The sequence below is a fragment of the Bradyrhizobium sp. Arg816 genome (genome assembly GCF_029989365.1).
Classification (GTDB): Bacteria; Pseudomonadota; Alphaproteobacteria; order Rhizobiales; family Xanthobacteraceae; genus Bradyrhizobium.
In genome coordinates this window covers 328,385-382,384 of sequence record NZ_JAPRAQ010000006.1, presented here as the reverse complement: position 1 = coordinate 382,384, position 54,000 = coordinate 328,385, and the positions used below count along the sequence as shown (strand labels likewise).

Genomic DNA, 54,000 nt, shown 5'->3' with positions numbered 1-54,000 from the left:
CCCTTCTTTCGTCGGGGACGTTGTGTCGCAATTTTGGCATACTATGTCTGTGGACGAGCGGAATTGCGACGAAAGACAACCATCAGGCGCAATGATCTCGGGGATCGTCCAGGCTCTTGGTATGACTCTTGGCATGAAGTGGCTGCGAATCAGCACGGCGTTGACCGGTATTGCGGCGTGCAGCTTCATGCTCGCGCAGGTAGCGCCGCATGCCCGCGAGGCCGGCGCGCTCCTCTCCGCCCAGGACGATCCGGCGGCGCTCTCCGAGCTCAAGCTCGATGCGCTGCTGCGGCAGAACGACCGCCTGGTTCAGGACAATATCGAGGCCGCGTTCGCCGCCGGCGACGCCGATCTCGCCGACAGTTTTGTCGCGCTGGCGCGTGAACGCAACATCGCGCTGCCCGACGACCTCCTCAACCGCGTGAGCGATGCGGTCAAGGAAGAAAATTCCACGGGGCATTTCGCCAAACGGTTCGCCACCGGCCTCGTCACCGGCAACGCCGACGATGTCGCGAGCCTGTCCGGAACCGTCGCCGGCGATCTCTTCGTGATCGGCGACATCAGGGACGTCGTGCGCGAGGGCAAGCACCTTGCCATGGGCGAGGACACCGATCGCCTGGTGCTGGGGCTTGCGGCCGCGGGCCTTGCCGTGACGGCCGTGACCTACGTCTCCGTTGGCGGTGCTGCGCCTGTTCGCGCTGGACTGACGCTGGTGAAGGATGCCCGCAAGGTCGGGCGGCTCGGCGAGGGACTTGCCGCATGGGCCGGCCGGTCGGCGCGCGAGGTGGTCGATACGCCGATGCTCCAGAACGCCGTCGCCAAGGGCTCGGTGTTCCGCCCCGGCGAGACCGCGAGCGCGATCAAGGCCGCGTTCCGCGCCGAGAAGGCCGGCGCGCTGGTCCGGCTCGGCAAGGACGTCACCCGCGTTGCCGAAAAGACCGGCACGCGCGGCGCCATGGATACGCTGCGCATCGCCGAAGGCCCGAAGGACGTCGCGCGCGCGGCCCGGCTGGCGGAAGCGCAGGGCGGCAAGACCCGCGCGATCATGAAGCTGCTCGGCCGCGGCGCGCTGCTGCTCGTCGGCGGCATGTTCGATCTGGCGCTCTGGCTGTTCGGCGCGGCACTGACGCTGTTCGGCCTGCTGTCCTCGATCAAGGCGACGACGGAGCGCCTGACCCAGGCCTGGTGTGATCGCAGACGGGCGCGGCGCCTTCGCCGTGCCAAGATCGCCGCCGAAGCTGCACTGGTGAATGCGGCCGTCACGGCCTAAGATCAAGCCTCTCCCCCTCAAGACCGCGGAACTGCTGATGCCGAGCTTTCACAACGGCGCCGTTGAAATTGCCTATCTCGACGAAGGCGAGGGCGATCCGATCATCCTGGTGCACGGCTTTGCCTCGAGCAAGAACGTGAACTGGGTCTATCCGACCTGGGTCTCGGAACTGCGCAAGAACGGCCGCCGTGTCATCGCGCTCGACAATCGCGGTCATGGCGAAAGCGCAAAGCTCTACGAGCCCACGCAGTACTCGATCCCGACCATGGCCGGCGACGTGCTCGCGCTGATGGATCATCTCGCGATTCCGCAGGCCGACATGATGGGCTATTCGATGGGCGGGCGGATGACGGCCTGGCTCTCCCTCAACGAGTCGCAGCGCCTGCGCTCGGCGATCCTCGGCGGCATCGGCATCGGCGGCCTGATCGAGGGCACCGGACCCGGCGAGAACGTCGCGAAGGCGCTGGAGGCGCCCTCGCTCGACGACGTCACCGATCCGGTCGGCCGCACGTTTCGCGCCTTCGCCGATCAGACCCGTTCCGACCGTCGTGCGCTCGCCGCCTGCCTGCGCGGCACCCGCGACCTCATGACGAAGGAAGAGGCCGCGCGCATCGACGTGCCCGTGCTGATCGCGGTCGGCAGCACCGACGACGTCGCAGGATCCGCCAGCGCGCTCGGCGCCATCATCCCGGGATCGGAAGTGCTCGATATCCCCAACCGCGACCACATGCGCGCGGTCGGCGACAAGGTCTACAAGACCGGCGTGCTCGACTTCCTGTCACGCCGCGGCTGAGGTCTCGTCGTCAGGCTGGTCGTCACCGAAACGACGCGCCAGCGCCATCAGCACCACGAAGGTCGCGACCCACACCATCCGTGCGCCGTAGCGGTCGTGCGGGCCCGAGATCACACCGCAGATGAAGGCGTTGCCGAGCAGCGCCAGCGTCACGGTTGCCGCCAGCAGCGTCAGATCGTCGAGCCGGCGGTTCGCGAGCGCATGCGCGAGCAGCCCGACCAGCGCCAGCATCGAGGCCAGCGCGACGGGAACGTGCAGCCAGTTGACGTGGTCGAAATCGAGGCCGTGATTCTGTTGCCGCGCCGCGCGCATCGGCGCGACCTGGGCCGGGATGTAGCGCTCGATGATGCCGTAGGTGTGTCCGATCCAGACACTGGTGCCTTCGCCGGTGGCCACATGCAGCAATTGCTGGCCCATCGCCCGCAACGCCGCGCCGGCCTGCCACGCCGGATAGTCGGCGAGCGATTGCACGACGATATAGCCCATCTCGTCGTTCATGCCTTCGAAGCGGCCGAGCGTGTTGAACATGCTCTTGCCCCACAGGAACTCGTCGGCGGTTGCCGGCAATTGGTCGCGATAGGGACAGAGCTTGTAGCGCTCGCGCGGGCAATGATCGTCGAGGAAGCGCGCGACGATACCGTCCTGCATCATGCGTCCGAAAGCGACGCCATAGCCGCCGGGCGTCCAGGCCCATTTGCCCGACAGCGCGTGGTTTGCCGACACCAGCATCAGGCCGCCGACGACGATGGTGAGGCTTGCCTGCGCCAATCCGGCGAGCGGCAGGCGGCTCCCCAGGAACGGCCGCACCATCCAGCCGGCGGCGCAGAGCCCGAACAGCACGCCGAGTGTGGCGCTGTGGGTAGCGGCGGCAAAGGCGGTGAAGACGAACAGCGAGATCTTTTCGAGGCCCGATGTCCGGCTCGCGCCGATGACCAGCAAGAACAGGGACAGGATCGAGAGCCCTGCAAAGATGTCCGTGAGCAGCATGCTCGCGAGCCAGGGCAGCGCGGTCGACAGGATCAGGCAGAGGCTGATCGCGACGAAGCGAGACGTCTGCATCAACCCGAGTACGCGCAGCGTCAGTTGCAACAGCCATAGCGTCGCCAGCGACTGGACCGCGAGATTGATCCAGAAGCCGAAATTCTCGCCGTAGTGCAGATAAAGGCCGAACACGGTGGAGCGGCTCGGGACCAGATAGCCTTCGTACCAGCGCGCCAGATAGCCGCCGGTATCCCATTGCAACAGCGGATAGCCGTTCCAGAACGCCGGCGCGATCAAGAGGAGGGGCAGTCCCACCGCCGCCAGCCGCAGCCAATACGAGCCCGCGGCGCCCGCGCGCAATTGATCGGTGGTGATGCTCAAATCTGCTCCGTCGTGTTCCCCGACCATGCCCGCAATAGCTGTCGAGGCGGAATTCACCAATAGTTTGACGCTGCCCGGCTTGAATTTGGCAAAACCCTGACCATTTTGAGCCGAACCTCGCCGCCTGGGGGCGTCAGAAGAAACTGTTGTGTTTCAAGGCGTTGGCGTGCTTTCGCGGAGCAACTCACTGTTCACTCTCAGGCAAGCCCGTCGGGACTTCGTCGGCTAGACTGTGTTATAGAGCCAGCAAAATGAGCCAATTCGAAAGAGCAGATCCTATGGCAGTGCATCAGGTCAGTCCGGGAGGAAAGCTCGCAACGCTCGATCCGATCTGGGATCGGATCCGCGGCGAGGCGGAGGACATCGTCCATCGCGAGCCGGAGCTTGCGACCTTCATCTACTCGACGGTGCTGCATCACAGTCGCCTGGAAGATTCGGTGATCCATCGTCTCGCCGACCGGCTCGATCATTCCGCGCTGTCGGGTGATCTCGTGCGCCAGACCTATGACGAGGCGCTACGCGAGGCTCCCGATCTCGGCAACGCCTTCCGCGCCGATCTCGTCGCCGTCTACGACCGCGATCCCGCGACGTCCCGCTTCATCGACCCCTTGCTCTACTTCAAGGGCTTTCACGCCATTCAGACCCATCGCCTCGCGCACTGGCTCTGGCTGAAGGGCCGCAAGGACTTTGCGTATTATCTCCAGAGCCGCGCGTCTGCAGTATTCCAGACCGACATCAATCCCGCCGCGCGCATCGGCCGCGGCATCTTCCTCGACCACGCCACCGGCTTCGTCTGCGGTGAGACCGCGGTGATCGAGGATGACGTCTCGATCCTGCACGGCGTCACGCTCGGCGGCACCGGCAAGGAGAACGAGGACCGCCATCCGAAGATCCGTCACGGCGTCCTGATCGGCGCCGGCGCAAAGATCCTCGGCAACATCGAGATCGGTCATTGCGCGCGCATCGCCGCCGGCTCGGTCGTGGTCAAGCCGGTGCCGCACAACGTCACGGTTGCCGGCGTGCCCGCCAAGATCGTTGGCGAGGCCGGCTGCGCCGAGCCGTCGCGCACCATGGATCAGATGATCAACGCGATGGGACTTTGAGCTCGAGAAAAGGGCCGGATTCTCCGGCCCAGCTCGTCCCCAAGTTCTTTGGCAATTCATGCTGGCGGTTCGTCGCGTCTCGTCCTAAAACCCCGCCAACCCAGATTTCGATTGGAGACTTGCCGTGGACGTCAAGGAAGTAAGGAAGCTCGACGCGTACCTGAAGCGCGTATTCGGCAATCCCAAGATCCGCGTCGTGCCGCGGCCGAAGAAGGATGATTCCGCCGAGGTCTATATCGGCGAGGAGTTCATCGGCGTGCTCTTCGTCGATGACGAGGATGATGATCGCTCGTTCCAGTTCCAGATGGCGATCCTCGAGGACGATCTCGTCGATCAGGAATAGTCTCGCGCCCGACGGCGTCGCGCGCGTCGCGACGCCGTATCTATTTCTTTGGCAGAATGCGCAGCCGCGCCGTGGCATCAGCGACAACGATGCTGTCCGCATCGACAAGCTCGGCTTGCACGACCATATCGCGATCCGTCCGTTCGATGACCCGCGCCCTTGCCGTGATCGGTCCAACTGCTGCGGGCTTCAGGAAGCGCGTGTCCAAGCTTCTTGTGACCACGGTCAGGTCGGGAGAAAGCGCGGCCAACGCACAAATCCCGGTGGCGGAGTCCAGCATCGCCGCCAGGAAGCCGCCCTGGACCGTACCATGCCTGTTGGTGAACGCGGGCTGAGCCTGGAAGCGGATCAGGGCCTGCCCGCCCTCGTCAAAGCCGAGCCATTCGCGCCCAACAATTGGGCGCCGGGAGGCAGATGGGTTGCCGCATCATTCAAGTCGATCGCCCATGCTGACATCATACCCCTGTTTTGCCCGACGGGTCAAGTTGGCTTCGTAAAATACGAAGTGATGACAGGCGCTTGGCTACTGTGCATGGGGTTGTTTTCGACATTTTTTGCCGGGAGGCTCCAGCCCGTTGCTGCGAGCCGATCCCGCAGCGGGGAAGAAATCCGCGCTCAGCCCTTTGGCCCGCGCAGCTGCGCTGACAGCCGGTCCAGTGCTTCCGCGACATCGCGCCATTGCGACAGCCAGCTCCGCGGAAAGCGGAAGGTGAGATCGGCGCCGCCGACACGGCGTTCGGAGAGGCACATGCCGGGCGTGGCGGCATCGCGCGTGCAGCGTGCGGTCAGCGCCGGGCTTGCGGCGGAATAGAAGTCTTCGCTGCCATAGGGCGTGTCGGCGCGGAACATCCGCATCGTCAGCCCGTCCGCCGCATTGGTCGCGGCCTGGTCGAGATAGCGCGGATAGATCGTGGCTGTTCGCTGCTCCGGGGCCAGCGCATCGTGATGCGCCGATATCGACAGGAAGACACGGTCGATCGGTTGCATCGCCTCTTCCACGGTGTCGGCGGTGACATGTTTCGGCGCGCCCGGCGGCTCAAGCGAAGGGTAGAGGAAGTCGAGATCAATGCGCTCCTGCGGCCCGGAGTGCCGCTGGATCTTCATTCGGATCGCGGTCGTGGGAACGTTGAACAGCGTGCCGCCGACACTCACCGGCAGCCGGTCCGGAGCATTCGCGCCGCCCGAGCCCCAGGTCGGCCACAGCAAATAGGCGACGAGTGCCACCGCGCCCAGCGCCGCAGTGCCGCCGAGCACGATCGGGACGACATGCGCCCGAGGGTGCGTCCTGGAGGACCGAAGGGGAGCTGCCGAAAACATCGTCATGAGCTTGCGCAAGTCGAACCGGGAAGTCGGCCGGTGGCCGACGAATCAGCGGCGAATATGCCATGCGGCGGCGAATTCGCGCAGCGTTCCCGGCCGCCGGGACGGGGGGAGGGCCCTGCGCGGATCGGCCACCGACGTTAACCTTCCCTTAAGGATAATGTAGCGTTAACCGGCACTCTTTGTCACAGGAAGGCTCCGGCGTTGCGTAAGGGCGGACCGTTCCGATGACACCTGAAGCCTTCAATTCTCTGTTCTCGATCTGCATCGGTTTCGCGCTCGCGGGCGCGCTCGTGAACGGATACCAGGCGTTTGCGCAACGGCCGGCAGGCTTCGGCCTGTTGCAGGACGGCGTGGCGCCGAAGACGTTTGCCGCGGTTCCGTTCCTGGTGTTCGCGGCGCCCTTCATCATCATGCGCAACACGTTGCGCGGCATGCGGGTGGAAAGCCGCCGCGTCGAATTCGTGATGATGGCGACCGTCATCGCCGGCTTCTGGAGCATGATGAGCGGCACCTTCTTCCTGATGACGCTGCGCGCCGCCGGCGTTCTGGTCTGACAGGGCTGCGTGGCGCGGCGGCCCTTTGCCTCCGCGTCGCCGTTTCGCTATGGCTGGGGTCGACGCGACAGGAGAACCCCATGGCGATCTACGAGCTCGACGGACAGGCACCCGATCTTCCCGCCGACGGGAATTACTTCATCGCCGAGACCGCAACCGTGATCGGCCGCGTGCGCCTGAAGCCGGGCGCGAGCGTCTGGTTCGGCGCCGTGCTGCGCGGCGACAATGAATGGATCGAGATCGGCGAGGGCGCCAATGTGCAGGATGGCTCGACCTGCCACACCGACCTCGGCTTTCCCCTGGTCATCGGCAACAACTGCACCGTCGGCCACAACGTCATCCTGCACGGCTGCACGATCGAGGAGGGCGCGCTGATCGGGATGGGCTCGATCGTGATGAACGGCGCAAAGATCGGCCGCAACAGCATCGTCGGTGCGGGCTCGGTCATCACCGAGGGCAAGGAATTTCCCGAACGCGCCCTGATCATCGGCTCGCCCGCGCGCGTGATCCGCACGCTCGACGACGCCCAGGTGCAGAAGATGGGGAGTGCCGCGAGGTTCTACGTGGCCAACGGCCCGCGCTTCCAGAAAGGCCTGAAGCGGATCGGCTAGCTGCCTTCGGACTCGCGGGCTTCCATGGCGCCCGCAATCTTCTCGTGGCCAGCCGACCACAGCGCATGCTCATCGCTGCCGTCCGAGTAGGGATTGGCTTCGGCCGGGATGTTTTCGCGCGCGGCGCGTTCGCCCTCTGCAAAAGGATCGCGATCGGTCATCGTGATTTGGCCTTTCTGGCTCTGGAACGCGCAGCCCGCTGGCAGGGTCCTTGTTTGCGCTGATCGCGCCTCCATCCTCGCTTTCAAGCTGATGTGACGCGATTTGTTCCGGAACGCGTCCTGGGCGGGACCGTTGACAGCCAAAGGAGCATTCCCCGATGGCCACGTCGCCTGCAAACACTTCAATCAAGACCTTGATCGTGATCCTCAGTCTCGCCGCGATGCCGGCGGTGTCGTTCGCGCAAACGACCGGCGGCGCGACCGGGTCCAGCGGATCGGCGGGAGGTGTCGCCAACTCCCCGGCGTCGCCGCCCGGCACCAACAGCCTCGGTACGGCGCAATCATCCGGCGCCTCCCGCGGGGGCACCACCGGCGCGGCCACAGGCGGGTCTACAGATGCCGCCGTCAATGCCGAGAACAAGCTGCTCGACAAGAAGATGAAGGGCATCTGCCGCGGCTGCTGATGCTCGCGCGGAAGTGAGACAGTGAGGCTGTCAGGAAGGCGCGGGTGACGTTAGCTTGGTCCCGCTTTGAGCGTGGAACGTCTCCACGCGGAGGATCGAGTGATGTTACGGAAGATGATGATGGCGGCGCTGGCCGTCGCGGCAGTCGGCTTGTCGGCGCCGCAGGCAGCCGAGGCGCGGGGCGGTTTCGATCATGGGGGCGGCGGCTGGGGCCACGGCGGCGGCGGCTGGGGCCATGGTGGCGGCTGGGGCCATGGCGGTCACTGGCATGGCGGCGGCTTCTGGCCCGGAGTGGCGATCGGGGCAGGTCTCGCCGGCGCCGGCTACTATGGCGGCTATTACGGCTACGGCTATGGTTACGGCGATCCCTATTACTATGGTACCGGCTACGACGACGGCGGCTACGGCGGCTGTTACGTGGTGCGGAAGCGCGTCATGACGCCGGCAGGCTGGCGTGTCCGCAGCGTGGATGTCTGCGAATAGCGTTCTGACAGCTGCAAAAATCTTGAGCCCCGCTCCGATTCCATCGGAACGGGGCTCAAGCTAACCCATCAAAGAACAAGGCCGTTGACGCAGTATACCGTCAACGACCTTGCCAGCCCCGGACATTGAAATCGGCTCACGCCATCCGGTAACCGGGAGCATGGCGCGGAATCATACGGGGGAATGTGATCCAGTTCACATGTGGAAAAATTTAAGTCGCAGACCCTGACCCGGCTAGCCGCGCGAGCGCTTGCGGGCACTGGCGTGGACACGGCGCGACGGTTTCCTGCGGGTAACCGAGGGCGTCTCCGCCTCCGCGGCCCGGGCGCTGGCAAAGGACTGCCGAAGGCCGTCGATGGACTCGTTCAGCGTCGTGACCTGCTCGGACAGGCGCTTGGTGTCGGCCTGCTGGAATGCGAGCAGCTTCTTCACCGTCTGGAGCTGGTCCTGAACGACCTGGAGCTGGTCGATCGATTCCTGCTGGGTCGCCTCGAGACCCTTGGTCTTCTCGACAAGTTGCTCGGATGCCTGGGCCGTGCGGGCCTGGAGCTGCCGCGACGCCACCACCCGGTCGGTCTCAGGAAATGCCCCAGTATAGGCGCGCCAGATCGCGATCGAGGTCACGCCGGCGAAGAGGAGCAGGAGGGCAGCGGCGGTCAGCGCAATCGGCTGGGCGCCAAGGCGAAGGAGGGGGTTGGACGGCCTGTCCTGGGCGAGATCGATCATCGCTGACAAAACCCAAATTGAAACTTGGTGAGTGGCGAAGTGCGGCAACCAGAGGTCGCCGGGACGTCCCGAAAGTGTTACCATTCAGCAACAAATGGGACCAAAAAGAGGCCGTGGGCCGAAAAACGTAATTGTCCCAAGCCCGAAGGCTTCCTTGTTTCGGGATAAGCGCATCCGAAGCAGAGGTAGGGGTATCGGGTCGCGAGGTGACGGGCCGCACTAGCGCCGAGCCAGCAGGGCGCCGAGCATGAAAGCCACGAGGAGCGACGGAAGCGGGGCCTCGCGCGCCACATCGCGCAGGAAGGCGAGCGCTTGGCCCGACGGCTGACCTTCTTCGAGTTTCTGTCGCATGTTGCGTGCGGTCTCGCGCACGTCTTCTGACACGTCCTTCACTTTTGCCAAGGCGTCTTCGCTGTCCATCTGATCGTCCTTTTGCACGTCGCAGCACGCTAAGCTTGCCGCGGGTCAGTCGTTCCTACGGCGTCTCTCAATTTGCGACGCGTCAGCAGCAGCGCGTCGCGGCCTCGGGTAACTCGATGCGACGCCAACTCTGCAGCATTAGGAACAAGCGCAATGCGGGCTCGTTCGGAAGTCATCTTCCTTCAAGCCCGAGGCATCCATGTATCACCACGTCAAGAAGCTGATGTTCACCGTTCGCGTCGACGAGCCGGATCCCCGGTTCGGCAATATGCTGCTCGAGCAATTCGGTGGCGCGAACGGCGAACTCGCAGCCGCCATGCAATATTCGATTCAGGGTCTCAACTGCGAAGATCCGGATCGCAAGGACCTTCTGATGGACATCGGCACCGAAGAGCTGAGTCATCTGGAAATCGTCGGCACCTTGGCGCGAATGCACCTCAAGCCTTCGAAATTCGACCGGCAGGCGGCCGAGGCCGACCCGCTGATCGCAATCGCGGGCGGCGGTGGCGTCAATCTGTTCAATTCCCAGGGCAACGCCTGGACCGCCGACTACCTGAAGATCACGGGCGAGCTGGATGTCGACCTGCGCAGCAACATCGCGGCGGAAGCGCGCGCCAAGATCGTCTACGAGCGGCTGATCAACTTCTGTGACGACGCCGGCACCAAGGACGCGCTGCAATTCCTGATGACGCGCGAGATCACCCATATGAAGGCCTTCTCGCTGGCGCTGGAGAGCATGGGCAAGCCGGCCTTCAGTATTGGCCGTGTCGCGCCGACGCCGGGTCTCGTGGATCAGTTCTTCAACGACTCCACGGGGGCCGGCGATCACGGCGAGATCGACACCCGCGGGCCCTGGAACGAGGGCGGCGACTGGGTCTTCACGGAATCGCCCGCCATTCAGGCCGGAGAACCCGGTCCGGCAACGGCCATCGTGACCGAAAGCTCGCCACCGGCTGACGAGGCAGGCCTCGGCGATCTGCTGCTCAACGAGCTCCGCGATATCCTGCACGCCGAGAAACAATTGACTAAGGCGCTTCCAAAAATGGCGGAAGCGGCGCGCTTCGATCAATTGCGCGAATTGTTCGAGCTGCATCTTGAAGAAACCGAGACCCAGATCGAGCGCATCAATGAATGCTTCGAGCTGCTCGGCAAATCCGCCCGGGCCAAGCCGTGCAAGGGGATGATGGGTCTGGTCGAGGAAGGCCAGGAAATCATGGCCGAAGGCGAGGACAAGGAAGACGCCGCCGCCGACCTCGCATTGATCGGCGCGGCGCAGAGGGTCGAACACTACGAGATTGCCGGCTACGGCACGGCGCGCAACCTCGCTCAACAGCTACGTCATAGCGCCATCGTCAGCCTGCTGTCGAAGTCGCTGGCGGAAGAGGAAAATGCGGATCAGTTGCTCAACCAGGTCGCTCGCTCCCTGATGTCGGTCGCCAAGATGCCAGCTGCGGTCGAGCAAACGGAATAGGATCGATGTTGTGATCGGCAGTCTTCGCTCGAGAAGACTGCCGATGACGGCCGCCTGCCCGAAGTGGTTGCGTGTTCAGCCTTCCGGCTGGAACGGCGAAAACGGTCCTGAATAGGTCTTCGGGCGCGGCGGCGCGTAGGGCCCGAGCCGCGAGGTCTTTAGTCCCACCCGCACCAGTGATTCTGCCAGCGTGACCGCCGCGGCGACGCCGTCGACCACGGGCAGGCCATGTGTGGCGGCGAGCTCGGCGGCGAGGTCAGCCATGCCGGCGCAGCCGAGCACGATGGCCTCCGCTCGATCGTCGCGGACCGCGGCGGTGATCTCCGCGGAGATCTTGCCGAGCGCATCAGTATTGCGCTCCTCGAGCGCGAGCACCGGGACCTCGGCGGCGCGGACGCGCGCGCAGCGCTCGGCGAGACCGTATTTCCGCAAATTATGCTCGATCGGCACGATCGAGACACCGAGCGTCGTCACCACGGCAAAGCGCGCCGCGATCAGGCTCGCCATATGGAAGCCGGCTTCCCCGATGCCGATCACCGGCGCTTTCGCGGCGGCACGCGCGGCGTCGAGGCCGGTGTCGTCGAAGCAGGCGATGATGTGCGCATCCGCGCCGTCGCGGTCGGCCTCCCGGATGCAGCCGAGCATGCCGGGCACGGCGAAGGCTTCGTCGTAAAAGCCCTCGATCGAGACCGGGCCCATCGCGGGCTGGCGCGCATCGATCAATGTGTCGGGCAGGGCGACGCTGCGCGCTGCAGCGGCGATCTTCGCCGTCATCGACGCGGTGGTGTTGGGATTGACGACGTGCAGTCGCATCAGATCAGACTAGTCCCTTGTCAGACAAGCACTCTATCAGACAAGCCCTTGGCCGGCATCCGAGCCCTTGGCCGCCTGCCGCTTGTTGAGCATGTGGATGGTGCCGAGTGCAAGGGCGATCACGGTGAACGACACCGCCGAGATCACGGTGCCGAGCGCGTAGATGTCGGGATTCGTCACGGTGGTGGTGAGGCCCTGGAGATCGAGCGGCAAGGTATTGACCGCCCCGATCGCCTGGCTGGAGCGGGCGAGCTCGTCCCAGGACAGCGTGAAGCCGAACAGGCCGATGCCGATGACGGAGGGCAGGATGATCGGCAGCACGACATGACGGAAGGCCTGCCACGGCGTCGCGCCGAGATCGCGCGCGGCTTCCTCGAGCCTGGGATCAAAGCGGTTGAAGATCGCGAACATGATCAAAAGGCCGAACGGCAGCGTCCAGGTCAGGTGCGCACCTAAGCCCGAGGTCAGCAGGCCCATCGAGGTCTCGAAATTCTCGTTCCAGTGCGCCTTGATCAAATCGTCGATGATGCGGAATTCAAGCGAGATGCCGAGCGAGGTGATGATCGAGGGCACGATCAGGCTCGCGATCGCCGAGTAAAACAGAATGCCCTGCGCTTTGAACTTGCGGCGGAAGGCCATGCCGGCGGCGACCGACAGCACGACGGTGACGATCATCACGATGACGCCAAGCAGCAGCGAGCGGCGGAAGGCCGCGCCGAGATCGACGATGCCGGTGCCCTGGAACAGTTTTGCGATCCAGAAGGTCGACACGCCGTTCATCGGGAAGGTGAGGCCGCCCTGCGGCCCCTGGAACGAGAGGACGTAGATCGCGATCATCGGGCCGTAGAGAAACAGCACATAGGCCGCGAAGAAGATCGCGAGCACGTAGAACGAGCGCGGGCGTCCCTCCTTCATGCTCTAGAGCTCCTTCTTGATGTCGACGATGCGCGACATCATGGTGATGATCAGAAAGGTGATGATGAGCAGGATCACGGCGTTCGCTGCCGCAGCCGGGAATTGCAGCGCGTTGACCCGCGTCTCGATGATCTTCCCGGCAGCCGCGATCTGCTGGCCGCCCATCACGCCGATGGTGATGAAATCGCCCATCACGATGGTGATGACGAAGATCGAGCCGATCACGATGCCTGGCTTGGCGAGCGGAATGATGACGTTGACCAGCGTCTGGAAACCGGTGGCGCCGGCGTCATAGGCCGCCTCGATCAGCGACTTGTCGATGCGGATCATCGAATTGAAGATCGGCACCACCATGAAGAAGGTGAAGAGGTGGACCAGCGCCAGCACCACGGAGAATTCGGAGAACAGCAGCCATTCCAGCGGATGGTTGATCAATCCGCTCTTGACCAGTCCGGAGTTCACCAGGCCGTTGCGTCCGAGCAGCGGGATCCAGGCGATCATGCGGATCACGTTGGAGGTCCAGAACGGGATCGTGCAGAGCAGCGACAATCCCATCTGCCAGGTCTTGGACTTGACGTGGAAGGCGAGGAAGTAGGCGACCCAGAAGCCGATGAAGAGCGTGATGACCCAGACCAGGAAGCACAGCTTCAGCGTCTTCAGATAGGTCTTGGCGATGGTGCAGAGATCGGGGAGCTGCGCGATGCAGCCCTCGAACGTATCGGTATAGCCGCGGCCGGAGAACGCCGGCAGCAGCTGGTATTCGTTGTAGTCCCAGAACGAGACGATGACGACGAAGACCAGAGGGATCAGGAAGAAGGCGAGAAACACCAGCATCATCGGCCCGGCCTGGAGCCAGGAGATGAAGGAGGGCGACAGGCGCGTCACTTTCGCGGCGCGCGCCGTGCCCGACCCCGGGATCAAGCCCGGGGACGCCTGCTGCAGGATGTCCTCTGACGTGTCCATCACGTTAGGCCGCGATGAACTCGTTCCACTTGCGGACCATGTAGTCGTTCTCGTCCATCACGGCGTTCCAGCAGGCGACGCCGCCCATGCGGTCCTCGTAGGAGCCGCCGTCGCGCACGGAGCCTGCCTTCTCAAGCAGCGAGCCGTCGGGCGCCTTGATGTCCTTCTCGGCCGGCTTGCCTTCCATCCAGTACGCCCACTCGTACGGCTCCATGTGCGCCTTCGCGGTGGAGAGCACGGCGGAGTAGTAGCCCTGGCGGTTGAGATAGGCACCGGCATAGCCGGACAGGAACCAGTTCACGAACTCATAGGCCCATTCGAGCTTCGCACCCGACACGCCCTTGGAGACGCAGAAGCCCGAGGCCCAGGAGCGATAGCCTTCCTTGAGCGGCTGGAAGGTGCAGGCGATGCCCATCGAGCGCACTTTCGTCACCGCCGGCGACCACATCGACTGGATCACCGTTTCGCCCGAGGCCATCAGGTTGACGCTTTCGTTGAAATCTTTCCAGAAGGCGCGGAACTGGCCCGCCTTCTTGGCTTCGGTCATCACTTTCATGGTGAGATCGATCTCTTCCTTGGTCATGTTGCCCTTGTCGGCATATTTGTACTTGCCGGTGGCTTCCACGACCATCGCGGCATCCATGATGCCGATCGAGGGGATGTTGAGGATCGAGGCCTTGCCCTTGAATTCGGGGTTGAGCAGCTCGGACCATGAGCTGATCGGCCGCTTGATCAGGTCGGGACGGATGCCGAGCGTGTCGGCGTTGTAGACGGTCGGGATCAGCGTGACGAACTCGGTCGCCGACGTCGCGAACTTCTTGGAGTCCTTGCCTTCGAGATAGAGCACCTTCCAGGGCGCCGTGCCCTGGCCGCCGATCTTCTTGCCGCCGGGCGTCTCGCCCTTGGTGAAGACCGGCGTGATGTTGTCGAATTCCTTGATCTTCCTGGCATCGAGGGCAAGGATGTTGCCCGACGGCACGATCTTCTTCAGCGAGAAATATTCGGTGTCCAGCACGTCGAAGGAGTTCGGCTGGGTCATCACGCGCTTGGTGACGTCGTCGGTGGTCGCGGTGATGTATTCGATCTTGATGCCGGTGTCCTTGAGGCACTGCTTGGAGATGTCGTCGCCTTCGTTCACGGCGGTGCCGAGATAGCGCAGCACCTTGGTCTCGGCCGACTTCACATAGGGAAAGCCGGTGATGGCGCCGGAGCCGGCGGCGAGGCCCGCGAGACCCGCGGTGCCCTTGAGCAGCGTGCGGCGGCTGACGCCCTTCGTCCTGGTGGTCTCGGTCATATCAGTCACTCCTCTGTTGCGCATTCCAGTGGTCAATCGGCGCTATTGCAGGCGTTGCGCCTTGGCGGGATCCCAGGTGGCCAGCACGCGATCGCCCGGACGGAACGGGTGGACGTCGAAGGCGGCCTCGGGAAGGTGGGAGAACAGGGCGGTGCCGTCGTCGAGCGTGAGCGAGACGGCGATGTAGGAGCCCTGGTACTCGGTCTGGGTCAGCAGTGCCGGCGCGCCGAACGCGCCTTCAGCGAACGGCGCGATGCCGAGCTGATCGGCGCGCACGGCGATGAGGTTTCCGGCATCGCTGAGGACGTTGTGGCCGCCGATGAAGCGCGCCACGAATTCGGTGCGGGGGCGGTGGAAGATGTCGCGCGCGGTGCCCTGCTGCTCGATCCGCCCGTGGTTCATCACCACGATGTGGTCGGCGAGGGCCATCGCTTCTTCCTGGCCGTGGGTGACCTGGATGAAGCTGATGCCGAGCTCGCGCTGAAGGCGCTTCAACTCGCCGCGCATCCTGACCCGCAGGAACGGATCGAGCGCGGAGAGCGGCTCGTCGAGCAGCAGGATCTGCGGCTCGGTGATCAAAGCGCGAGCCAGCGCCACGCGCTGCTGCTGGCCGCCGGAGAGTTGGGCCGGGAGCCGGCCTGCATAGGGTGTCATCGCCACCAGCTCCAGCAATTCGCCGGCGCGCTTATGCCTGGTCGCGCGGTCGACGCCGCGCATTTTGAGGGCAAACGCCACGTTGTCGAGCACGGTCAGATGCGGAAACAGCGCGTAGGACTGGAACATCATCGCCGTGCCGCGCTTGGCCGGCTCGAGGTCGGTCACGTTCTGCGCACCGAGAATGATGTCGCCTTTGCTGACAGCCTCATGGCCCGCGATCATGCGCAAGGTCGAGGTCTTGCCGCAGCCGGAGGGGCCGAGCAGGCAGCAATAGGTCCCGGCCGGGATCTTCAAATTGACGGTGTCGACCGCCAGTGTCGTGTCGTAGCGCTTGGTGACGGCGACCAGTTCGAGAGCGGCGGGAGTGGCCATGGCGTGTCCAGGGGAGGGGCGATGCTCCCGTCTCTCCGCAAGGTCCGTGCCAACCGCCCTTGGCCGGCTGAATTCCAGAACTGTGCAGCAGAGTCAGATCGTTAGATCGAATCCGCCGCCTTCGGCTGTCCCAGCACCCATCTGCCTCGCTGCACACAAAACGGGCGCAGATTGTATAATCTTTCGCCTGTGATTGGATACAGCTCGTCGACTAACATTCAAGGCCGAACGTCGCCGATCGAGCCCTCACACCCAACCCTTCGAACTGATGGCCGCCAAGACTCGCACGAAATCCGACGCGCCAGATGCGAGCGATCGCGTCAGCCGTATCAGGGAGGGGGTGACCGCCGCGATCCTCGAGCATCGCCTGCTGCCCGGCACGAAGCTCGGCGAGGACGAGATCGGCGAGATCTACGGCGCGAGCCGCACGCTGGTCCGCACGGCGCTGCAGCAGCTTGCGCATGAAGGCATCGTCAACATCGAGAAGAACCGCGGCGCCTTCGTCGCGCGGCCGACGCCGGGTGACGCCCGTGAAGTGTTCGAGGCGCGCCGCCTGATCGAGCCGACCATCGTCGATCACGCGATCGATGCGGTGTCACCGGTCTGGATCGATCGCCTCCAGCAGCATCTCGCCGAGGAGCGCGAGGCGGAACTGCGCGGTGACGCGCGCGCCTCGGTCCGGCTCTCCGGCGAGTTTCATCGTCTCGTCGCCGAGATGAGCGGGCACAGCATCTATCTCGGCTTCCTGAAAGAGCTGATCGCGCGCTCCTCGCTCATCATCCTGCTCTACCGCCGCCACGACACGCCGGCCTGCGGCACCGATCATCACGCCGGCATCGTCGCCGCGATCCGCAAGCGCGACAAGCAGGCTGCGCGCGTGCAGATGCTGTCGCATCTGGACGAGATCGAGGCCGAGCTGTTCTTGAAGGATCCCGCCGCCGACGAGTTGCGGCTCGCCGACGTGCTGGGCGTGTGACCGCCTGCCGTCTGTCAAAACGGACGTTCCTGATTTCGCCTCATGATCTTGAGCACCAGCAGGACGGCTCCGAGGACCAGCAACAACACGCCGACGAAAGTCATGCCGCTGTATTCGAACGTCACGCCGACGGCCGTCAGCAGGCATCCCAAGATGATTGCGATGAGCCCGCCGAGCTTCTTCGCCAGCAGGATGCGTCCGTCACTCGTTTGCGCCACCATGTTACGCCTCGTCATTTGAATTCTGCAGACGACCGCAAGCCCTCCTGCCCAGCGGCTCAAGTCGCATAGACCGCGCAGGATCGTACTCCCGAGCGAGAAAGTTGCAATCTACCGTTGCTGGCGGGTCGAAATCGATAGTGCGTTTTAATTTGAGTTCGACGCGAGTGCGACAGGTGCACTTACCCATTCGCCTATCCAACTTGATGGGACGCTTCTCTTCGCGTCCGTATGGCTGATTTGCAAAAACTCCCCGTGGTTGCAAATTGACTCGATGCGGTTTGCAGGCATCAATCCATGGCTGCATCGCGCGGCGTCGGCTGCCTGGCGTTCGCCCGGATCTGCGTGGAGATTGGACATGTGGGGTTTGACCACGCCGGCCGGACTCTTCAGAGCCACCGCGTTGCTTATCTCGATTGGGATAGGCCTCGACAGTCCGTCCTCCGCACAAGCCCAGCAAGACACCGCCGTCCTGTTCCGCAACGTCCGGATATTCGATGGAAAAAACGCCGCGCTCTCGGCCGCGTCCAACGTCCTGATTAGGAACAAGACGATCGAGAAGATTTCGACCACCGACATCGCGGCCACCGGCCAGGTGATCGACGGCGGTGGCCGCGTGCTGATGCCGGGGCTGATCGATGCGCATTGGCATGCGATGCTGGTGCGTCCGACGCCGGCCGCGGCCCTCGGCGATGTCGGCTACAACAATCTGCTCGCCGCCAGCGAGGCGACAGCGACGCTGATGCGCGGCTTCACCACCATACGCGACATGGGCGGGCCGAGTTTCGGCCTCAAGCGGGCCATCGACGAGGGTCTCGTCGCCGGTCCGCGCATCTATCCGTCCGGCGCCATCATCACCATCACCGGCGGTCATGGCGATTTCCGGCAGCTCACCGATCTGCCGCGAACCATCGGCGGCATGCTCAGCCGCATGGAGCTGATCGGCGGCAGCCTGGTCGCCGACAGCCCGGACGAGGTGCGCGTGCGCGCGCGCGAGCAGCTCATGCAGGGCGCCTCGCAGGTCAAGCTCACGGCGGGCGGCGGAGTCGCATCGCCGTTCAGTCCGCTCGACGTTTCGACCTTCACCGAGCCCGAATTGCGCGCAGCCGTCGAAGCCGCTGACAACTGGGGCACCTATGTCGCCACGCACGCCTATACGCCGGTCGCGATCCAGCGCTCGATCGCAGCCGGTGTCAGATGCATCGAGCACGGTCATCTCATGGACGAGGCGAGCGCCAAGCTGATCGCGGAGAAGGGGGTCTGGCTCAGCACCCAGCCGTTCCTGGATATGTCCATGGCTGCCGGGCTCGGGCCTTCGGAGCAGGACAAGATGCGGCAGGTGGTTGCCGGCACCGACCGCGTCTACGCGCTGGCGAAGAAGTACAAGATCAAGACCGCGTTCGGCACTGACGTCCTGTTCTCGAAGGCATTGGCGGACAAGCAGGGCTCGATGCTGGCCGCACTGACGCGCTGGTACACGCCAGCCGAAGCGCTGGCCATGGCGACGTCGACCAATGCCGAACTCCTGAGCTTGTCGGGCCTGCGCAATCCCTATCCCGGCAAGCTCGGCGTGGTCGAGGAGGGCGCGCTCGCCGATCTCCTGCTGGTCGACGGCAATCCGCTCGACGACATCAAGCTCGTCGAAGATCCCGCGAAGAATTTTGTGGTGATCATGAAGGACGGCAGGATCTACAAGAACGGGCTCGCGCACTGACGCGCGCATGGCAGGTGGAGCCCGCGAAATTCGATCGCTTCTAGTCTCGCTGGTCAGGAACCGGCTTTCCTGGTCGGGAGCCGTTTGCGATCGCCGGGGGCGCAGGAGGCCGCGCGGGGCTTGTCACAATCTCCGGCCTGTCACCATCGGAGGCGTGACTTCTGAGCGTCTCCAAAACCAGAAAGAATTTTTCTGCTAGCATGAGTCAAGCTCGCTGACGCGTTCATCTTGATTTCGAGAACGACGAGATTCGCTATCAATTCGATCACTTACTGTACGCGGCGGCAATTTAATTCGTCACGCCAGACGAATTATGACAGTCCTGCCCGATCTTTAGCCTCGAGCATGGCGCATGTGGACGATGATGCGTTGCGACGTAACGTTGCTATTCCTTGCGGGCCTGACGAGCTATATGCTGCTCTCTGTCATCAAACTGTCATGTCACCGGAAATGTTGAAATCAGACACTACGTCGGCTCGCAAAACCATGAGCGCGCCGGATGGGAATCCTGTCTCCAAGGACAGGGACAAGAGAACGCAAGTCGTCGCCGGCTTCCTCAGGCAACGTGACGCAGCCGAGCCCGGCGCGGAACATGCGATCGTCAAGGGTGCTGTGATTGATCAGACGCCATCGCAAGACACGACGCCTGCACCGGAGCCAGCCCAGTCCGGCACTGCTGCGCGTCCCGCCGGTGAGATCGAACTCAAGCTTCTCGTCGATGCCGATCGCATGGCGCATTTCAACGCCGCGCCGGTCATCACGGCCCACGCGCGCAACAAGGGCACGCGCAAGCATCTCAAGTCGGTCTATTACGACACGGCCGAGCGCCTGCTTCGGCGCAATGGCCTGAGCCTCCGCGTTCGCCAGGGCGGCGGGCGCTTCGTGCAGACCGTGAAGACGGACGCCGCGGACGATCCGTTGCGCCGTGGCGAGTGGGAGGCGAGCGTGTCGTCGCTTGCGCCCGATCTCGCGCTGGCGATGCCCTTCATTCCGGAGAAGCTTCGTAGCCACCTCGTGACGCAGCCGCTCGAAGCCGTCTTCACCGCCGACATCCGTCGTCATGCGAGGATGATCGACTTGCCGTCCGGCACGGTCGAAATCGCCTTCGATCAAGGCGAGCTGACGGCTGGCGATCGCACGATGCCGGTGAGCGAGATCGAGCTTGAGCTGAAGAGCGGCAGCGCCAGCACGATCTACGAGGTTGCGCTGCGGCTCGCGGAGCAGGGCGCGGCGAAGCCGTCCATCCGTACCAAGTCGGCGCGCGGCTTTGATCTTGCCGCCGACAAGCCCCCCCCGGCACGTCGCCCGCGAAAACTTCGCCTCGATGCGTCGGTCACGCTCGACGAGGCCTTCGCGACGATCCTGCGCTCCTGCTTCCTCCATCTGCTTCAGTCGCTGCCGGCCGCCGAGGACGGGCGCAACCCGGAAGGCGTGCATCAACTCCGCGTCTCGCTGCGCCGGCTGCGATCGGCGCTCGACCTGATGCGATCGGTCGGTGCGCTCAGCAATCTCGACGCGCTGCGATCGGAGGTCAAATGGCTGGCGCAAGACCTGTCCGCCGCCCGTGATTGGGACGTGTTCCAGCTCGAGACCTTGCCGACGATCGCACATGCCTGTCCGTTGGTCGCCGGCTTCGATGCGTTGGGCCGGGCTGCGGCCGAGCGCCAGTCGGACGCCTACCGCAAGGCGCATGACGCGCTCGACGATCGCCGCTGCGCCGTGTTTCTGATCGGCCTCGGAAACTGGATCGAGACGCGGGGCTGGCGCAACGACGTTGCCGCCGAAGATCTCGGTCAGCTCGCCGAACCCGCCGTCGACTTCGCGCGGCGCATCTTGTCGGAGCAATACGCCAAGGTGCTCAAGCGCGGCCGCCGCTTCAAGTCGCTTCCCGCCGAAGAGCTGCACCGGGTGCGGCTCGCGACCAAGCGGCTGCGCTATCTCAGCGAGTTCCTGCTGCCGCTGTACGAGGATCGCAAGTCGGCGAGAAAATTCTCGCGCACGCTCGCCGGTTTGCAGGAGGATCTTGGCGCTTTCAACGATATGGCGGTCACGGCATCGCTGCTCGATGGGCTCGGTACTGAACCCGACAGCGCCGTCGCGGCCGCGGCGATCGCCGGCTGGCAGGCACGTGCATCGATCGGCGTGCAGCCCGCTTTGCAACGCACGTGGCGCGATTTCACCGCGGCGCGCGTGCCCTGGTCGTCGCAGGGCTGATTGCTCTCCCCAAAAAAAGTTGCGGCCAGCCATTGGGGGATGGCTGGCCGCGCGCGAACCGGTCGGGGACGGGGAGGGGTGGGGATGTGACCGGGCCGCGTAACTCGTTTTCCTGACTGCTAGTTCTTGATTGCTAGTTCTTGGCGCTGGCGGTGGAGACCGCCGGCTTGGTGTCGCCGAGCGAGACCCAGACATTGGGATCGCTCTGTGACTGGCGCTTGACGAAGCGGTAGCCGGTCTCCGTCCAGGCAACGACGTTCTCGTTCTGATTGTCGAGAACGAACTCGCCCTTGTCGGTCTTCACCGTCAGCACCGCGTGTCCTTCGCCCTTCTTGTCCCGCACGACGGTGATGAGCAGGGCCTCGCGCGGCCATCCGGCATCGATCAGCATCTTGCGCTTCAGCAGCACGTAGTCTTCACAGTCGCCGTAACCGTCGGTCGGCAGCGACCACTTCTCGATCACGCCCCAGTGCTCCTGGTCGGTCAAAGGCTTGACGGTCTCGTTGACCCAGCGATTGACCTTGACGAGGTCGCGCCATGCGGCCTGCGACATCACGATGTCGCGCGGTTGCGTCGGCGCGCCCTGGCACTGAGCGGCATTATCCGCGCAGAACTCGACCCAGCCGATCGGCGCACGCGTGGTGTCGCCGAGGCTCGCGTAGAGCAGACGGCCTTCGCCGGCCTGCGCTGCCGCGCTGATCCCGAAGAGCATGGCAGCCAGTGCCAGCCCTTTCCCCTGTCCCCTGAAGTCCAACATTGCGGCCCCCGTTTCTTGTTGGGACCACATTTGGCACGGAGCTTTTGAGTTGCCGCTAAGTCGGCCAAGTCAAGTCGAGACGAATGCAAGTAAAAGGCGCGATGAATTCGATCTATACTTGAATCGAATTCGACTAAAACTTGAAATTACTTCAATTGATTCAAATTTTATCTATTAACGCGGAAACGCTGACGGAACTGTTGTTTGCGCGCGCATGCAGCCCTCGCGTTAACCCGCGCGAGACGGCCGCCGGGCACGAAAAAGGCGGCGTCCGCATCGCGGAGGCCGCCTTCAGGGCTGGAAATACAGGCGTTTTAGCGTCGTCGCGCTTTACCGCGCGGTAACGCTCTCTTCGAGAGTCTCCAACGGCTGCTCGTGCATGAACTCCAGCGCGAAGCCGTCCTCGAGGTTTCGGACCACGCGGCCCTGGACCCGGCCGAGCAGCACGATCGATTTCAGCGGCGGGCGGTTCTCCGCGGCAATGGCGGCACCGGACAGCGAGAGGTCGATGATGCGGCAGGTCATCTTGGTGCCGTCCTCGAGCGTCAGCACCGCGATCGGGTTGCGCGGCACGATACGGTCGTGGCGGCGATCCTCCGGCAGATTGAGGATGTCGCGGTTGGCAAGCCAGGTGAGCTGTGCCGCCAGCTTGTCGCGCTTCCTGGGCGTCGCCCCGACCGTCATCGCGAAACCGTTGTCGATGATGCGGGTGATCTTGCCCTCGACCCGGCCGATATGGTCGAGATAGGCGACCACGCGGTCGCCGACATTGCCGATGCCGGGCGCCAGAAGCGCGAGCCCGCCCGGCGACATGTTGATGACCTGGCAGGGGAATTCACGGCGATCAGGCAGCATGTAGCGGCCGAGCAGGTGAACCTTCACCCGCTGGAAACGCCGACGTTCCTCGGCGGCCGGAAGAAATTTTTTGTTCGCCAACGCCATTTTCACAACCCGACCCCCCGCCTGGCGGAGTCCGGGACGACCCTAAGGTGCACAGGGTTAACGCCGCGTTAGGATTGGGCGCGTCGATTACGGACAGACACAATGCGCTCGAAAAGCCACATCATGGGCGGGCAGGCCAGCACCGTCAGCGCCCCGAGGTCGAAGGCGACCGCGGCGCTCCCGGCCGATTTGGCGAGCCGGCCCGCCGCGGCCGGACCGACCATCATCGCGGCATAAAACAGGGTGTAGAACACGCCCATGCCGATCGACCTTGTCTCCGGCGACAGCACGCGGGCCGCCAGGCTCATGATCGGGCCCGCCGGAACGCCGCCGATCAGGCCGATCAGGACGAGGATCGCGATCACCGCATCGGTCCGGGGCAGCCAGGCCAGCAGCAGGGCCACCATGAGGCCCGCCGCGATCGCGAGCGTGAGCGGCCGCTTGAAGCGGTCGGCGAGATAGCCGCCAGCTGGCACCGAGATCACCGACAGCCACATCACGAGGCTGATCGCGGAGCCTGCCGCCGCAATGCTCCAGCCACGCTCGGCGAGCAGGGAGGGGCCGAACGAGAAGATCATGGCGAAGCCGACATTAAAGAATCCCCAGATCAGGCCCGCGACGATCACAGCCAGCAGCGCGAGGGGATCGAGCCGGCCTGGGCCGGCCGCGCTGACTGTGGCTTCCGGCGGCGACTGATACAGCGTGATCAGCACAATACCGATTGCCGTGAGTGCGCCCGCCGTCAGGAACACCGCGCCCGCACCATAGGCCGTGCCGATCGCCGGCAGCACCAGCAGCGAGATCGCGACGCCGGCCGGCCAGGAGTTGACGAAGATCGCCATCGCGGTCGCGATCTCCTTCCCGGCGAACCAGTCGGTGCCCATCTTGGTGAGTTGCACCGTCAGCAGCACGCCGCCGGCGCCGGAGACGAGCCGGCCCGCCATCTGCCAGCCCCAGATGTCGGTGGTTGCCATGACCAGGCTGCCCGCGGTCATCAGCAGCAGCGCTGCGATCGTCGTCGGCTTGTCACCGAGGGTCCGGCCGATCGCGCCGCCCGGCAGCGCCAGCACGATGCCGGGGGTGAAATAGAGTCCGATCAGGATGCCGATATCGGCGAGCCCGACGCCAAAGGTCTGCTGCAGCAACGGGGCGACCGCGGCCACGCTCTGGAACTGGAACGCGATGGTGAGGCGCACGACGAACAGGATCGCAAGAATGCCCCAGCGATTGCGCAACGCCTCATCTCCTCAGGCCCATCTCGAGGGTGCGGTGGGGAGAGACGAGAGTCAACCGGCTGTCTTCCTCGTCGCGCGCCCATAGAGAAGACACAGCAGCGCCAGCAGCACCGCGGCCGAGAGCCCGAGCGACCAGTGAATGCCGATCGCCGCGCCTGATAGCCCGACGGTGATGCCGCTGAAGGCCCGCATCCCGAGCCCGGCCATGTTGTAGAGCCCGACGACGCGACCGCGGATGTCGTGCGGTGCGTTCAACTGTACCAGCGCCTGCGCCATGGTGTTGAAGGACAGCTCGAAGAAGCCGGCAAAGAACAGCAGCACGATCGCGACCGGATAGATCCGCACCGCGGCGAAGCCGAGCAGCGCCACGCTCCACAGCATCGCCAGCGTGATCGCGGTGTGCGGCGTGCCCTTCAACCGCCCCCACGATTCCAGCGCGATGCCGGCGAGCAGCGCACCGGCTGCGTCTGCCGCGAGCAGAACGCTGTAGGAGACGCCGGGATCGCCGTGGCCGAGATCGCCGGCAAAGCCCGGCATCTGGGCGTGATAGGCGTTGCCGATCATGAAGGAGGTGAGGCCGGCGAGCCACGTCATCGCTGATAGCACCGGCTGCGTGCCGATGGCGCGCATCGTCAGCACGATGTCGGCAAGCCCGCGCATGGCGAAGCGCCGCACCGCGACGCTCTTGTCGCGCACCGGGGCCCAGAACAGCCACAGCAGCATCGGCAGGTAGAACAGCGTGTTGAAGATGATGCCGTGCGAGGTGCCCAGCGTGAGCATGATGACGCCGCCGACGGCGGGGCCGACCAGGATGCCGAGATAGCGTGCCATCGCATTCAGGCGCACCGCGCTCGGAAGATCCGCGGGACCGACGAGGTCGTAGAGCAGAAGCTGGTTCGGCGTCTGCCACAGCACGCCGGCGCAGCCATGGATCACCAGCAGCAGCATCGCGTGCCACATCTGGATGGTGTCGGTGATGAAGAAGAAGCCCCATCCGGCCGAGGCCACGATGAACAGCAGCATGCCGCATTGGATGATGCGCCGCGGATCGAACCGGTCGGCGAGCCCGCCGACCGCGACCGAGAACAGCAGGAACGGCAGCCAGTGCGACAGCACGGCAAAGCCCCCCAGCGTCGGCGAATGGAATTTCTGGAACACCACCCAATAGCTGATCACATGCTCGATATTGTCCGCCATCATCGCCAGCACGTAGGCGATGAACTGGAGCCGGTACGGCACCGACTTCATCGCCGCGAACGATCCGGACGCGGCCACGGGATTTTGGGGCAGGGGGTTCAAGCGATCACCTGGGTGGGACGTTGCGGCCTTACACGTTCGTCGGCGAGTGCTCAAGACAATTGGGTGTATGGCGCATCCACCGTCTCCAGAAATGACCCGACCGCCGCCGCAAACTCATCCGGCCGGTCATACGGTAGCCCATGGCCCGCGTTCGCGATCACCTCATGGCGAAGGTGTGGATTGAGCGCCTGCAGCTCGCGCGCCGTATCGACCGAGACAACGCCATTGTCTCCGACGACAAGCAGGCTCGGGACAGCAATGGCTTTGACAAGCTCGCGATAATCCGGGTTTGGCGGCGTGAGAACCTCGAAGGCACTGATCTCGGTCCGCAGCCTCGCATCAACGATCAGGTCAAGCAGCCCGGATGAGCGGTGCGGATGCCGCCGCCGGGCCTCGGCCAGTACCTCATCCTTGTCCTGCCCCAGAAGCCGGCGATGCTGCTCGGCGACGTCGCTCCGGTAAACCTCGCGCTGGCGCTCCGGTGGCAGGAAAGTCGGATCGGCGAGGATAACGCTGCGAATGCCCGTACCCATCTCGCTCGCAACCACGGCGGCGGTCATGCCGCCCATGGAATGGCCGAGCAGGATCGGGGCAGTCAGCCCGAGCGCGTCAATGAGGCCGATGACGTCGCCTGCGAGATCGCGGTACAGATACCCGCCGGACGGCGCGCTCGACGCGCCATGTCCTCTCGCATCAGGCATGATCACGTCGTACCGATCTTCGAGCGCACGCGCCAACGGTGTCCAGCAGGCACCGCTTCCGGTCAGACCATGCAGCGCAATCAGCGCAGGCTTGTCGTCCCCGGTCCGTAAATAATGGATGTCGATGGCATTTGCCGCGCAGGTTCGGCTCGTCCAGCTTGTCATTCGCAACGACTGTCAAAGAATCAACGCCGACGTTATCTTACCCCAGCGCCTTGACGTAAACCGCATAGGGCACGCCCAGAATATCCGGCGCCTCGCGAACCCTGGTAAATCCCATCCGCTGATACATCGGCAATGCGACCGTCATGATCGGCGTCGTGTGCAGGGCAATGGCCGGAGACTGGTCGCGCTCGGCGCGGCGCAGGCATTCTTCGGTCAATTGCCGGCCGATGCCCTTGCCGCGTGCGGCCGGATCGACCACCAGCATGCGGATGACCGGCCAGGCCGGATCGAAGAAGGCCGGCTTCGGGGCTTGCGGTCCGACATAGGCGACGGCGCCGACGATCTGGCCGCCATCTTCGGCGACGATGATCTCGCCGGTTTTGGCAAGCTCCGGCATCTTCGCGACATGGATGGCAAACAACGGCCAGTCGGAATAGTGCCGCTCGAATTGCGCGAACGCCGCGAGAGCGACGCGCACGATCGCTTCCGCATCTGCTGGCTGATAGTCACGTAGCATCGACGTTGTCCTTGTCGCCCGGATGGAGCGAAGCGCAATCCGGGGCCGCCGGTCCCGCATGTCGCTTCGCTCCGTGCGGGCTGCGAGACTCACGCTTGGCACGACCGTGCATCTCACATACGCTTTGCCTCACGCCCGCACCATCAATCATAACAGACGGGCAGCGAGGAAACAGCCATGGACCAGATCCGCGTCTGCACTCACGCAGGGCCGGGCTCGGAGCCCGTGATCCGCACCGTGCCATGGCCGAAGGTCGGCCGGAAAGCTGCGCTGATCAAGGTCGGCGCCTGCGGCGTCTGCGGGACTGATCTGCACATCCTGAAAGGGCATTGGCCGAAGCCGCTGCCTTGGCCGTTCACGCTCGGCCACGAGCTCGGCGGAATCATCGTCGAATGCGGCGACCAATTCACCGAGGACTTCATGAGCAAGCCGCTCAAGGTCGGATCAAAAGTGATGATCCCGCCGCTGATGCCCTGCGGTCACTGCTATTACTGCATCCACTATCCGCAGACCGCCAACAAATGCCTGACGCCGGTCTATTACGGCCGCTATCTCGGCTTCGACAAGGCGCCGCATATGTGGGGCGGCTGGGCCGAATATGTCTATGTCGATCTCGACATGCTGCCGGGCACCAAGATCTACAAGCTGCCCGACGACATGTCGCTGCGGCTGGGCGCGCTGTCGGAGCCGCTGACCTCCTGCATCCGCGCCTTCAACCGTGCCAGCCGCGCCAGCGGTTTTTCCTGGGGCGACACGGTGGTGATCCAGGGCTCGGGTCCGATCGGCATTCTCGCGGTCGCGGCCGCCAAGGAGATGGGAGCAGGGCGCGTGATCTGCGTCGGTGCGCCGGAAGAGCCGCGGCTCAAGCTCGCGCGCGAGTTCGGCGCGGAGGCGACGGTGAACATCGAGGAGATCAAATCGCCGCAAGATCGCATCGCGCGCGTGCGTGAGATCGTAGGCCATTTCGGCGCCGATCTCGTGATGGATTGCTCGGGACATCCGACCGCCGGCCCCGAAGGCATCGAGATGCTGCGCGACGGCGGCACTTATGTCGAGATGGGTCAGTTCACTGACGCCGGTTCGATCGAGACCTCCTGGCATCGCATCTGCACCAAAGACCTCAACGTCCTGGGATCCTGGGGTTTTACCGGCAACGATCTGCCGCTTGGCGTCGACATGCTCTACCGCACCCGTGACAAGTATCCCTGGCTGAAGATGCAGACGATCTATCCGTTCACGGAAGAGGGCGTCGCGCAGGCGGTGAGGGATGCGATGGCGATGAAGACGGTGAAATCGACCATCGTGCCGTGGCCGGAACTGGTGGAGTGAGCGATGCCGTCGATCCCGGACGATCTCGCAACGTTCCTGGTCGAGGCCAAGCGGCGCACCTATGCGGGGCTGGACGATGACGCGACCGTGGCCGCGCCGCTGCTCGCCGGCTCCAAGCAGCTCGAGCATCGCGCGCCACCTTATGCCTATCGCGATATCTATTTCGGGATGGGGTTTTTCGTTGGCCAAGAGACCGTGTCACGGGATGACGTTGTCATCTGGTCGATGAGCTACAGCGGCGGCGTCCGCGCGGACATCACGGATCGGTCCACGCTGCTCGAGATCTACAAATTCCTGCGCCGGGCGCTGTTGGGCGTAAGCGTCGTGGAGCCTTATCGGGGACCGCGCCTGTTCGAGCAGGCAGGCATGACTTACCGCAACGGGGTTGAAGGCTCCCTCGATCGCTTCCACGGCATCGAGACGATCGCGCGGCATGATGGCGCACCGCTGTACGAGCTGCGCTACAGCGGTGGTTTGTTGCGATAATTCTTGAACCTTGTAGCCCGGATGGAGCGCAGCGCAATCCGGGTTCTCGCCCGTGGCTCCCCGTATTCCGCTACGCTTCATAAGGGCTACGAGCCAGAGTTTGGAATGAACGACGAGATGACAGACAAACAGACACCCGAAACAAACTGGCGCTCCCCCTTCCACGCCATTCGCGCGATCGACTACACAGTCATCTTCGTGCGCGACATGGCGGCGATGCGCCGGTTCTACGAGGACGTTCTTGCCTTAACCCTGCTGCGCGAGCTCTCGCCGAACTGGATCGAGTACGGCCTGGGCGGCAACACGCTGGCGCTGGCGCGACCGAGCCGGACCGCGGCCGACGCGCCGACACCGGCGGGCAGCGCCTCGCTGCAACTGGCCTTCAAGGTGTCCGCGACCGAGGTCGATCAATGTGCCGATGAACTGGTGCGGCAGGGCGTGGCGCTGCTGTCACCGCCGACGAACCAGTCGTTCGGACATCGGACGCTGTTCTTTCGCGATCCCGACGGCAATTTGCTGGAGGTCTATGCCGAGATCTAAGGCGCCCAAAAAGTTCCATCGGGAATTCCCGATCTATCCATGTTAAGGTGAAACTTAGGCCCAAGTTCGGGCTTTCACTTCACGGGAGAGGTATCGTGAAGCGAATTCTGAAACCCGTTACTTACATCCTGGCGGCCATCTACTTCCTGGTGGATGCCGTCTTCATGGCCGTTGCGAGGCCAATCGCGCGCTGGATCGGCCGGCATTTCGAATTCAAGCGGTTGCGCGCCTGGATCAGGTCGCTGCCCCCTTATCCCTCGCTCGCCCTGTTTTCCGTGCCCGTGATCATTCTGGAGCCGATCAAGCCGGTGGCGGCCTACCTCGCCGCAACGGGTCAGATCGTGAGCGCCGCCGTGACCTTCATCATCGGCGAACTGCTCAAGCTCGTGCTGGTCGAGCGCCTGTTCCATCTCACGCGCGACAAGCTGATGCGGATTCCCGCGTTCGCCTGGGCGTACGGCAAGTTCTCCGAGGTGAAGGCGTGGCTGCAGGCAACCGACGCCTGGCGCGCCATCCGCGCCCTGAGCCGCGCGGCGAGGGACACAGTCGCACGGGTAAGGGCGAGGCTGGTCGGCCGCTTCAGCAAGCTGGCGACCTCCAGGGATTAGACCCGCGCCAAGCGTTGTCCTCTATGCGAGCTTGCGTGCTGCGGCGGTGGCCTTGTCGCCCGTGTTCGGCGTGCCGGTCGGCTCGATGAGCATGAGGTGAACCTCCTCACGTGCCACCGGGCGATGCTCGACCCCTTTGGGCACGACATAGAGTTCGCCCGGGCCGAGCGTCACCGTGCGATCCCGCAATTCGATGTCCAGACTGCCTTTCAGGACGAGAAAGAAATCGTCGGTGTCGTCATGCTTGTGCCAGGTGAACTCGCCTTTCACCTTCACCACCATCACGTCGCAATCGTTGAAGGTCGTAACCGTGCGCGGCGACCAGAAATCCCCAAAGGTCGCGAGTTTGTCGGCAAGCGATATCTTGTCGGCCATGTTTCATCCCGTTGTTCTCTCGTGAGGCACGATTTGGGATCGAATGACCGACGTGGCAAGGGCAGCTATTTGACATGTCCTGATAACATGGCCTCCGCCCATTCCGGGCGGCCGTTGGCGAGCGCCTGCGCGGACGCGGCGTCCCAGTCGTATTCCAGGGCCAGCAGTTCGACTTGCCAGCCTCTTGTTCGTTTCGTGAGGATCGCGTAGCGGGCGTGAGGCGAGCGGTGCTCCAGGTTTGCGGCAAAAGGAATGTCCGCGAACACCGGGCAACCAACGCTGCCGGGATTGAGGACCAGGCGGTCGCCCGGGCCCTGAACAGCCGCCTGGCGGTGGCTGTGACCACACAGCACGACACGCGCCGTTGGCGCGCTCGAAAGGCGCGCGGTCAGCACGTCGCGACGCGCGGGCACGAAGCGGCCGTCCTCGAGCGCTTCTTCGAGCAGGCACGTCGTATCGTCGTCGGGTGTGCCGTGGCAGGCCAGGATCCCGTCGTCCAGCCGTATTTGGGAGGGCAGGCTGTGAAGTGCGCGGCGCTGCTCCGCGGTCAATGCACTACGCGCAAACAGACCTGCCGGCGAGAGCTTGTCGTCTGGAAACTCCTCAATCCAGCGATCATGATTACCGCGCACCGTCGGCAACGACAGAGACTGGAGAGCCTCGAAAGTTTCCTTTGGCCACAGCGGGCTGGTGACGCAATCGCCGAGGTTGACCGTACGATCGACGCCGCGCGCCTTGATGTCGGCCAGCACCGCTTCCAACGCAGCAAGGTTGCCGTGGATATCGGAAATGACTGCCAATCGCATCGCTATTCTCCCAATACAGCTCGTCCTGAGCCTCGCCTGATTGTGCCAAGGCTAATCGAGGTGGCCGCGAAAGTCCGCTGCAACCTTCAGGCGCGGTTCTTTCCGTCAAGCCATGCATCATAGGCATGGTGATTTCAGAGCACTTGGCGTAAAGAGCGCCCTGATCACATCCAGCGTGCGGCCGGGCCGTTTGCCGCGCACGCAACTCAGGTCCGCCGGTTCACCGTTCCGCGCCTGACATTAACCAAGGTTCTCCATCCCGTGTCTTTTCCGGCCCTGACCCCGCCGCTCGCCCACGCTTTGGCCGAGCGGAACTATGATTCACCCACCCCCGTCCAGCTCGCCGTGCTCGCGGACGAAGCCGCCGACCGCGACCTCCTGGTTTCGGCCCAGACCGGCTCCGGCAAGACCCTCGCTTATGGCCTCGCCATGGCCAGGGATCTGTTTGGCGATACCGAGCGGTTCGAGCAGGCCGGGGCGCCGCTCGCCCTGATCGTGGCGCCGACCCGCGAGCTCGCCTTGCAGGTTCAGCGCGAACTTGCGTGGCTGTATGAACATGCGGGCGCGCGGGTCGTCTCCTGCGTCGGCGGCATGGATCCGCGGCGCGAGCAGCGCGAGCTTGCGGCGGGCGCTCACATCGTCGTCGGCACGCCCGGCCGGCTGTGCGATCATTTGCGGCGCGGCCGTCTCGACATCTCGGGATTGAAGGTGGTCGTCCTCGACGAGGCCGACGAGATGCTCAATCTCGGCTTTCGCGAGGACATGGAATTCATCCTCAAGACCACGCCGGAGACACGCCGCACTTTGCTGTTCTCGGCGACGTTTCCGCGCGGCATCGTGGCGCTGGCCAAGCAATATCAGCAGCAGGCGTTTCGGATCGAGGTCGCCGGCGACGAGGGCGGTCATGCCGACATCGAGTACCGCGCCATCCGGGTCGCCCCCGGTGATGTCGAACATGCCGTCGTCAACGTGCTGCGCTTCTACGAGGCGCCGAGCGCTCTCGTGTTCTGCAGCACGCGCGATCACGTCAGGCATTTGCAGGCGGCGCTGCTGGAGCGCAGCTTCTCCGTGGTCGCGCTATCAGGCGAATTGACGCAGAACGAGCGTACCACGGCACTCCAGTCGCTCCGGGACGGACGCGCCCGCGTCTGCGTGGCAACCGACGTTGCCGCCCGCGGCATCGACCTGCCGAGCCTCGACCTCGTCGTCCATGCCGACCTGCCCAACGATGCCGAGGTCATGCAGCATCGCTCGGGCCGCACCGGTCGTGCGGGTCGCAAGGGGACAAGCGTCCTCTTGGTGCCGCCCGCGCGGCGGCGGCGCGCGGAACTGCTGCTCAATCTCTCGGGGATCGAGGCGGTCTGGGGCACCGCGCCGCAAGCAGAGGAAATCCGCAAGCTCGATCACGAGCGCATGAAGGACGTGTTGTTCACCGAGGAGACGACCGCGGACGATCTGGTGCTGGCGCAGGCGCTGCTGGCCGAGCGGTCGGCCGAAGATATCGCAGCCGCACTCGCGCGGCTCTATCGCGCGCGGCTGCCGTCGCCCGAAGACATCATCGATCCCGGCGAGCGAGCTGGCCGGCCGCGCGACGATCGCGAGCGCGACAATGTCCGCGCACCGCGCGACGATGCCCGCACTTCGCGCGGCGATGATCGCCCCGAAAGGCCTCGACCCAAATCAGGGAAATCGTCGTCGAAACACGGCATGGCGGACGGCAGCGTCTGGTTCCGGGCCAACATCGGACGAAGAAAGAATGCGGAAGCACGCTGGCTCTTGCCGATGATTTGCCGCCGCGGCGGCATCGACAAGGGCGACATCGGCGCCATCAAGATCATGGACACGACGACCGAGTTCGAAATTTCCGAGCGGGTCGCGGAGTCCTTCGCTGCCAAGATCAAGCGTCCGGACAAGGAAGACAATATCCGCCTCGAACCGATGACGGCTGCGCCGCCGCGGCAGGCGCCTTCGGAAGAGCGGTCAAAGCCGCCGCGGCGCGAGAGCGGCGACAGCGATCATCGCGAACGTCGCGACGAGCGCCCGCGCGATGCGGCTGGATTCAAGCCCCGCGACAAGGCCCACGGCGAGCGCAGGCCGAAATTCGACGATGCCCCTTCGTTCGGAAAGAAAAAGAAGCACAAGAACAAGCCCGGCCATGCCGAGCCGGCGGTCACGCCGTGGCCGTTGAAGGGCGCGCCTGGAAAAAAGAAGGCGAAGAAAAAGCATCGGGGCTGAACTGCGCCTGACCGTGCAGACGGCAATGTTGCCGCCGGATTGCGCCGGCGACATCATCTGAAACGCCAGCTGCGAACTCAGCGGCCACCGCCGCCACCACCTCCGCCGCCGCCACCACCACCACCACCACCACCGGCATCACGCATCGCCGAGCTGTAGCGGGGGTCGGTCTGCTTCATGTAGATGGGCGAGGTGTCGTGAGTGAGGTTGACGCGGCTTCTGCCGCCCGGGGTCGGCGTCTCGGCCAGGATACCGCAGCCCTCGAAGAAGGCGGAATCGCAGCCATAGGTCCGGACCTGCGCCGCGTTGGCACTGGTCGCGCTGAACGCGGCCGCCGCAGCGAATGCAATCAAAGCAACTTTCGACAATGTGAGTTTCATGGAAATTTTCCAGTCTCGTTTCGGCGAGACCGGAAACGGCCCGCGCACACCTTCGACGGGCGCTGATCGAAGCCGGTTCGAGGGGGCGGCTTCACGCCCGCGTGAGCCGGGGCGGTCGGGCAGGGGACGTTATGTCGCAGCGAGGTCGCGGAGCATGTAGGTCGCGCCTTCGCCGTAGGAGGCGAGCTTTGCGCGCGCTTCCGCATCCGCCGCGACGGGCCGAAAGCCGAGACGCTCCCACAACGGCCGTGTGGCGTAGACCGAGACCAGTGCGAGCGTTGTGATGTGTGATGCGCGCGCCAGCTTCTCGATCGCGGCAATATAATCGCGCGCGATGCCACCGCGGAAATCGGGCAGAACGGCAACGTCATGCACGTAGAGACAATCCGCATCATCGGGCAATTGTTGCAGGAAGCCGTTGAGCGGCGGAATGCGGTGCTGCTTCCATGGATGCGCGAGTCCGTAGCCGGCAATCTCTTCGCCGGCGATGAGCAGACGGCAGCCATCGGGATAGAGCCGCATCTTCTCCGCGAACACCTCGGGACTCTCGGGAAGATCGGGATGGATCCGCGCTGCGATCGCGCTGATCGCGACCAGGTCGGAGGCGCGCGCGGGACGCCAGTGCGGCTTGCTCATGTCGGTCCGTTGGTCGGTCTCACCCATTCCAGTTTATTCCGTCGCGACGATGCGCGCAGCGAAAAATATCTTTGCCGCGATCCCAGGAATACGAAGCGTTGCGCGGCGTCCTACCCCATGCAAGCCAATTGCATGACAGGAGATACCATGACGTCCTCGATCCGCCTCGCGCTCACGCTCGCCGTATCGCTCGCCATCATCCCCGCGGCCTTCGCCGCGCCGCCGACCAAGACCGGCAAGTCCGACAAGGGCAACGTGCTCACCGACGCCAAGGGCATGACGCTCTACACCTTCGACAAGGATGCGGACGGCAAGTCGGCCTGCAACGGACCGTGTGCGACAAACTGGCCGGTGCTGAAGGCGGAGGCGAGCGATGCCGCGGGCGACGGCTACACCGTCATCACCCGCGACGACGGTTCCAGGCAGTGGGCTTACAAAGGCAAGCCGCTCTACACCTTCGCCAAGGACCAGAAGCCCGGCGACATCACCGGCGACGGCTTTCTGAACGGCGCCTGGCATCTGGCGATGCCGTGAGCTGACAATCCGCCGCGGGAATGCGAGGTGGCGTCTGACATTGACGAGATGCCACCGGTCTTTTGCCTCGGACGCAGCGCAGCGCCGTATTGGCGATGCGACGTATCGTTCAATGCGGTGCGCTGCGGAGCGGCCCGATCAACTCGCAATCAAGCAATGACAGGGCGCCATCTGGAAACGGCCGAATCCTCGCCACGCACCCCGAGAAAGGCCACTGGCGCCGGCGTCTCCGAACCGCTTGCCGGACTGATCTCAAGTTGGCGGACGGAATCGCGACAACTTCGAGGAAGCAAAAACGCCGCCCGCGGCGCGTCGTCGCTTGAATCGAATTTATTCAAGTCGAGAGTCCGAAAGCGAACCGAAGACCCGATTTTGGTTGGTCATAGTTGGTTCCGGCAGGGGGCGAAAGCGGCATATCGGCAGCAGCATCCCTCCATTTGAGAGTAGGGGCACTGGTTTCCCGGTGCGGTCCGCACCCGGGAGCTTCTGGGAGTCTTCAATCCATTATCTGGTTTCGCGTGAGGGGATGAATGACCATGAATGATGCCAATCTGAAAGCCGAGACGAACGCCACTGCGCCGAATGGGACGGCTAATGGTGGTGCAATGCCCAGTTTCGACAAGCCACTCTTCAACTTCCAGGCGATCTTCGGCGATCTCGCCGAGCAAGGCGCCGTGCGGGCCAAGGCAAATCTAGAGCGGATGAAGGCGGCTTCCGAGGAGATCACCGAAGCTCTCCGCGAAGCCTGTTCGACCAATGCCACGCGTGCCGCCGATTACGGCACCAAGGTCATCGAAATATCCAACCTCAATACCAGCTCCGCGCTGGAATTCCTGTCCCAGCTTGCGGATGCGAGGTCGTTTGCGGATGTCGTGAGCCTCTCCACCACCCACAGCCGCAGGACCTTTGAAGCGGCTTCTCGCCAAAACCGGGAGCTTTGGGACCTCGCCCAGAAGGTCGCAACCGAGACGGCCGAGCCGATCAAGAAGAGCTTCAACCGGGTTCTGCATAGGGCTGCTTGAATCGAGGCGACCGGCCGCGTGGATCGGCTGGACGAGCGTCTTCGTCAGAAGAGACGCCGTCCGGCCGATGGCGGCGGGTGCCTTGCCGTGAGGTGATGCCGAGCTGGAGGAAATCAGGATGGGTATGGTGATGATCAAATGCCCGGAAACGGGCCGCGCCATTTCGACGGGCATCGAGATGGATCGCGAGAGATTTCGATGCAGTACAGTGTTCTTTTCGCGCACATATTGCGGGATGTGCGCGGCGACGCACGAATGGTTCGCCAGAGAGGCCTGGGTCTATGAATCGGTCTTGGCGAACGGGAAGGCCGGGGGCGGGCAGCCGTTCCGCACGGGCGCGGCGTGAAGCAGCCTGACGGCATCCTGCGAGACGATCCGATCGATCCTGCGGCTCATCACCTTGTAGCATTCGCATGCGACGACCTCGAGCCGGTGCCTGTCGATCTCGAGTTGGCCGCGTCGATTGGATTTGATCGCCCTTGACGCGCGAAGTGCGCTGACGACGTGCGTGACCGTGGTACGCCGGACGCCGAGCAATTCCGACAACGTCTCTTGCGTCAAGGGCAGGACGTCACCGCCGCCATCCGTCCGATCGTGAATGTGCAGCAGCCAGCGGGCGAGGCGCGCTTCGACGGAGTGCAGCGCATTGCAGGCCGCGACGTGCAGGAATTGCGTCATCATCGCCCTGGCGGCGATTTGAACCGCGCTTGCGAGGGCCGGACTGCGTGCGAGTGTCGCGTGAAATCGCGCGGGCGAGATCTGCAGTGCAGTCCCGGCCACGCGGACAACCGCTGTCAGGGGAGATCGTACGGGGCCGAGCGCCGTCATGAGGCCGACGACGCCGTCGTTGCCGATCACGGCGGTCGCGGCCGACTGTCCGTTCGGCAACTCCATGATGAGAGCGATCGCGCCGCTGCACGGGAAGCAAAGGTGTTCGATCCGGTCGCCCGATCGAATCAGGACTGCGTCGTGCTGGAGCGGTACTTTCCGAAGATGCGGTGCAAGCAAGGCGAAGTCGGCCGGCGGTAAAGCAGCTAACAGGCGATTACCAACTCTGGTCGCGTGCTCCATCACGGGTAACCGTCCCTCGACGGAGGCTCGGCGGTGAGCAAACGCATCGTCTCCGGCCGAGCCGCGTTGCCGTGCAGACACTTGCCCGACACACTGAAAAACGTACTGGCGCAGGTAAGGTTCCAATGATGGATCGCGAGCCCGGCTCACGCCGCCGGCGCCGGCACCAGTCCGTAGCGCAGCATCGTCTCTTTCATCTTCGCGGGATCGGGTGGTGCGCCGGCCGACAGGAGTGCGCTCATCTCCGTGAAATATTGCGGGCCCAGCACCCCGGGGCTCAGGATGCACAGGCACGTCGCCGGGCCCGTCGAACGGTTGGTGAAGCCGTGTACGATGCCGCGCTTGATGAAGACCGATTCTCCAGGGCCGAGATCGTTCTGCTTGCCGTCGATCGTCCAGGTCGATACGCCGGACAGCCCGTAGATGGTTTCGTCCCAGCGGTCGTGATAATGCGGGATCGGCATCCGCGCATTCGGCTGCAACGTCATCTCGAAGATGTCGACGCTGCCGCCGGTGTCATCCTTGCTGTGCAGGAAGCGGAGCTGAAGCGTACCGAAATCGATCATGTCGGACATGGCTGTGTCATCCGGTGAGAGGCTGCATCGAAGTCGCGTCGTTCGCCCACATCGAAGCGAAAATTACCTCAGCCCCTCATACACCATCAGCCCGCGTGCGATCTGCAATTTGCGGATCGCGCGCGGCAGCAGCTTCTCCGGCTGATGCAGATAGCGCCAGGAGGTGAGGGCGAATGCGGACAACGCGCCGCATTCGTCGTTGAACGGTGCGAGCACGCCTGTGACACTCACCGGTGTATGCGGGCGGGCGTTGAAGGGCAGCAGCAGCAGCTCGAGATGCGCCTTGCTGCCGTCCTCGCGCGCAGCGGTGACGCCGGCAATCGCACCTAACGTCTCGTCGGCGACGATCGTGGTGATCTCCTCGATCTCGCTGCGGCTGGTCTCGGTGAACAGCGCCGCAAAGCTCTGGTCCTTGAGGTCGAGCCCCGCGAGCGCGCAGACGCGCGTGCCGGCGACGCGGAACGGGAAGCCGAGGTTTTGCTCGCAGGACAGCACGAAGATATCGCCGAGCAGGCCGCGGACCGCGGCCGGGTCGATATCGGCCCGATCAGGGGCCCGCGCAGTGCCGCGCTTCTTGTCCCAATACGCGAAGAACGCGCGGCTCGACGGATGTTTCATGACTGAACGCTTACCCCGGGGCGCTAGCTCGCGGGACAAACCTGTCCCGCTTCAGTGCACCCGCGATCCCTTTCATTGTTGTGCAGGAGGGGATTTGCAGCGTCCATGCCGTGGAGGCGTTTTCGGGCCCCCGGAGGCGGTCTTTGCGTCGTTAACGTTAAATTAACTATGCGCTTTCCGTCCGGCGCCCGCCTGCTATGGTGACCGCGGTCGCAAGCCTCGCCGCTTTCATCCAGGTTTTCGGCGGGGCCTGTACACGGGCGTCAAACAGTTTGGTCACGGGCCGCGGGGAGGGGTGGGGATACACCTTATTCCTCTGGGTACCGGAAGACCGACACGGACAGGCAGGGCTTTCCCAGGGCCCTGCCTTTTCCTTTTGTGCACTTGCGCAAGGCCGGCAAAGGCGACTATCTCCAAGGCCTGTCGTTAAGCCTGTCGCTCCGATCGCGCCTGAAAGCGAAACTGCCTTGGATTCCCCGCAAGATTCTCCGCCGGAGCTACCGGCCGTTGTCGAGGAAGCTCCGCGCGAGCCGATCCTGACGCTGCCGGTCGCGCTGACCGCCTATATCCTCCTTTTGGCGGTGATTCATCTGCGGGTGCTGCTGCCGCCGGAGCTCGAGAACTGGACCATCGACGTCTTCGGCTTCATCCCGAAGCGCTACGATTCCTCGCTGCTCAATCTGCAGATCCCCGGCGGCGCCGGCGCCAAGGTCTGGACCTTCGTCACCTATTCGCTGCTGCACGCCAATCTGACCCATCTCGGCTTCAACGTGCTGTGGCTGCTGCCGTTCGGCAGCGCGCTGGCGCGGCGCTTTGGCGCGATCAGGTTCTTCCTGTTTCTCGCTGTGACGGCAGCGGCCGGCGCGCTCGCCCATCTCGTCACCCATGAGCACGCGGTGGCGCCGATGATCGGCGCCTCGGCCTCGGTGTCCGGCGCGATGGCGGCGGCGATCCGCTTTGCCTTTGTCCGCGGCAGCTTCCTGTCGTTCAGCCGATCAGACGCCGATACCGCCGCAAGGGTTCCGGCACTGCCGCTGTCGCGCGCACTGCGCGACGGGCGGGTGGTCGGCTTCCTCGCCGTCTGGTTCGGCGTCAACATCATCTTCGGCGTCGGCGCGATCGGGGTCGATTCCGAAACCACGAGCGTCGCCTGGCAGGCGCATATCGGCGGCTTCTTCGCGGGCCTTCTGCTGTTCGCGCTGTTCGATCCCGTGCCGCGCGTGCGAAACGATGCTGCGGATGCGTCATCACAGGACATTTCAAACCGCATTTGAAGCGGCGCTTGCGGCGCCGCCCGAATTCATCCATCATTCCCGAGAAGAATGTTCCGAAGCGACAAGCCGCTAGCGGCGATGCTTCGCAAAGCGCCTCAGCGTGCAACCGGCGCCTAAACTGTTAGTTGAAGACTCGACGAACAAGTCCGGCCGCGAAATGCGGACGGATCCGATTCAGGGAGGCCGACAATGACGGTACGTTCCATTCTCAACACCAAGGGCCACCAGATCATGAGCGTCGAGCCCGACGCCAAGCTGGCTGCCGCGGTCAAGCTGCTCGGTGAGAAGAAGATCGGCGCGGTGCTGGTGATGAACCAGAGCCGGCTCGAAGGCATCCTGTCCGAGCGCGACATCGTGCGCGTGATCGGCGAGCGCGGCGCCGGCGCGCTGGAGGAGCCGGTCTCCCAGGTCATGACCCGCAAGGTCGTGACCTGCAAGGAGACCGACACGGTGGCCGAGCTCATGGAGACGATGACCACCGGCAAGTTCCGCCATCTGCCCGTCGTCGACGGCGGCAAGGTGGTGGGCCTGATCTCGATCGGCGACATCGTCAAGCGCCGCGTCCAGGAATACGAGGCCGAGCAGGAAGCCCTGCGCGACTATATCAAGACGGCCTGAGCGGCCTCACTCGTCGGGCTCACTCGTCTGCCTTGGACTCGCCCGCTTTGGGCGCGTGGCCCGCGGGCGCTGGTGCGAGCACCTCGATCGCCTCCTGGATCGACTCCAGCGCGCGCTCGGCGGCACGGGTGCCGTGCGCGATCAGATCCTCGCCGCGGTGGAAGTCGAACCAGCCGAAATGACCGACCCGCGGCGTGATCAGGAGATCGGGCGGATCGCCGGCGAGGCGCGCGCGGGTAATGCGGTCCTGCATGATGTTGAAGGCGTCGACCATCACCGAGGAGATGCCGGGCCGTCCGGCGCTGCCGAAGAACTCGCGCTTCATGGTTTTCTCGGGCGAGAACAATCGCGGGAAGCGTCGCTTCGCCGTGGTCGCCTCGGCCGCCGGCGGGACCGTCTCGGGCACCGCGCCGTGCGAATAGATCGTCGTGGAATGGGTGAAGATGTCGCTGGAAAGATTTGCGGCGATGACGATTTCGGCGCCAAGCGCGCGGGCGGCCGAGACCGGCACCGGATTCACCAGTGCGCCGTCGACCAGCCAGCGGTCACCGATCAGGACGGGCGAGAAGATGCCGGGCAGGGCGTAGGAGGCGCGCATGGCGTCGACCACGCGGCCGCGCGTCAGCCAGATCTCGTGGCCGGTACGGACCTCGGTTGCGACGGCGGCGAACTTGATCGGAAGATCCTCGATCAGGGTCTGGCCAACCGCATCCTCGAGCCGGGTTGCCAGCTTCTCACCGCCGATCAGGCCGGAGCCGCTCAGTCGGATGTCGAGATAGCCGAGGATGTTGCGCATCCCCTGTAGGCTGCGTCCCCACTCCTGCAGCGTATCGAGCCGGCCGGCCGCATAGAGGCCGCCAACCACGGCGCCGATCGAGGTGCCGACCACGACGTCAGGCACGATGCCATTGGCGGCCAGGGTTCTGAGGATGCCGATATGGGCAAAGCCGCGCGCCGCGCCGCCGCCGAGCGCCAGGCCAATGACCGGCCGTCGCACGCTGCCAAGACCGACCTTCTCTCCATTGGAGCCGTTCACGCCCCGACCCTTCAAGATATCAAGCACCGAAACCCTCCTACCCCGGGCCAGCCCTCACACCAGAGTAGGCGCCGTACTTCCGCTCCGCCAGAACGAGGGCAAAGCATGGTTTATACCGTTCGGGAAGCAGGGGGCAGGAGTGTGGCGAGGACCGGCTGCCTCCCGTTTAATCACGCAGGCGTCAACCGGGTTCCAAAGAACTGTATCCGGCCGTATTCCCTGGGGATTCGGAGGCTTGAATTTGCCGCGTTTTCGGTGAAAAGCAGGTGGCATGACTCTCGGGGGTGACGGCATCATCGGATGGCGGCGCAGCACATTGCTGCTGCCGACGCTGATCCTTGCTGCCTGCCTCTATACCCTTGGTCAAAATGCTGCCCAGGCGCAGCTTTTCTCCGATCGTCCGCCCCCGGTGCCGCCCGCCTCGGTGCCCGACCCCGGCGGCGCTGTCAGCCTCGCGCCCCCCTCCGGCCCGGGCGCTGCGCCGCCGAGCTTGCCGCCGACCCTGCTCCAGCCGAACACGCCCAGCATGCCGCCGCCCGCGGTCAGCACCGTGCCGGCGGCCCCGCCGCTCAACGCGGCCGTGCCCGGCCAGGGCGTTCTGTCGCTGACCGCGAAATACGGCAAGGACACGCCCGCGATCACCAGCGGCCTGGTCTGGCGCGTGTTTGCCGACCGTCCTGACGAGAACGGCACCTTCAAGCTGATCCGCGAGGATCGGAACGCCACGCCGAACATCGTGTTGCCGCCGGGCAATTACGTCGTGCACGTCGCCTTTGGTCTCGTCAGTGCGGTGCGCACCGTCAGCCTGAAGGCCGAGACCGACCGCGAATCCTTCGTGCTGCCGGCCGGCGGCCTGCGCATCGAGGGGCGCGTCGGCACCAGCCGCATTCCGCAGAACCAGATCTCGTTCGCGATCTACAAGGGTAGCCAGTTCGAGTCTGGCGAGCGCGCCTCGCTGGTGCCGAACGTCGCCGCCGGCGACGTCGTGCTGATCCCGGAGGGCACCTACTACATCATCTCCAACTACGGCGACGCCAATTCGGTGGTGCGCTCGGACATCCGCGTCCAGGCCGGCAAGCTCACCGACGTCACCATCACCCACCGCGCCGCCGTGATCACGCTCAAGCTCGTCAGCGACAGGGGCGGCGAGGCGCTCGCCAACACCGCCTGGTCGGTGCTGACGCCCGGCGGCGACGTCATCAAGGAATCGATCGGCGCCTTCCCGCGCGTCGTGCTCTCCGAAGGCGAATACCGCGCCATCGCCAAGAACGAGGGCAAGGTCTACGAGCGCGGCTTCAACGTCGTCAACGGCGTCGACGGCGAAGTGGAAGTCGTCGCGCGCTGATCTGGCCGATATAGCGTCGGGTCTCCCCCATCGTCATTGCGAGCGCAGCGAAGCAATCCAGAGTCCCTCCGCGGAAAGATTCTGGATTGCTTCGCTGCGCTCGCGATGACGAGGAGGAGGGCCGCGCCCCTCACTTCCGATACCGCAGCGCCTCCACCAGCACGGCGAACGCCGGCGTCGGCTGCCGACGGCTCGGATAATACAGGTGATAGCCCGCAAACGGTGCGCACCAGTCGGCGAGCACGCGGATCAGCCGGCCGTCGGCGATCTCGCGCTTGACGAGATCGTCGGGGATATAGGCGAGACCAAGCCCCGCCAGCACGGCATTCATCCTGAGCAGGCCGGTGTTGAACACCAGCTGGCCGTCGACCCGCACCTTCATCGCGCGGCCGCGCTTCTCGAACTCCCAGGCATAGATCCCGCCATAGGTCGGCAGGCGGAGGTTGATGCAATTGTGCTCGGTGAGATCCTGCGGCAGCTTCGGCTTGCCCCGCGCGGCGAAATAGGCGGGCGCGCCGACCACGGCCATGCGCATCTCCGGTCCGATCCGCACCGCGATCATGTCCCTGGCGACCTGCTCGCCGAGGCGTACGCCGGCGTCGTAGCGCTCGGCGACGATGTCGGTCAGGCCGTAGTCGACGACGAGCTCGACCTTGAGATCGGGGTAGCGCGGCAGCAGCTTTGCGAGCGCCGGCCACAGCACCGTCTGTGCGGCGTGCTCGCCGGTGGTGATGCGGACGGTGCCCGCCGGCGTCTCGCGGAGCGCAGTCAGCGCCGACAGCTCTGCGTCGATCTCCACAAAGCGCGGCCCGACATTGCGGAGCAGACGTTCGCCCGCTTCCGTTGGTGCGACGCTGCGGGTGGTGCGGGTGAGCAGCCGCAGGCCGAGCCGTTCCTCCAGGCCGCGCACAGTGTGGCTGAGCGCCGACTGCGACACACCGAGCTGGGCTGCCGCGCGGGTAAAGCTGCGCTCGCGCGCAACCGCAAGGAAGGCCAGGAGGTCATTGACGTTGGTGCGGGTCATTCATGAATCCATCTCATCAGTACATACCGATTTTATCATCTAATCGCAGACCGGCGTGTGGCCTAAATTCGCCGCTGAACATGAACTCTAGGGAGAGCTGACGATGCAGATGCGAAAACTGGGCAAGAGCGGCCTCGAGGTCTCGGCCCTCGGCCTCGGCTGCATGGGCCTGAGCTACGGCTATGGCCCGGCGACCGAGACGTCGCAGGCGATCGCGCTGATCAGGACCGCCGTCGCGCGCGGTGTGACCTTCTTCGACACCGCCGAGGCCTACGGCCCGTTCGCCAACGAGGAGCTGCTCGGCGAGGCGCTTCAGCCATTCCGCGACAAGGTCGTGATCGCCACCAAGTTCGGCTTCAAGGGCGGCAAGGTCGAGGCCGGCCTCGACAGCCGGCCCGCCAACGTCAAGGCGGTGGCGGAGGCTGCGCTGAAGCGGCTGAAGACCGATCGCATCGATCTGTTCTACCAGCACCGCGTCGATCCCGACGTGCCGGTCGAGGAGACCGCGGGCGCGGTCAAGGACCTGATCCAGGCCGGCAAGGTGCTGCATTTCGGCATGTCGGAGGCGGGCGCGCAGACCATTCGCCGCGCCCATGCGGTGCAGCCCGTGACCGCATTGCAAAGCGAATATTCGCTGTGGTGGCGCGAGCCGGAGCAGGAGATACTGCCGACGCTGGAAGAGCTCGGCATCGGCTTCGTTCCGTTCAGCCCGCTCGGCAAGGGCTTTCTGACCGGCGCGATCACCGAGAGCACGACGTTCGATGCGAGCGACTTCCGCAACATCGTGCCACGCTTCTCATCCAGCGCACGCAAATCCAATCAGACCCTCGTCGATCTGCTCGGCGAGATCGCCGCAGTGAAGAAGGTGACGCCGGCGCAGATCGCGTTGGCCTGGCTGCTCGCGCAGAAGCCGTGGATCGTGCCGATCCCCGGCACAACAAAGCTGCACCGGCTCGAGGAAAATCTCGGCGCGGCCGCGGTGACGCTGTCGGACGCGGATCTCGCTGCAATTGCAGGGGTGCTGTCCAAGGTAGCCGTGCAGGGCGATCGCTATCCTGCGCATCTTCAGGCGCGAGTCGGCCGCTGAGCTGCGGCGTGAATGCCCGGTGAGCGTTCGCTTACCGGGCATACGCGTCTTGTGTTCCGACTTGAATACCTTTGTCAGGCTACCAAGCAGCGTTGAAGGAATCGATAAACACCGCCAGCACAGGCTTATTCCGCGAGCGTCGCGACTTCGTCATAGCCGGTGGAAGATACGGATTTCCGATAATCAATTTTATTCTCTTTCCGTCCTGCTGCGTTATATGTCGGGCATCCGTCTAACGGGGGAGGCCGGAGCAGGCGCATGTCTTGCGAGACCGGCAGAAGCAGGGGACCAAGCCCGTCGGCATGTTTGAAGTGATCATCACCAGGCGTAAGCGGTTTGGCTGGCGATGGCAGGTGTGCCAGTCCGGCAAGATATTTGCCGATGGCTTCGAGCGCACCCGGCCGTCCGCCAAGTATCATGGCGAGCGCGCACTGTTCTTCCTGTTGTCGCAGGCTTACTTGCGCAAGCGCTCCGCGGCAGCCAGCGAGGACTAGTTGCGCGAAGCGCCGCAGCGCCGTAGCCCGGATGGAGCGAAGCGTAATCCGGGACCTTCGCGTGTCTTGGCCGAGAACCCCGGATTGCGCTGCGCTCCGTCCGGGCTACGAGCCCCACCTCAGATGTCGACGACCAGCTTGCCCTTGGCGGCGTGATCCTGGATCAGAGCGTAGGCATCGCCTACACTCTCCAGCGTGAAGCGGCTTGCATCGACCAGCGGCGCGAGCTTGCCGGCTTCAACCAGGCGCGTCGCCTCCGCCATGATCTCACCGTGATGCGCGCGGCCTTCGCCGGATAGCAGCGGCAGCAGTGTGAACACACCGGAATAGCTGGCGGCGCGGAACGACAGCGGCGCAAGCGCATGCGCGCCCCAGCCTAGCGCGCTCACCACATGGCCAAAACGGCGCACGGATTCGAAGGAGGCATCGAGCACCTTGCCGCCGACGGTGTCGTAGACGATGTCGAAACCGCGGCCTCCGGTGTGTGCCGCGACGTAAGTCTCAACCGCGGTGTCGCGTTCGATGAACGTCGCGCCGAAGCCTCCGATGATGGCACGTTGTGCCGTGGAGCCGGTCGCGAACACGTCTGCTCCGAAGGCGCGCGCGATCTGGATTGCGACATGGCCGACGCCGCCCGCACCGCCATGAATCAAAACCTTCTGGCCGGCCTTCAACGCCGCGCGGTCGATCAGGCCTTCCCAGGCCGTGATGACGATCAGGGGCAGGGCAGCCGCTTCCCGCATGCTCAGATTAGCGGGCTTGAACGCCAGCAGGTCGGCGTCGACCGCGGCGAATTCAGCGAGCGATCCCGGCACGCCGCCGACGCCTCCGGTCATGCCATAGACTTCGTCGCCAGGCTTGAACCGCGCGACCTTGCGCCCGATCTGCTCGACCACGCCGGCGAGATCGATTCCGAGAATGGCGGGCAGCGGATGGCGCGCATGCGCCGCCGCGCCGGCATGGATCTTGGTGTCGAGCGGATTGACCCCGCTCGCGCGGACCCGCACCAACACCTCGTGCGGGCCGACCTCGGGCGTGGAGACGGTTGAGAGGCGCAGCGGCGCGTTGTGGGTCTCCAGGATCGCAGCCCGCATCGTCGATTGTCTCGTCATGATCGTCTTGCTCCGTTGTCGGCCTCCAATATGCTCATGAAATTTTGCATGGGTAGGAATAAGAGCGTACAATGATCGTGCATTTATGTATGAGGGACTCCGATGGACTGGAGTGACCTGCGCATCTTCCTGGCGATTGCGCGCGAAGGCACGCTCGGCGCTGCCGCGCGCAAGATCGGCCAGACCCAGCCGACGATGGGGCGGCGGCTTCGCGCGCTCGAAACCGCGCTGGGACAAACGCTGTTCCAGCGCACCGCCGATGGTTTCGTGCTGACCGACGAGGGCGCCGCCGTGCTGCGCCACGCCGAGCGGATCGAGGAGGAGGCGCTCGCGCTTCAGCGCCACGCCACCGGTGCGGAGACGCAGCTCGACGGCTTGCTACGCCTGTCGTCGTCGGACTGGTTCGGCGCGGTGATGCTGTCGCCGGTGATCGCCGCCTTCGGCAAGCGTCGTCCCAAGGTGACTGTCGAGCTCCTGACCGATGCGCGCCTCTATAGCCTGCCGCGGCGCGAAGCCGAGCTCGTCTTCCGCATCAAGCCGTTCAGCGAGCCCGAGGTGATCTCGAGAAAGCTGCTCCACATTCCCTATGCGCTGTATGGCAAGAAGGGCAGCAAGCTGCCGCATGCCGGCGACGGAAGCGGCGCCCGTGTCGTCACCATGAATGCCGAATTCGCCGACATGCCCGACGCGGTCTGGCTGAAGGGCACGCTGCCGAATGCGGAGATTGCCTCGCGCAGCAACAACCGGCAGGCGCAGGCTGAGCTTTGCGCAAATGGCGGCGGACTTGCGGTGCTGCCGCGTCCCCTCGGCGACCGCGACCGCCGGCTCGTCGCGCTCGACATCGGTGCGACGCCGCCCGGCCGCGACACCTATGTCGGCTATCACCGCGATCTCAGGCGCATGGCGCGCCTGCGCGCGCTGCTCGATCTGGTAATTGAAAGGTTGGCGGTGCCTTCGTAGCCCGGATGGAGCGAAGCGCAATCCGGGGCCGCTGCATCTGCGGGCGAGAACCCCGGATTACGCTTCGCTCCATCCGGGCTTCGGACAAAACACCCAGGCGGTCGGTCAATCCGCAAGGTTGAAAATATTCCACTTTACCGAAATTCGGAAAGGGCGTATCCATCGCATCAACCCGGCCCAAGGAAGAGGGGCGTATCGCGATCGTCACGAATGCGGGCCGGGCGGCGGTGGACGTGGGCCACACTGGTGCGAAGGTGATCGCAGGGCGGGCAGCCGTGAGCGAAGCACGTCGCACGCACGACCGGCGTGATCCACGTACGGCCAAATCGTGTCGTCCTGGCGCCCGGGGTCTGTGCGCCAAGTCTTGTGGTGGTGCGTGTTGCCCAACCGGGCGCGCGCATCAGCCATCTGCAAGGCGACGGGGGCAATAGTGCATCGCTCCCCGGGGAGAGCGCGACATAAGCCGTTCCAACTACTGCGCAGGGAAGGCCGGGATGTCCTGGCTACACCTGTATGCCGCTGTGCAGATTTCTCACCACAGTTTCGCACAGTGGACCGCGGGTGCCAGCCGGCTCCCGGTCTTCCCTGCGCCCTCTTTCATTCGAGGGTGAGGCGATCAGACAAAGCTCGGGCGAAATGCGCCGCGAGAATGCGCGGCTGTGCGCCATAACTTCACTCTCGCGCGCACGCATCGCATTTTAGGCAACCGTCATAGTCTCTAACGCGCACTAACCAACACCTGACTTAAAACTGTCATAATCGCCGAATGGAACCCGCGGCTGCGTCCTTTTTACACGGCATTAAGCGCGGCTGCATTGGATGCCCCAGGGAAAGTGCGTTGGGGACTGCAATGACTGCCGCGAAGAAGATGCCGGGAAAACCGGCCGCCGAAATGTTTGACGACATCCCGGTGCTTCAACGCAAATGGCGTGCCGCGTTGAAGCCGGGCGAACGGCTGCCGCGCTATGAGGACGTGATGCTTGGGAGCCTCGGACGGCTCGCCGACCACATCGCGCTGCTGAAGAACGATGGCGCGCTCGAATTGTCGCGAAGCGGCCGTTACGTGCAGGAATGGCTCGGCGAGGAGCGCTGGGATATCCCCGTTGCGGAGCTCTCGCCCGATTGCGCCACGGCGCTGTCGGAAGCTGTGGCGAGCGCGCTCGAGAACGGACGGCCGCACCAGGCAAGCGCCCATTGCGTGCGCGACGGCATGGTCCGGACCTACGATGTGCTGGCGCTGCCGACCGCCTCGCGCTGGGGCGCTACGCTGGTTGGCGCCTATATCAACGAGCGCGGTGCGCAATACAATCTTTTGGACGCGATCTTCTCGTCGACCGATGACGCCGTGGTTTCTCTGGCGACGCTGCGCGATGCCGCGGGCAAGCCGTTCGATCTCCAGATCGTGCACCACAACAAGAGCGCCGGAGCGCTGCTGAAAGCCGCGAGCGCGGGCCTGTTGTGGCGGCGGATCGGCGAGGGGAATACGCTATTGGCCTCGCCCGAAATCATGGACTTCCTGCTCAAGGTCGTCTCCGGCGGCCGCGGCGAGCAGCTGGAGATCGAAGACGACGGACGTTACCTTCGGCTCAGTGCCACCGCCTTTGCCGATCTGGTCTCGTTGACGATCTCGGACGTCACCGCGTTGAAGCGGCGCGACGCCTCGTTTCGTCTGCTGTTCGACAACAACCCGATGCCGATGTGGGTGTTCGAGGCACAGACCAAGGAATTTCTCAGCGTCAACGATGCCGCGGTCCAGCACTACGGCTACAGCCGCGCCACCTTCCTGCGGATGAAGCTGCACGAGATCTGGCCCGAGGACGAGTGGGACAGCCACGCCGAGGCGCTCGAACGCATCGGCGACACCTATCATTCCTCGCGCAACTGGCGCCATTTGTGTGCCGACGGCAGCGAGATCGAGGTGCTCACTTTCGGTCGCCGCGTCGCCTTCGACGATCGCGACGGCTATCTGGTCGCGGTGGTCGACATCACGGAGCGGCGCAAGGCCGAGGCGCGGATCGCCCACATGGCGCACCATGACGGGCTCACCGATCTGCCGAACCGCGAACATTTTCAACAATGCTTGAAGCAGGCGCTCGACCAGGCCGGCGGAAAACGGGTCGGCGTGCTCTATATCGATCTCGACCTGTTCAAGAACATCAATGATTCCTTCGGGCATCCGGTGGGGGATCGCCTGCTGAAGCAAGTTGCCGAACGCCTCACCACCGCGGTCCGCGGCGGCAATCTCGCGGCCCGGCTTGGCGGCGACGAGTTCGCCGTGATCCTGGCGGCCGACGTCTCGCCGAACGAAGCCAGCGCCTGCGCGACTTTGCTGATCGACATGCTGAAGGCGCCCTACGACCTCGACGGCCAGGAGATGGTGATCGGCGCCAGCATCGGCATCGCGCTGTCGCCCGGTGACGGCACGACGTCGGAGGAGCTGATGCGCAATGCCGACATGGCGCTGTACCGGGCGAAATCCGACGGCGGCGGCGTGCATCATTTCTTCGAGCGCGAGATGGACCTCCAGGCGCAGAAGCGCCGCGACATGGAGCTCGATCTGCGCCGCGCCTTCGCCAATGGCGAGTTCGAGCTGCACTACCAGCCGCTGGTGTCGATCGCGTCCGACCGCATCTCCGGCTTCGAGTCGCTGTTGCGCTGGCGTCATCCCGACAAGGGCATGATCTCGCCGGCGGAATTCATTCCGGTCGCCGAGGACATCGGCCTCATCACCCAGCTCGGCGAGTGGGTGCTGCGCGAGGCCTGCGCCGAGGCGGTGAAATGGCCTGTCGACGTCAAGGTCGCGGTCAATTTGTCGCCGGCGCAATTCCGCAGCCGCAACCTGGTCCAGGTCGTGATTTCCGCGCTTGCGCAATCGGGCCTGTCGCCGAAACGACTCGAGCTCGAGATCACCGAGTCGATCTTCCTGGCGGAGACCGATGCCAATCTTGCGATCCTGCATCAATTGCGCGAGCTCGGCGTCAGCATCTCCATGGATGATTTCGGCACCGGCTATTCCAGCCTCAGCTATCTCCGTAGCTTCCCGTTCGACAAGATCAAGATCGACCGTTCGTTTGTGAAGGATCTGGCGCAGCGGCCCGATTGCGGCGCGATCGTGCGCGCGATCTCCGGACTCGGCCGTAGCCTCAACATCACCACGACCGCTGAAGGCGTCGAGACCGAGGATCAGCTCGACTGGCTGCGCGCCGAAGGCTGCAACGAGGTGCAGGGGTTTCTGTTCAGCGCGGCGCGGCCCGCCGCCGAGATCGCAAAGCTGCTCGCCGATTTCGGCCAGCGCGCCTCACGGGCGGCGTAGCCCTTCGGGATAGCAGCCGTAGACCAGTTCCTTGAAAGCGGGCGTGATGCGGCTGCGCTCGTTCTGGGTCTGCTGCATCAAGAGGTAGACCATGTCGAGCTTTGGATCGACGCCGAAATAGGTGCCGCTCCCTGAGTCCCATTTCAATTCGCCGATCGATCCGGCCGGCGGCGGCTTCGCATTGCCGGGATCGGTGCGCACACCGATACCGTAGCCATAGCCAAAACCGTCGCCCGGGAAATAGAAATAGTCGCGCCCCACACCCGAGCCGGGCCCGACGTGATCGGTGGTCATCGCCTTGAACACGGCGGGGCTGAGGTAACGCTTGCCCTCGAACTCGCCGCCATTGAGCACCATCTGCGAGAAGCGCTGATAGTCGGCGATGGTCGAGAGCAGCCCGCCGCCGCCGGACTCCCATTCGGGATGGGCGAGGCGGTCGCGCTCACCGGCGAGCAGGACCGGATCGCTCGGCAGCGGCCGCGCCATCCGGGCGCGCTCCTCCGGCGTTTTCAATACGAATTTGGTGCTGTTCATTCCGAGCGGATCGAGAATGCGCTGCTTGAGGAATTCATACAGCGTCTGGCCCGAGATGATCTCGATCACGGCGCCGAGCACGTCGGTGGAATGGCCGTAGCGCCACAGCGTTCCGGGCTGGCGCGTGAGCGGCAGCTTGGCGACGCGGTCGGCGAATTGCCTGTTGTTGAAGGGGCCTTCGAAAATATTGGCGGCCTGGTAAACCTGCATCACCCATGGGGCGCCGATATAGTCGTAGCTGATGCCCGAGGTTTGCCGCAGCAGATCCTCGATGTTGACAGGACGGATCGGCGGCTCGAGTTCGACCTTCGAGGTGCCCTCCGGCTCCAAGCCCACCTTGGTGTCGGCGAAGAGCGGGACGTATTTCGACACGGGGTCTGTGAGCGCGAGCCTGCCCTCGTCAATTAGCATCATTGCGCCCAGGCAAGTGATCGGCTTGGTCATCGAGTGAATGGCGAAGATCGTATCCGGCGTCATGGCGAGGCCGGTGCGCGTGTCGCGCACGCCGAAGGTCTTGAGGTAGACCGGCTTGCCGTGCTGCTGCACCAGGACCACCGCGCCCGGCAGGCGGCCAAGCGTCACCTCGTTGTCAAAATAGGCGGTGATGCGGTCGAGCCCGTCAGCCGACGGGGCAGGGATGTCGGCGGCGCTGCCTCGCCCCATCGTGCCGGCCAGCAGCGCGGCCCCGACCAGAAATTCACGACGCTTCATCCGGGCTTCCTCCCTCGCCGGGATCAAAGCCGCAAGACGTTGGAGGCGTCAACAAGACATCGATTAAAAACGCGTCACGATTTCCGAAAGGAACGGTCGCGGACGGTCTTCGCTGGGCTTGGTCGGCGTGCCGATATGGACGAGGCCGGCGAGCTTTTCGTCCGGCTTGAGGCCGAGGCCGTCCAGCACGTCGCGATCGAAGGCGAACCAGCCGGTCAGCCAGCAGGCGCCGTAGCCGAGCGCGGTCGCGGCCGTGACAATGTTCATGACGCTGGCGCCGGCCGACAATTCCTGCTCGAACGCCGGGACCTTCGGATGCGGCTTGGTGAAGCTGACGATACCGATCACCAGCGGCGCGTCGGTGAGGCGTTTGCGCTCGGTCTCGACGTTCGCCGCCGGCGCGTCCGGATTCTTGCGGGCAAAGACCCTCGCGATGACCTCGCCGGCCCGCTCGCGCGCGTCACCCTCGAAAATGATGAAGCGCCAGGGCGCGAGCTTGCCGTGGTCGGGCACGCGCGCACCGATGGTGAGGATGGTTTCGAGCTCGGCGGGGGAGGGGCCGGGCCCGGTCATCTCGCGCGGCTTGACCGAGCGACGGGTCTTCAGGAGTTCGATGGCGTCGGGCACGAAGATCTCTTTCGTCAGATGGAGTTGGCGATCGCTAGCACCGAAATAGGGGCGCGGCGAAGCAGCTGAAAGGCCGTTTTGACAGATTGTAAGGAAACGGCCTGCCGGCCCGCGGCGGAGGTTCGACTAGCGCTTGGTGATCTTGCCGACATAATCGTAAAGGACAGGTACCCCCTCGATCGTCTTCGGCAGCACACTGTCGTCCTCCGGCGCGGTTCCAAGATTGACCTTCAGGGCCGGGTCCGTTCCCTTCAAGCCGATGCCCACCCCTACCACGTTGAGCCCCTTCGGCATCAACGAGCTGAAGCGTGCCTTGGCGCGGCGAGCCGCCGCCATCTTGGTCTCGTCCATGATCACAATCTAATCGCCGTGCAGGTCGATTGCCAGCCTCTTGAGCACGATTGCGATCGGGTTGGCATAGGTGAGACCGCGTCCGTTCGAGCCGCCGGTTTCGCTGCCGGCGAACAGCAGGGCGCAGCCGCGATTGTCCTGATCCAGAATCAGCGAACCGGAATCGCCGCCCGCGCTGAACGACGTGGCGCCGGTCGACTCGATCTCCACCTGATCGTCGAACGACTGCATTCCGAGGTCGTACTGGATCACGACGCTGTCGAGCTCGATGGCGCTGATCCGGCCGTGGGTCACGCCGGTGGTCCGGCCGACCTTGGACACCGCCATTCCGAGCGACAGGGGCTCGGTACGCGCACCCGCGAGCTTGCCGATGCCCCTATAGTCAAGGGGATCGGCGTCGATCCCCCGGGACAAAGTTGCGATGCCCGCGTCGAGCAGATTGGCCCCGTTGGGTCGCAGGCTCACCCATTTCGTAAGCTTCGCCACCACGTCCTTCGGCATCTTGCCTTTGTCGAGGGCCCCGGCTTGCAGAATAGCATCGCCGGCTTTGGCGTCGTTCTCGTTCGCCAAAACGTGGTTGTTGCTCAAGATGACGTCGTGGCCAGTCTTGCGTTGCCTGGCGATCGCGCCGATCGTCCCCGCTGTAATCTTGAAATGTCCGACGGAGCTGCCGGTTTGCAGCGGCCGCTGGCGCTGGCGATACCACGGCAGGGCGTGCTTGGCGATCCGGCCGACGAAGCGGACCTCCACCTCGTCCTTGGCGCGCTTGCGGATGTTGTCGAGCAGTGCGGTCGAGCGCTGCAACGAGTGGCGTTGCAATCTCACCGCAAGCCTGACGTCCCCCTCGGTCTTTCCCGGTGCGACGCCCAGAGCGACCAGCGGCTCTGCCTTTGTCAGCTTGCGCAACGAAAAGGTCGTTACCGAAAAGCCCCCCTCGGCGCTGATGGCAGACACCGCTGGGGGCACGACCTCGCTGGCAATCTCCAGCTTCAATGCACGCGCGGACTCGATTTTCATCCTCATCCCTCCGTGACGGCAGCGATGGGATACTACACCTTCAGGTTGCGAGATCGAGTCCCAAAGCGTCGCGGCGAGCGACCGCTAAGCGGTCGCCCGCGCCCGCCGGACATCCGGCGGGGTCGCCTCGTCCACCAGCGCGGCGATCGCCTCCGCGGTCGTCATCACCTTCTGGCCGTCGCTGCCGAGCCGGCGGACCGAGACCGACTGCGTCTCGGCCTCCTTCTTCCCGCACACGAGCAGCGCCGGAATCTTGGCCAGCGAGTGCTCGCGGACCTTGTAGTTGATCTTTTCGTTGCGCAGGTCGATCTCGGCCCGAAGCCCCGCGCGCCGGACCTGTTCCAGCACCTGCTTGGCATACTCGTCGGCCTCCGAGGTGATGGTGGTGACCACCACCTGCACCGGCGACAGCCAGAGCGGGAAATTGCCGGCATAGTGCTCGATCA

General features: G+C 64.5%; 60 protein-coding genes (1 of these 60 running past the window's edge). 27 read left to right on the top strand and 33 right to left on the bottom strand.

Annotated features, from left to right (window positions below):
* Positions 1-133: 133 nt before the first annotated feature.
* Positions 134-1,270, top strand: coding sequence for a hypothetical protein (locus OWC48_RS18155; protein WP_282521190.1), 1,137 nt, complete (start codon positions 134-136; stop codon positions 1,268-1,270).
* Between the two features lie 37 nt (positions 1,271-1,307).
* Complete coding sequence (locus tag OWC48_RS18150) at positions 1,308-2,063, top strand: alpha/beta fold hydrolase (protein ID WP_282521189.1); 756 nt, start codon at positions 1,308-1,310, stop codon at positions 2,061-2,063.
* Here the strand turns inward: OWC48_RS18150 and OWC48_RS18145 are convergent.
* On the bottom strand, positions 2,049-3,425 hold the full coding sequence (locus tag OWC48_RS18145; RefSeq protein ID WP_282521188.1) for a hypothetical protein: 1,377 nt from the start codon (positions 3,423-3,425) through the stop codon (positions 2,049-2,051). The genes OWC48_RS18150 and OWC48_RS18145 overlap by 15 nt on opposite strands.
* A 278-nt stretch (positions 3,426-3,703) precedes the next feature.
* On the opposite strand from OWC48_RS18145, the gene cysE reads away from it, so the two are divergent.
* Positions 3,704-4,528, top strand: a complete 825-nt coding sequence (gene cysE / locus OWC48_RS18140; protein ID WP_282521187.1) for a serine O-acetyltransferase — start codon at positions 3,704-3,706, stop codon at positions 4,526-4,528.
* 124 nt (positions 4,529-4,652) lie between these two features.
* Positions 4,653-4,871, top strand: a complete 219-nt coding sequence (locus OWC48_RS18135) for a DUF3126 family protein (protein ID WP_007602550.1) — start codon at positions 4,653-4,655, stop codon at positions 4,869-4,871.
* Between the two features lie 40 nt (positions 4,872-4,911).
* Here OWC48_RS18135 and OWC48_RS18130 read toward each other — a convergent pair whose 3' ends face one another.
* Complete coding sequence (locus OWC48_RS18130) at positions 4,912-5,220, bottom strand: PaaI family thioesterase (protein WP_282521227.1); 309 nt, start codon at positions 5,218-5,220, stop codon at positions 4,912-4,914.
* A 266-nt stretch (positions 5,221-5,486) separates the two neighbouring features.
* On the bottom strand, positions 5,487-6,194 hold the full coding sequence (locus OWC48_RS18125; protein WP_212453635.1) for a hypothetical protein: 708 nt from the start codon (positions 6,192-6,194) through the stop codon (positions 5,487-5,489).
* A 224-nt stretch (positions 6,195-6,418) separates the two neighbouring features.
* On the opposite strand from OWC48_RS18125, the gene OWC48_RS18120 reads away from it, so the two are divergent.
* Together OWC48_RS18120 and OWC48_RS18115 are read left to right on the top strand one after the other, a co-directional pair.
* Positions 6,419-6,748: a DUF6949 family protein gene (locus tag OWC48_RS18120; protein ID WP_014494286.1), complete on the top strand. Its 330-nt coding sequence runs from the start codon at positions 6,419-6,421 to the stop codon at positions 6,746-6,748.
* Between the two features lie 80 nt (positions 6,749-6,828).
* Entirely contained in the window at positions 6,829-7,359 is a 531-nt protein-coding gene (locus tag OWC48_RS18115; RefSeq protein WP_282521186.1) for a gamma carbonic anhydrase family protein, read from the top strand.
* Here OWC48_RS18115 and OWC48_RS18110 read toward each other — a convergent pair.
* Positions 7,356-7,520 (bottom strand): hypothetical protein, encoded by a 165-nt coding sequence (locus OWC48_RS18110; RefSeq protein ID WP_014494288.1) that lies wholly within the window; start codon positions 7,518-7,520, stop codon positions 7,356-7,358. The two genes, OWC48_RS18115 and OWC48_RS18110, sit on opposite strands and share 4 nt — an antisense overlap.
* A gap of 158 nt (positions 7,521-7,678) precedes the next feature.
* Between OWC48_RS18110 and OWC48_RS18105 the strand changes: the two genes are divergently transcribed.
* On the top strand, positions 7,679-7,984 hold the full coding sequence (locus OWC48_RS18105) for a hypothetical protein (RefSeq protein WP_282521185.1): 306 nt from the start codon (positions 7,679-7,681) through the stop codon (positions 7,982-7,984).
* 102 nt (positions 7,985-8,086) lie between these two features.
* Positions 8,087-8,467 (top strand): hypothetical protein, encoded by a 381-nt coding sequence (locus OWC48_RS18100; protein WP_282521184.1) that lies wholly within the window; start codon positions 8,087-8,089, stop codon positions 8,465-8,467.
* Between the two features lie 234 nt (positions 8,468-8,701).
* On the opposite strand, the gene OWC48_RS18095 is transcribed toward OWC48_RS18100, so the two are convergent.
* Both OWC48_RS18095 and OWC48_RS18090 read right to left on the bottom strand, forming a co-directional pair.
* Complete coding sequence (locus OWC48_RS18095; protein WP_282521183.1) at positions 8,702-9,193, bottom strand: hypothetical protein; 492 nt, start codon at positions 9,191-9,193, stop codon at positions 8,702-8,704.
* A gap of 219 nt (positions 9,194-9,412) precedes the next feature.
* A complete protein-coding gene (locus OWC48_RS18090) occupies positions 9,413-9,613 on the bottom strand; it encodes a hypothetical protein (RefSeq protein WP_282521182.1) in 201 nt (66 codons plus the stop codon).
* Positions 9,614-9,812: 199 nt separating this feature from the next.
* Between OWC48_RS18090 and OWC48_RS18085 the strand changes: the two genes are divergently transcribed.
* Positions 9,813-11,084: a DUF892 family protein gene (locus tag OWC48_RS18085; protein WP_282521181.1), complete on the top strand. Its 1,272-nt coding sequence runs from the start codon at positions 9,813-9,815 to the stop codon at positions 11,082-11,084.
* Between the two features lie 75 nt (positions 11,085-11,159).
* Here the strand turns inward: OWC48_RS18085 and OWC48_RS18080 are convergent, their stop codons facing one another.
* The 5 genes from OWC48_RS18080 to OWC48_RS18060 are packed head-to-tail and all read right to left on the bottom strand — an operon-like array spanning position 11,160 to position 16,098.
* Positions 11,160-11,897 (bottom strand): aspartate/glutamate racemase family protein, encoded by a 738-nt coding sequence (locus tag OWC48_RS18080; protein WP_282521180.1) that lies wholly within the window; start codon positions 11,895-11,897, stop codon positions 11,160-11,162.
* Between the two features lie 36 nt (positions 11,898-11,933).
* Positions 11,934-12,812, bottom strand: coding sequence for an ABC transporter permease (locus tag OWC48_RS18075; RefSeq protein WP_282521179.1), 879 nt, complete (start codon positions 12,810-12,812; stop codon positions 11,934-11,936).
* A gap of 3 nt (positions 12,813-12,815) precedes the next feature.
* Positions 12,816-13,775 carry an ABC transporter permease gene (locus OWC48_RS18070; protein WP_282521178.1) on the bottom strand — a complete coding sequence of 320 codons (960 nt, stop codon included), beginning with the start codon at positions 13,773-13,775 and terminating at the stop codon, positions 12,816-12,818.
* Positions 13,776-13,779: 4 nt separating this feature from the next.
* Complete coding sequence (locus OWC48_RS18065; RefSeq protein ID WP_282521177.1) at positions 13,780-15,069, bottom strand: PotD/PotF family extracellular solute-binding protein; 1,290 nt, start codon at positions 15,067-15,069, stop codon at positions 13,780-13,782.
* 42 nt (positions 15,070-15,111) lie between these two features.
* The gene (locus OWC48_RS18060; protein ID WP_282521176.1) at positions 15,112-16,098 is read right to left on the bottom strand and encodes an ABC transporter ATP-binding protein; all 987 of its coding nucleotides are present in this window, start codon (positions 16,096-16,098) and stop codon (positions 15,112-15,114) included.
* 268 nt (positions 16,099-16,366) lie between these two features.
* On the opposite strand from OWC48_RS18060, the gene OWC48_RS18055 reads away from it, so the two are divergent.
* A complete protein-coding gene (locus OWC48_RS18055; RefSeq protein ID WP_282521175.1) occupies positions 16,367-17,074 on the top strand; it encodes a GntR family transcriptional regulator in 708 nt (235 codons plus the stop codon).
* Positions 17,075-17,088: 14 nt separating this feature from the next.
* On the opposite strand, the gene OWC48_RS18050 is transcribed toward OWC48_RS18055, so the two are convergent.
* The gene (locus OWC48_RS18050; protein ID WP_063982481.1) at positions 17,089-17,295 is read right to left on the bottom strand and encodes a hypothetical protein; all 207 of its coding nucleotides are present in this window, start codon (positions 17,293-17,295) and stop codon (positions 17,089-17,091) included.
* Positions 17,296-17,650: 355 nt separating this feature from the next.
* Here OWC48_RS18050 and OWC48_RS18045 point away from each other — a divergent pair, with 355 nt between their 5' ends.
* Both OWC48_RS18045 and OWC48_RS18040 read left to right on the top strand, forming a co-directional pair.
* Positions 17,651-19,006 carry an amidohydrolase family protein gene (locus OWC48_RS18045; RefSeq protein ID WP_282521174.1) on the top strand — a complete coding sequence of 452 codons (1,356 nt, stop codon included), beginning with the start codon at positions 17,651-17,653 and terminating at the stop codon, positions 19,004-19,006.
* A 450-nt stretch (positions 19,007-19,456) separates the two neighbouring features.
* A complete protein-coding gene (locus OWC48_RS18040; RefSeq protein WP_282521173.1) occupies positions 19,457-21,220 on the top strand; it encodes a CYTH and CHAD domain-containing protein in 1,764 nt (587 codons plus the stop codon).
* 133 nt (positions 21,221-21,353) lie between these two features.
* On the opposite strand, the gene OWC48_RS18035 is transcribed toward OWC48_RS18040, so the two are convergent.
* Positions 21,354-21,977 (bottom strand): transglutaminase-like cysteine peptidase, encoded by a 624-nt coding sequence (locus tag OWC48_RS18035; RefSeq protein ID WP_028154093.1) that lies wholly within the window; start codon positions 21,975-21,977, stop codon positions 21,354-21,356.
* A gap of 140 nt (positions 21,978-22,117) precedes the next feature.
* Here OWC48_RS18035 and OWC48_RS18030 point away from each other — a divergent pair, with 140 nt between their 5' ends.
* A complete protein-coding gene (locus tag OWC48_RS18030; protein WP_282521172.1) occupies positions 22,118-22,321 on the top strand; it encodes a hypothetical protein in 204 nt (67 codons plus the stop codon).
* On the opposite strand, the gene OWC48_RS18025 is transcribed toward OWC48_RS18030, so the two are convergent.
* The 5 genes from OWC48_RS18025 to OWC48_RS18005 all read right to left on the bottom strand — a co-directional run bounded on the left by OWC48_RS18025 (position 22,308) and on the right by OWC48_RS18005 (position 26,836).
* The gene (locus OWC48_RS18025) at positions 22,308-22,919 is read right to left on the bottom strand and encodes a PilZ domain-containing protein (RefSeq protein WP_282521171.1); all 612 of its coding nucleotides are present in this window, start codon (positions 22,917-22,919) and stop codon (positions 22,308-22,310) included. The two genes, OWC48_RS18030 and OWC48_RS18025, sit on opposite strands and share 14 nt — an antisense overlap.
* Before the next feature lie 68 nt (positions 22,920-22,987).
* Positions 22,988-24,154 carry a CynX/NimT family MFS transporter gene (locus OWC48_RS18020; RefSeq protein WP_282521170.1) on the bottom strand — a complete coding sequence of 389 codons (1,167 nt, stop codon included), beginning with the start codon at positions 24,152-24,154 and terminating at the stop codon, positions 22,988-22,990.
* 51 nt (positions 24,155-24,205) lie between these two features.
* Complete coding sequence (locus OWC48_RS18015) at positions 24,206-25,453, bottom strand: MFS transporter (RefSeq protein WP_282521169.1); 1,248 nt, start codon at positions 25,451-25,453, stop codon at positions 24,206-24,208.
* 50 nt (positions 25,454-25,503) lie between these two features.
* The gene (locus OWC48_RS18010; RefSeq protein ID WP_282521168.1) at positions 25,504-26,319 is read right to left on the bottom strand and encodes an alpha/beta fold hydrolase; all 816 of its coding nucleotides are present in this window, start codon (positions 26,317-26,319) and stop codon (positions 25,504-25,506) included.
* 37 nt (positions 26,320-26,356) lie between these two features.
* Positions 26,357-26,836, bottom strand: coding sequence for a GNAT family N-acetyltransferase (locus OWC48_RS18005; RefSeq protein ID WP_282521167.1), 480 nt, complete (start codon positions 26,834-26,836; stop codon positions 26,357-26,359).
* A gap of 177 nt (positions 26,837-27,013) precedes the next feature.
* On the opposite strand from OWC48_RS18005, the gene OWC48_RS18000 reads away from it, so the two are divergent.
* The 4 genes from OWC48_RS18000 (at position 27,014) to OWC48_RS17985 (ending at position 29,799) form a co-directional block, all read left to right on the top strand.
* Positions 27,014-28,165, top strand: a complete 1,152-nt coding sequence (locus OWC48_RS18000) for a zinc-binding dehydrogenase (protein ID WP_282521166.1) — start codon at positions 27,014-27,016, stop codon at positions 28,163-28,165.
* A 3-nt stretch (positions 28,166-28,168) separates the two neighbouring features.
* The gene (locus OWC48_RS17995) at positions 28,169-28,651 is read left to right on the top strand and encodes a DUF5680 domain-containing protein (RefSeq protein ID WP_282521165.1); all 483 of its coding nucleotides are present in this window, start codon (positions 28,169-28,171) and stop codon (positions 28,649-28,651) included.
* A 105-nt stretch (positions 28,652-28,756) separates the two neighbouring features.
* Entirely contained in the window at positions 28,757-29,191 is a 435-nt protein-coding gene (locus tag OWC48_RS17990; protein WP_282521164.1) for a VOC family protein, read from the top strand.
* 95 nt (positions 29,192-29,286) lie between these two features.
* Positions 29,287-29,799: a hypothetical protein gene (locus OWC48_RS17985; protein ID WP_282521163.1), complete on the top strand. Its 513-nt coding sequence runs from the start codon at positions 29,287-29,289 to the stop codon at positions 29,797-29,799.
* A 21-nt stretch (positions 29,800-29,820) separates the two neighbouring features.
* On the opposite strand, the gene OWC48_RS17980 is transcribed toward OWC48_RS17985, so the two are convergent.
* Both OWC48_RS17980 and OWC48_RS17975 read right to left on the bottom strand, forming a co-directional pair.
* A complete protein-coding gene (locus OWC48_RS17980; RefSeq protein WP_028154229.1) occupies positions 29,821-30,174 on the bottom strand; it encodes a cupin domain-containing protein in 354 nt (117 codons plus the stop codon).
* Positions 30,175-30,239: 65 nt separating this feature from the next.
* Positions 30,240-30,980, bottom strand: a complete 741-nt coding sequence (locus OWC48_RS17975) for a metallophosphoesterase (RefSeq protein ID WP_282521162.1) — start codon at positions 30,978-30,980, stop codon at positions 30,240-30,242.
* A 261-nt stretch (positions 30,981-31,241) separates the two neighbouring features.
* Here OWC48_RS17975 and OWC48_RS17970 point away from each other — a divergent pair, with 261 nt between their 5' ends.
* Positions 31,242-33,215 carry a DEAD/DEAH box helicase gene (locus tag OWC48_RS17970; protein WP_282521161.1) on the top strand — a complete coding sequence of 658 codons (1,974 nt, stop codon included), beginning with the start codon at positions 31,242-31,244 and terminating at the stop codon, positions 33,213-33,215.
* Between the two features lie 77 nt (positions 33,216-33,292).
* Here OWC48_RS17970 and OWC48_RS17965 read toward each other — a convergent pair whose 3' ends face one another.
* Together OWC48_RS17965 and OWC48_RS17960 are read right to left on the bottom strand one after the other, a co-directional pair.
* Entirely contained in the window at positions 33,293-33,595 is a 303-nt protein-coding gene (locus OWC48_RS17965; RefSeq protein ID WP_282521160.1) for a hypothetical protein, read from the bottom strand.
* Positions 33,596-33,724: 129 nt separating this feature from the next.
* The gene (locus tag OWC48_RS17960) at positions 33,725-34,231 is read right to left on the bottom strand and encodes a GNAT family N-acetyltransferase (protein WP_282521226.1); all 507 of its coding nucleotides are present in this window, start codon (positions 34,229-34,231) and stop codon (positions 33,725-33,727) included.
* Positions 34,232-34,378: 147 nt separating this feature from the next.
* Here OWC48_RS17960 and OWC48_RS17955 point away from each other — a divergent pair, with 147 nt between their 5' ends.
* Together OWC48_RS17955 and OWC48_RS17950 are read left to right on the top strand one after the other, a co-directional pair.
* Positions 34,379-34,765 (top strand): hypothetical protein, encoded by a 387-nt coding sequence (locus OWC48_RS17955; protein ID WP_282521159.1) that lies wholly within the window; start codon positions 34,379-34,381, stop codon positions 34,763-34,765.
* 530 nt (positions 34,766-35,295) lie between these two features.
* Complete coding sequence (locus OWC48_RS17950; RefSeq protein WP_282521158.1) at positions 35,296-35,787, top strand: phasin; 492 nt, start codon at positions 35,296-35,298, stop codon at positions 35,785-35,787.
* A gap of 279 nt (positions 35,788-36,066) precedes the next feature.
* Here the strand turns inward: OWC48_RS17950 and OWC48_RS17940 are convergent, their stop codons facing one another.
* The 3 genes from OWC48_RS17940 to OWC48_RS17930 form a co-directional block, all read right to left on the bottom strand.
* Positions 36,067-36,861 (bottom strand): Crp/Fnr family transcriptional regulator, encoded by a 795-nt coding sequence (locus OWC48_RS17940; protein ID WP_404979779.1) that lies wholly within the window; start codon positions 36,859-36,861, stop codon positions 36,067-36,069.
* Between the two features lie 143 nt (positions 36,862-37,004).
* On the bottom strand, positions 37,005-37,433 hold the full coding sequence (locus OWC48_RS17935; protein ID WP_282521156.1) for a cupin domain-containing protein: 429 nt from the start codon (positions 37,431-37,433) through the stop codon (positions 37,005-37,007).
* A gap of 63 nt (positions 37,434-37,496) precedes the next feature.
* Positions 37,497-38,051 carry a PAS domain-containing protein gene (locus OWC48_RS17930; RefSeq protein ID WP_282521155.1) on the bottom strand — a complete coding sequence of 185 codons (555 nt, stop codon included), beginning with the start codon at positions 38,049-38,051 and terminating at the stop codon, positions 37,497-37,499.
* A gap of 467 nt (positions 38,052-38,518) precedes the next feature.
* Here OWC48_RS17930 and OWC48_RS17925 point away from each other — a divergent pair, with 467 nt between their 5' ends.
* Together OWC48_RS17925 and OWC48_RS17920 are read left to right on the top strand one after the other, a co-directional pair.
* A complete protein-coding gene (locus OWC48_RS17925; RefSeq protein WP_071912648.1) occupies positions 38,519-39,325 on the top strand; it encodes a rhomboid family intramembrane serine protease in 807 nt (268 codons plus the stop codon).
* Positions 39,326-39,514: 189 nt separating this feature from the next.
* On the top strand, positions 39,515-39,943 hold the full coding sequence (locus tag OWC48_RS17920; protein WP_028150258.1) for a CBS domain-containing protein: 429 nt from the start codon (positions 39,515-39,517) through the stop codon (positions 39,941-39,943).
* Positions 39,944-39,962: 19 nt separating this feature from the next.
* Here the strand turns inward: OWC48_RS17920 and OWC48_RS17915 are convergent, their stop codons facing one another.
* Positions 39,963-41,006, bottom strand: a complete 1,044-nt coding sequence (locus tag OWC48_RS17915; protein ID WP_282521154.1) for a patatin-like phospholipase family protein — start codon at positions 41,004-41,006, stop codon at positions 39,963-39,965.
* A gap of 244 nt (positions 41,007-41,250) precedes the next feature.
* On the opposite strand from OWC48_RS17915, the gene OWC48_RS17910 reads away from it, so the two are divergent.
* Entirely contained in the window at positions 41,251-42,324 is a 1,074-nt protein-coding gene (locus tag OWC48_RS17910; protein ID WP_282521153.1) for a hypothetical protein, read from the top strand.
* Between the two features lie 130 nt (positions 42,325-42,454).
* On the opposite strand, the gene OWC48_RS17905 is transcribed toward OWC48_RS17910, so the two are convergent.
* On the bottom strand, positions 42,455-43,348 hold the full coding sequence (locus OWC48_RS17905; protein ID WP_282521152.1) for a LysR family transcriptional regulator: 894 nt from the start codon (positions 43,346-43,348) through the stop codon (positions 42,455-42,457).
* Positions 43,349-43,451: 103 nt separating this feature from the next.
* Here OWC48_RS17905 and OWC48_RS17900 point away from each other — a divergent pair, with 103 nt between their 5' ends.
* Positions 43,452-44,435, top strand: coding sequence for an aldo/keto reductase (locus tag OWC48_RS17900; protein ID WP_282521151.1), 984 nt, complete (start codon positions 43,452-43,454; stop codon positions 44,433-44,435).
* A 263-nt stretch (positions 44,436-44,698) separates the two neighbouring features.
* Complete coding sequence (locus OWC48_RS17895) at positions 44,699-44,929, top strand: hypothetical protein (protein WP_282521150.1); 231 nt, start codon at positions 44,699-44,701, stop codon at positions 44,927-44,929.
* A gap of 119 nt (positions 44,930-45,048) precedes the next feature.
* Here OWC48_RS17895 and OWC48_RS17890 read toward each other — a convergent pair whose 3' ends face one another.
* Positions 45,049-46,041: a zinc-dependent alcohol dehydrogenase family protein gene (locus OWC48_RS17890; protein ID WP_282521149.1), complete on the bottom strand. Its 993-nt coding sequence runs from the start codon at positions 46,039-46,041 to the stop codon at positions 45,049-45,051.
* A gap of 102 nt (positions 46,042-46,143) precedes the next feature.
* Between OWC48_RS17890 and OWC48_RS17885 the strand changes: the two genes are divergently transcribed.
* Positions 46,144-47,001, top strand: coding sequence for a LysR family transcriptional regulator (locus OWC48_RS17885; RefSeq protein WP_282521148.1), 858 nt, complete (start codon positions 46,144-46,146; stop codon positions 46,999-47,001).
* 850 nt (positions 47,002-47,851) lie between these two features.
* Positions 47,852-50,314, top strand: a complete 2,463-nt coding sequence (locus tag OWC48_RS17880; protein WP_282521147.1) for a bifunctional diguanylate cyclase/phosphodiesterase — start codon at positions 47,852-47,854, stop codon at positions 50,312-50,314.
* On the opposite strand, the gene OWC48_RS17875 is transcribed toward OWC48_RS17880, so the two are convergent.
* The 5 genes from OWC48_RS17875 to thrS form a co-directional block, all read right to left on the bottom strand.
* Positions 50,300-51,559: a serine hydrolase gene (locus OWC48_RS17875; RefSeq protein WP_282521146.1), complete on the bottom strand. Its 1,260-nt coding sequence runs from the start codon at positions 51,557-51,559 to the stop codon at positions 50,300-50,302. The genes OWC48_RS17880 and OWC48_RS17875 overlap by 15 nt on opposite strands.
* Before the next feature lie 63 nt (positions 51,560-51,622).
* Complete coding sequence (locus OWC48_RS17870) at positions 51,623-52,186, bottom strand: nitroreductase (protein WP_282521145.1); 564 nt, start codon at positions 52,184-52,186, stop codon at positions 51,623-51,625.
* A gap of 126 nt (positions 52,187-52,312) precedes the next feature.
* Complete coding sequence (locus tag OWC48_RS17865; protein ID WP_282521144.1) at positions 52,313-52,537, bottom strand: hypothetical protein; 225 nt, start codon at positions 52,535-52,537, stop codon at positions 52,313-52,315.
* A 9-nt stretch (positions 52,538-52,546) separates the two neighbouring features.
* Positions 52,547-53,530 carry a hypothetical protein gene (locus OWC48_RS17860; RefSeq protein ID WP_282521143.1) on the bottom strand — a complete coding sequence of 328 codons (984 nt, stop codon included), beginning with the start codon at positions 53,528-53,530 and terminating at the stop codon, positions 52,547-52,549.
* 108 nt (positions 53,531-53,638) lie between these two features.
* Positions 53,639-54,000: the end of a threonine--tRNA ligase gene (gene thrS, locus OWC48_RS17855; protein WP_282521142.1), read on the bottom strand. The gene runs 1,681 nt beyond the window's last position; 362 of the gene's 2,043 nt are visible here — the last part of the coding sequence; its start codon lies beyond the right edge, outside the window; the stop codon is at positions 53,639-53,641.

What these genes read in the sequence shown, in the direction of transcription:
- OWC48_RS17900 (WP_282521151.1), top strand. Translation starts at nt 43,452, where the DNA reads ATGCAGATGCGAAAACTGGGCAAGAGCGGCCTCGAGGTCTCGGCCCTC.
- OWC48_RS18035 (WP_028154093.1), bottom strand. Translation starts at nt 21,977, where the DNA reads ATGTTGGACTTCAGGGGACAGGGGAAAGGGCTGGCACTGGCTGCCATG.
- OWC48_RS18005 (WP_282521167.1), bottom strand. Translation starts at nt 26,836, where the DNA reads ATGCTACGTGACTATCAGCCAGCAGATGCGGAAGCGATCGTGCGCGTC.
- OWC48_RS18025 (WP_282521171.1), bottom strand. Translation starts at nt 22,919, where the DNA reads ATGGCGTTGGCGAACAAAAAATTTCTTCCGGCCGCCGAGGAACGTCGG.
- OWC48_RS18055 (WP_282521175.1), top strand. Translation starts at nt 16,367, where the DNA reads ATGGCCGCCAAGACTCGCACGAAATCCGACGCGCCAGATGCGAGCGAT.
- OWC48_RS18060 (WP_282521176.1), bottom strand. Translation starts at nt 16,098, where the DNA reads ATGGCCACTCCCGCCGCTCTCGAACTGGTCGCCGTCACCAAGCGCTAC.
- OWC48_RS17995 (WP_282521165.1), top strand. Translation starts at nt 28,169, where the DNA reads ATGCCGTCGATCCCGGACGATCTCGCAACGTTCCTGGTCGAGGCCAAG.
- OWC48_RS18100 (WP_282521184.1), top strand. Translation starts at nt 8,087, where the DNA reads ATGTTACGGAAGATGATGATGGCGGCGCTGGCCGTCGCGGCAGTCGGC.
- OWC48_RS18050 (WP_063982481.1), bottom strand. Translation starts at nt 17,295, where the DNA reads ATGGTGGCGCAAACGAGTGACGGACGCATCCTGCTGGCGAAGAAGCTC.
- OWC48_RS17885 (WP_282521148.1), top strand. Translation starts at nt 46,144, where the DNA reads ATGGACTGGAGTGACCTGCGCATCTTCCTGGCGATTGCGCGCGAAGGC.
- OWC48_RS18040 (WP_282521173.1), top strand. Translation starts at nt 19,457, where the DNA reads ATGTTGAAATCAGACACTACGTCGGCTCGCAAAACCATGAGCGCGCCG.
- OWC48_RS18010 (WP_282521168.1), bottom strand. Translation starts at nt 26,319, where the DNA reads ATGACAAGCTGGACGAGCCGAACCTGCGCGGCAAATGCCATCGACATC.
- OWC48_RS17930 (WP_282521155.1), bottom strand. Translation starts at nt 38,051, where the DNA reads ATGAAACATCCGTCGAGCCGCGCGTTCTTCGCGTATTGGGACAAGAAG.
- OWC48_RS18085 (WP_282521181.1), top strand. Translation starts at nt 9,813, where the DNA reads ATGTATCACCACGTCAAGAAGCTGATGTTCACCGTTCGCGTCGACGAG.
- OWC48_RS17950 (WP_282521158.1), top strand. Translation starts at nt 35,296, where the DNA reads ATGACCATGAATGATGCCAATCTGAAAGCCGAGACGAACGCCACTGCG.
- OWC48_RS18120 (WP_014494286.1), top strand. Translation starts at nt 6,419, where the DNA reads ATGACACCTGAAGCCTTCAATTCTCTGTTCTCGATCTGCATCGGTTTC.
- OWC48_RS18065 (WP_282521177.1), bottom strand. Translation starts at nt 15,069, where the DNA reads ATGACCGAGACCACCAGGACGAAGGGCGTCAGCCGCCGCACGCTGCTC.
- OWC48_RS18000 (WP_282521166.1), top strand. Translation starts at nt 27,014, where the DNA reads ATGGACCAGATCCGCGTCTGCACTCACGCAGGGCCGGGCTCGGAGCCC.
- cysE (WP_282521187.1), top strand. Translation starts at nt 3,704, where the DNA reads ATGGCAGTGCATCAGGTCAGTCCGGGAGGAAAGCTCGCAACGCTCGAT.
- OWC48_RS17910 (WP_282521153.1), top strand. Translation starts at nt 41,251, where the DNA reads ATGACTCTCGGGGGTGACGGCATCATCGGATGGCGGCGCAGCACATTG.
- OWC48_RS17935 (WP_282521156.1), bottom strand. Translation starts at nt 37,433, where the DNA reads ATGTCCGACATGATCGATTTCGGTACGCTTCAGCTCCGCTTCCTGCAC.
- OWC48_RS18155 (WP_282521190.1), top strand. Translation starts at nt 134, where the DNA reads ATGAAGTGGCTGCGAATCAGCACGGCGTTGACCGGTATTGCGGCGTGC.
- OWC48_RS17955 (WP_282521159.1), top strand. Translation starts at nt 34,379, where the DNA reads ATGACGTCCTCGATCCGCCTCGCGCTCACGCTCGCCGTATCGCTCGCC.
- OWC48_RS18080 (WP_282521180.1), bottom strand. Translation starts at nt 11,897, where the DNA reads ATGCGACTGCACGTCGTCAATCCCAACACCACCGCGTCGATGACGGCG.
- OWC48_RS17875 (WP_282521146.1), bottom strand. Translation starts at nt 51,559, where the DNA reads ATGAAGCGTCGTGAATTTCTGGTCGGGGCCGCGCTGCTGGCCGGCACG.
- OWC48_RS17865 (WP_282521144.1), bottom strand. Translation starts at nt 52,537, where the DNA reads ATGGACGAGACCAAGATGGCGGCGGCTCGCCGCGCCAAGGCACGCTTC.
- OWC48_RS18125 (WP_212453635.1), bottom strand. Translation starts at nt 6,194, where the DNA reads ATGACGATGTTTTCGGCAGCTCCCCTTCGGTCCTCCAGGACGCACCCT.
- OWC48_RS17905 (WP_282521152.1), bottom strand. Translation starts at nt 43,348, where the DNA reads ATGACCCGCACCAACGTCAATGACCTCCTGGCCTTCCTTGCGGTTGCG.
- OWC48_RS17980 (WP_028154229.1), bottom strand. Translation starts at nt 30,174, where the DNA reads ATGGCCGACAAGATATCGCTTGCCGACAAACTCGCGACCTTTGGGGAT.
- OWC48_RS18150 (WP_282521189.1), top strand. Translation starts at nt 1,308, where the DNA reads ATGCCGAGCTTTCACAACGGCGCCGTTGAAATTGCCTATCTCGACGAA.
- OWC48_RS18090 (WP_282521182.1), bottom strand. Translation starts at nt 9,613, where the DNA reads ATGGACAGCGAAGACGCCTTGGCAAAAGTGAAGGACGTGTCAGAAGAC.
- OWC48_RS18070 (WP_282521178.1), bottom strand. Translation starts at nt 13,775, where the DNA reads ATGGACACGTCAGAGGACATCCTGCAGCAGGCGTCCCCGGGCTTGATC.
- OWC48_RS17965 (WP_282521160.1), bottom strand. Translation starts at nt 33,595, where the DNA reads ATGAAACTCACATTGTCGAAAGTTGCTTTGATTGCATTCGCTGCGGCG.
- OWC48_RS18095 (WP_282521183.1), bottom strand. Translation starts at nt 9,193, where the DNA reads ATGATCGATCTCGCCCAGGACAGGCCGTCCAACCCCCTCCTTCGCCTT.
- OWC48_RS17920 (WP_028150258.1), top strand. Translation starts at nt 39,515, where the DNA reads ATGACGGTACGTTCCATTCTCAACACCAAGGGCCACCAGATCATGAGC.
- OWC48_RS17890 (WP_282521149.1), bottom strand. Translation starts at nt 46,041, where the DNA reads ATGACGAGACAATCGACGATGCGGGCTGCGATCCTGGAGACCCACAAC.
- OWC48_RS18110 (WP_014494288.1), bottom strand. Translation starts at nt 7,520, where the DNA reads ATGACCGATCGCGATCCTTTTGCAGAGGGCGAACGCGCCGCGCGCGAA.
- OWC48_RS17880 (WP_282521147.1), top strand. Translation starts at nt 47,852, where the DNA reads ATGACTGCCGCGAAGAAGATGCCGGGAAAACCGGCCGCCGAAATGTTT.
- OWC48_RS18045 (WP_282521174.1), top strand. Translation starts at nt 17,651, where the DNA reads ATGTGGGGTTTGACCACGCCGGCCGGACTCTTCAGAGCCACCGCGTTG.
- OWC48_RS17960 (WP_282521226.1), bottom strand. Translation starts at nt 34,231, where the DNA reads ATGAGCAAGCCGCACTGGCGTCCCGCGCGCGCCTCCGACCTGGTCGCG.
- OWC48_RS18105 (WP_282521185.1), top strand. Translation starts at nt 7,679, where the DNA reads ATGGCCACGTCGCCTGCAAACACTTCAATCAAGACCTTGATCGTGATC.
- OWC48_RS17975 (WP_282521162.1), bottom strand. Translation starts at nt 30,980, where the DNA reads ATGCGATTGGCAGTCATTTCCGATATCCACGGCAACCTTGCTGCGTTG.
- OWC48_RS18115 (WP_282521186.1), top strand. Translation starts at nt 6,829, where the DNA reads ATGGCGATCTACGAGCTCGACGGACAGGCACCCGATCTTCCCGCCGAC.
- OWC48_RS17990 (WP_282521164.1), top strand. Translation starts at nt 28,757, where the DNA reads ATGAACGACGAGATGACAGACAAACAGACACCCGAAACAAACTGGCGC.
- OWC48_RS18075 (WP_282521179.1), bottom strand. Translation starts at nt 12,812, where the DNA reads ATGAAGGAGGGACGCCCGCGCTCGTTCTACGTGCTCGCGATCTTCTTC.